The organism is Ornatilinea apprima (assembly GCF_001306115.1).
Classification (GTDB): domain Bacteria; phylum Chloroflexota; class Anaerolineae; order Anaerolineales; family Anaerolineaceae; genus Ornatilinea; species Ornatilinea apprima.
This window is the reverse complement of the sequence record NZ_LGCL01000003.1, coordinates 1-57,671: the sequence shown is the minus strand read 5'-3', so window position 1 is coordinate 57,671 and position 57,671 is coordinate 1. Positions and strand designations below refer to the sequence as shown.

52 protein-coding genes, 1 other RNA gene and 1 pseudogene (1 of these 54 running past the window's edge) are annotated in these 57,671 nt (G+C 55.7%); 35 read left to right on the top strand and 19 right to left on the bottom strand.

Annotation, left to right across the window (positions count from 1 at the left end):
- From ADN00_RS01300 to ADN00_RS01260, 10 genes are all read left to right on the top strand, one after another.
- Window positions 1-2,195: the 3' portion of a DUF3854 domain-containing protein gene (locus ADN00_RS01300; RefSeq protein ID WP_075061151.1), read on the top strand. Its footprint begins 463 nt before the window's first position; 2,195 of the gene's 2,658 nt are visible here — the last part of the coding sequence; its start codon lies beyond the left edge, outside the window; the stop codon is at window positions 2,193-2,195.
- Complete coding sequence (locus ADN00_RS01295; RefSeq protein ID WP_075061150.1) at window positions 2,188-2,427, top strand: hypothetical protein; 240 nt, start codon at window positions 2,188-2,190, stop codon at window positions 2,425-2,427. Before ADN00_RS01300 ends, ADN00_RS01295 begins: the two co-directional genes overlap by 8 nt.
- Window positions 2,428-2,680: 253 nt before the next feature.
- Entirely contained in the window at window positions 2,681-3,475 is a 795-nt protein-coding gene (locus ADN00_RS01290; protein WP_075061149.1) for a winged helix-turn-helix transcriptional regulator, read from the top strand.
- Window positions 3,472-4,626, top strand: coding sequence for a recombinase family protein (locus ADN00_RS01285; RefSeq protein ID WP_075061148.1), 1,155 nt, complete (start codon window positions 3,472-3,474; stop codon window positions 4,624-4,626). Before ADN00_RS01290 ends, ADN00_RS01285 begins: the two co-directional genes overlap by 4 nt.
- Window positions 4,605-5,156 carry a hypothetical protein gene (locus ADN00_RS19640; protein WP_152966212.1) on the top strand — a complete coding sequence of 184 codons (552 nt, stop codon included), beginning with the start codon at window positions 4,605-4,607 and terminating at the stop codon, window positions 5,154-5,156. Before ADN00_RS01285 ends, ADN00_RS19640 begins: the two co-directional genes overlap by 22 nt.
- Window positions 5,045-6,028: a diphosphomevalonate decarboxylase gene (gene mvaD / locus ADN00_RS01280; RefSeq protein WP_075061147.1), complete on the top strand. Its 984-nt coding sequence runs from the start codon at window positions 5,045-5,047 to the stop codon at window positions 6,026-6,028. The genes ADN00_RS19640 and mvaD overlap by 112 nt, the downstream gene beginning before the upstream one ends.
- A gap of 121 nt (window positions 6,029-6,149) precedes the next feature.
- Window positions 6,150-7,220, top strand: a complete 1,071-nt coding sequence (locus tag ADN00_RS01275; RefSeq protein ID WP_075061146.1) for a M50 family metallopeptidase — start codon at window positions 6,150-6,152, stop codon at window positions 7,218-7,220.
- 24 nt (window positions 7,221-7,244) lie between these two features.
- Entirely contained in the window at window positions 7,245-8,333 is a 1,089-nt protein-coding gene (locus ADN00_RS01270) for a HEAT repeat domain-containing protein (protein ID WP_075061145.1), read from the top strand.
- A 15-nt stretch (window positions 8,334-8,348) separates the two neighbouring features.
- On the top strand, window positions 8,349-9,527 hold the full coding sequence (locus ADN00_RS01265) for a peptidase MA family metallohydrolase (RefSeq protein ID WP_075061144.1): 1,179 nt from the start codon (window positions 8,349-8,351) through the stop codon (window positions 9,525-9,527).
- A 43-nt stretch (window positions 9,528-9,570) separates the two neighbouring features.
- The gene (locus tag ADN00_RS01260; protein WP_075061143.1) at window positions 9,571-9,867 is read left to right on the top strand and encodes an acylphosphatase; all 297 of its coding nucleotides are present in this window, start codon (window positions 9,571-9,573) and stop codon (window positions 9,865-9,867) included.
- A gap of 214 nt (window positions 9,868-10,081) precedes the next feature.
- On the opposite strand, the gene uvrB is transcribed toward ADN00_RS01260, so the two are convergent.
- The 5 genes from uvrB to ADN00_RS01235 all read right to left on the bottom strand — a co-directional run bounded on the left by uvrB (window position 10,082) and on the right by ADN00_RS01235 (window position 17,892).
- On the bottom strand, window positions 10,082-12,136 hold the full coding sequence (gene uvrB, locus ADN00_RS01255) for an excinuclease ABC subunit UvrB (RefSeq protein WP_075061142.1): 2,055 nt from the start codon (window positions 12,134-12,136) through the stop codon (window positions 10,082-10,084).
- Window positions 12,137-12,274: 138 nt separating this feature from the next.
- Window positions 12,275-13,018 (bottom strand): YwaF family protein, encoded by a 744-nt coding sequence (locus ADN00_RS01250; RefSeq protein ID WP_075061141.1) that lies wholly within the window; start codon window positions 13,016-13,018, stop codon window positions 12,275-12,277.
- A gap of 112 nt (window positions 13,019-13,130) precedes the next feature.
- Window positions 13,131-16,523 (bottom strand): transcription-repair coupling factor, encoded by a 3,393-nt coding sequence (gene mfd, locus ADN00_RS01245; RefSeq protein WP_075061140.1) that lies wholly within the window; start codon window positions 16,521-16,523, stop codon window positions 13,131-13,133.
- The gene (pth, locus tag ADN00_RS01240) at window positions 16,516-17,148 is read right to left on the bottom strand and encodes an aminoacyl-tRNA hydrolase (protein ID WP_075061139.1); all 633 of its coding nucleotides are present in this window, start codon (window positions 17,146-17,148) and stop codon (window positions 16,516-16,518) included. The genes mfd and pth overlap by 8 nt, the downstream gene beginning before the upstream one ends.
- A 15-nt stretch (window positions 17,149-17,163) precedes the next feature.
- A complete protein-coding gene (locus tag ADN00_RS01235; RefSeq protein ID WP_152966211.1) occupies window positions 17,164-17,892 on the bottom strand; it encodes a hypothetical protein in 729 nt (242 codons plus the stop codon).
- A gap of 128 nt (window positions 17,893-18,020) precedes the next feature.
- Between ADN00_RS01235 and ADN00_RS01230 the strand changes: the two genes are divergently transcribed.
- A complete protein-coding gene (locus ADN00_RS01230) occupies window positions 18,021-18,485 on the top strand; it encodes a hypothetical protein (RefSeq protein ID WP_075061137.1) in 465 nt (154 codons plus the stop codon).
- 57 nt (window positions 18,486-18,542) lie between these two features.
- Window positions 18,543-18,926, top strand: a complete 384-nt coding sequence (locus ADN00_RS01225) for a YtxH domain-containing protein (RefSeq protein ID WP_075061136.1) — start codon at window positions 18,543-18,545, stop codon at window positions 18,924-18,926.
- Between the two features lie 57 nt (window positions 18,927-18,983).
- Here ADN00_RS01225 and ADN00_RS01220 read toward each other — a convergent pair whose 3' ends face one another.
- Window positions 18,984-20,582 carry an NAD(P)H-hydrate dehydratase gene (locus ADN00_RS01220; protein ID WP_075061135.1) on the bottom strand — a complete coding sequence of 533 codons (1,599 nt, stop codon included), beginning with the start codon at window positions 20,580-20,582 and terminating at the stop codon, window positions 18,984-18,986.
- A 116-nt stretch (window positions 20,583-20,698) separates the two neighbouring features.
- Here ADN00_RS01220 and ADN00_RS01215 point away from each other — a divergent pair, with 116 nt between their 5' ends.
- Window positions 20,699-22,255: a spermidine synthase gene (locus ADN00_RS01215; protein ID WP_075061134.1), complete on the top strand. Its 1,557-nt coding sequence runs from the start codon at window positions 20,699-20,701 to the stop codon at window positions 22,253-22,255.
- Window positions 22,252-22,923: a TIGR01906 family membrane protein gene (locus ADN00_RS01210; protein WP_075061133.1), complete on the top strand. Its 672-nt coding sequence runs from the start codon at window positions 22,252-22,254 to the stop codon at window positions 22,921-22,923. Before ADN00_RS01215 ends, ADN00_RS01210 begins: the two co-directional genes overlap by 4 nt.
- 77 nt (window positions 22,924-23,000) lie before the next feature.
- Here the strand turns inward: ADN00_RS01210 and gpmA are convergent, their stop codons facing one another.
- The gene (gpmA, locus tag ADN00_RS01205) at window positions 23,001-23,750 is read right to left on the bottom strand and encodes a 2,3-diphosphoglycerate-dependent phosphoglycerate mutase (protein WP_075061132.1); all 750 of its coding nucleotides are present in this window, start codon (window positions 23,748-23,750) and stop codon (window positions 23,001-23,003) included.
- Window positions 23,751-23,835: 85 nt separating this feature from the next.
- Window positions 23,836-24,944 (bottom strand): annotated as a pseudogene (locus ADN00_RS20500) (ABC transporter ATP-binding protein).
- A 553-nt stretch (window positions 24,945-25,497) separates the two neighbouring features.
- On the opposite strand from ADN00_RS20500, the gene ADN00_RS01190 reads away from it, so the two are divergent.
- The 5 genes from ADN00_RS01190 to ADN00_RS01170 all read left to right on the top strand — a co-directional run bounded on the left by ADN00_RS01190 (window position 25,498) and on the right by ADN00_RS01170 (window position 31,114).
- Complete coding sequence (locus ADN00_RS01190; protein ID WP_160317448.1) at window positions 25,498-26,811, top strand: branched-chain amino acid ABC transporter substrate-binding protein; 1,314 nt, start codon at window positions 25,498-25,500, stop codon at window positions 26,809-26,811.
- 114 nt (window positions 26,812-26,925) lie between these two features.
- Window positions 26,926-28,035, top strand: a complete 1,110-nt coding sequence (locus ADN00_RS01185) for a branched-chain amino acid ABC transporter permease (protein WP_201781127.1) — start codon at window positions 26,926-26,928, stop codon at window positions 28,033-28,035.
- The gene (locus ADN00_RS01180; protein ID WP_075061131.1) at window positions 28,032-29,621 is read left to right on the top strand and encodes a branched-chain amino acid ABC transporter permease; all 1,590 of its coding nucleotides are present in this window, start codon (window positions 28,032-28,034) and stop codon (window positions 29,619-29,621) included. The genes ADN00_RS01185 and ADN00_RS01180 overlap by 4 nt, the downstream gene beginning before the upstream one ends.
- Window positions 29,605-30,417, top strand: coding sequence for an ABC transporter ATP-binding protein (locus tag ADN00_RS01175; RefSeq protein WP_075061130.1), 813 nt, complete (start codon window positions 29,605-29,607; stop codon window positions 30,415-30,417). Before ADN00_RS01180 ends, ADN00_RS01175 begins: the two co-directional genes overlap by 17 nt.
- Entirely contained in the window at window positions 30,410-31,114 is a 705-nt protein-coding gene (locus tag ADN00_RS01170) for an ABC transporter ATP-binding protein (RefSeq protein ID WP_075061155.1), read from the top strand. Before ADN00_RS01175 ends, ADN00_RS01170 begins: the two co-directional genes overlap by 8 nt.
- 76 nt (window positions 31,115-31,190) lie before the next feature.
- Here ADN00_RS01170 and ssrS read toward each other — a convergent pair.
- Window positions 31,191-31,366: non-coding RNA, 6S RNA (gene ssrS / locus ADN00_RS01165), on the bottom strand.
- Window positions 31,367-31,464: 98 nt separating this feature from the next.
- Here ssrS and thpR point away from each other — a divergent pair.
- Both thpR and rsfS read left to right on the top strand, forming a co-directional pair.
- A complete protein-coding gene (thpR, locus tag ADN00_RS01160; protein ID WP_075061129.1) occupies window positions 31,465-32,067 on the top strand; it encodes an RNA 2',3'-cyclic phosphodiesterase in 603 nt (200 codons plus the stop codon).
- Between the two features lie 74 nt (window positions 32,068-32,141).
- The gene (rsfS, locus tag ADN00_RS01155; protein WP_075061128.1) at window positions 32,142-32,459 is read left to right on the top strand and encodes a ribosome silencing factor; all 318 of its coding nucleotides are present in this window, start codon (window positions 32,142-32,144) and stop codon (window positions 32,457-32,459) included.
- Between the two features lie 70 nt (window positions 32,460-32,529).
- On the opposite strand, the gene bcp is transcribed toward rsfS, so the two are convergent.
- Genes bcp through ADN00_RS01130 form a run of 5 tightly spaced genes read right to left on the bottom strand, consistent with a single transcriptional unit; the run spans window position 32,530 to window position 37,905 of the window.
- Window positions 32,530-32,991, bottom strand: coding sequence for a thioredoxin-dependent thiol peroxidase (bcp, locus tag ADN00_RS01150; protein ID WP_075061127.1), 462 nt, complete (start codon window positions 32,989-32,991; stop codon window positions 32,530-32,532).
- A gap of 13 nt (window positions 32,992-33,004) precedes the next feature.
- The gene (locus ADN00_RS01145; protein WP_075061126.1) at window positions 33,005-34,975 is read right to left on the bottom strand and encodes a molybdopterin biosynthesis protein; all 1,971 of its coding nucleotides are present in this window, start codon (window positions 34,973-34,975) and stop codon (window positions 33,005-33,007) included.
- Between the two features lie 20 nt (window positions 34,976-34,995).
- On the bottom strand, window positions 34,996-36,231 hold the full coding sequence (locus ADN00_RS01140; protein ID WP_075061125.1) for a molybdopterin molybdotransferase MoeA: 1,236 nt from the start codon (window positions 36,229-36,231) through the stop codon (window positions 34,996-34,998).
- Between the two features lie 3 nt (window positions 36,232-36,234).
- Window positions 36,235-37,140: a UbiA family prenyltransferase gene (locus ADN00_RS01135; protein ID WP_075061124.1), complete on the bottom strand. Its 906-nt coding sequence runs from the start codon at window positions 37,138-37,140 to the stop codon at window positions 36,235-36,237.
- A gap of 18 nt (window positions 37,141-37,158) precedes the next feature.
- Window positions 37,159-37,905, bottom strand: a complete 747-nt coding sequence (locus ADN00_RS01130) for an SDR family oxidoreductase (protein ID WP_075061123.1) — start codon at window positions 37,903-37,905, stop codon at window positions 37,159-37,161.
- Between the two features lie 266 nt (window positions 37,906-38,171).
- Between ADN00_RS01130 and ADN00_RS01125 the strand changes: the two genes are divergently transcribed.
- The 9 genes from ADN00_RS01125 to ADN00_RS01085 all read left to right on the top strand — a co-directional run bounded on the left by ADN00_RS01125 (window position 38,172) and on the right by ADN00_RS01085 (window position 46,891).
- Window positions 38,172-39,218 carry an aldo/keto reductase gene (locus ADN00_RS01125; RefSeq protein ID WP_075061122.1) on the top strand — a complete coding sequence of 349 codons (1,047 nt, stop codon included), beginning with the start codon at window positions 38,172-38,174 and terminating at the stop codon, window positions 39,216-39,218.
- Window positions 39,219-39,594: 376 nt separating this feature from the next.
- On the top strand, window positions 39,595-40,389 hold the full coding sequence (locus ADN00_RS01120; RefSeq protein ID WP_075061121.1) for an ABC transporter substrate-binding protein: 795 nt from the start codon (window positions 39,595-39,597) through the stop codon (window positions 40,387-40,389).
- A 135-nt stretch (window positions 40,390-40,524) separates the two neighbouring features.
- On the top strand, window positions 40,525-41,163 hold the full coding sequence (locus ADN00_RS01115) for an amino acid ABC transporter permease (RefSeq protein WP_075061120.1): 639 nt from the start codon (window positions 40,525-40,527) through the stop codon (window positions 41,161-41,163).
- Between the two features lie 23 nt (window positions 41,164-41,186).
- On the top strand, window positions 41,187-41,966 hold the full coding sequence (locus ADN00_RS01110) for an amino acid ABC transporter ATP-binding protein (protein ID WP_075061119.1): 780 nt from the start codon (window positions 41,187-41,189) through the stop codon (window positions 41,964-41,966).
- Window positions 41,963-42,634: an amino acid ABC transporter permease gene (locus ADN00_RS01105; RefSeq protein ID WP_075061118.1), complete on the top strand. Its 672-nt coding sequence runs from the start codon at window positions 41,963-41,965 to the stop codon at window positions 42,632-42,634. Before ADN00_RS01110 ends, ADN00_RS01105 begins: the two co-directional genes overlap by 4 nt.
- 67 nt (window positions 42,635-42,701) lie before the next feature.
- The gene (locus tag ADN00_RS01100; protein WP_075061117.1) at window positions 42,702-43,688 is read left to right on the top strand and encodes a threonine ammonia-lyase; all 987 of its coding nucleotides are present in this window, start codon (window positions 42,702-42,704) and stop codon (window positions 43,686-43,688) included.
- A gap of 40 nt (window positions 43,689-43,728) precedes the next feature.
- Window positions 43,729-44,709 carry a cyclodeaminase gene (locus tag ADN00_RS01095; RefSeq protein WP_075061116.1) on the top strand — a complete coding sequence of 327 codons (981 nt, stop codon included), beginning with the start codon at window positions 43,729-43,731 and terminating at the stop codon, window positions 44,707-44,709.
- A 12-nt stretch (window positions 44,710-44,721) separates the two neighbouring features.
- The gene (locus ADN00_RS01090; RefSeq protein WP_075061115.1) at window positions 44,722-45,843 is read left to right on the top strand and encodes an aminotransferase class I/II-fold pyridoxal phosphate-dependent enzyme; all 1,122 of its coding nucleotides are present in this window, start codon (window positions 44,722-44,724) and stop codon (window positions 45,841-45,843) included.
- Window positions 45,844-46,045: 202 nt separating this feature from the next.
- Window positions 46,046-46,891 (top strand): MBL fold metallo-hydrolase, encoded by an 846-nt coding sequence (locus tag ADN00_RS01085; RefSeq protein ID WP_075061114.1) that lies wholly within the window; start codon window positions 46,046-46,048, stop codon window positions 46,889-46,891.
- 66 nt (window positions 46,892-46,957) lie between these two features.
- Here ADN00_RS01085 and ADN00_RS01080 read toward each other — a convergent pair whose 3' ends face one another.
- From ADN00_RS01080 to ADN00_RS01070, 3 genes are all read right to left on the bottom strand, one after another.
- On the bottom strand, window positions 46,958-47,614 hold the full coding sequence (locus ADN00_RS01080; protein WP_075061113.1) for a glycerol-3-phosphate acyltransferase: 657 nt from the start codon (window positions 47,612-47,614) through the stop codon (window positions 46,958-46,960).
- Window positions 47,615-47,677: 63 nt separating this feature from the next.
- Window positions 47,678-48,079 (bottom strand): M67 family metallopeptidase, encoded by a 402-nt coding sequence (locus ADN00_RS01075; RefSeq protein ID WP_075061112.1) that lies wholly within the window; start codon window positions 48,077-48,079, stop codon window positions 47,678-47,680.
- The gene (locus ADN00_RS01070; RefSeq protein WP_075061111.1) at window positions 48,076-48,885 is read right to left on the bottom strand and encodes a DUF5656 family protein; all 810 of its coding nucleotides are present in this window, start codon (window positions 48,883-48,885) and stop codon (window positions 48,076-48,078) included. Before ADN00_RS01070 ends, ADN00_RS01075 begins: the two co-directional genes overlap by 4 nt.
- A 167-nt stretch (window positions 48,886-49,052) precedes the next feature.
- On the opposite strand from ADN00_RS01070, the gene ADN00_RS01065 reads away from it, so the two are divergent.
- The 4 genes from ADN00_RS01065 (at window position 49,053) to ADN00_RS01050 (ending at window position 53,955) form a co-directional block, all read left to right on the top strand.
- Window positions 49,053-50,054, top strand: a complete 1,002-nt coding sequence (locus ADN00_RS01065; protein ID WP_075061110.1) for a hypothetical protein — start codon at window positions 49,053-49,055, stop codon at window positions 50,052-50,054.
- A 47-nt stretch (window positions 50,055-50,101) separates the two neighbouring features.
- Entirely contained in the window at window positions 50,102-52,027 is a 1,926-nt protein-coding gene (gene gyrB / locus ADN00_RS01060) for a DNA topoisomerase (ATP-hydrolyzing) subunit B (protein ID WP_075061109.1), read from the top strand.
- A gap of 147 nt (window positions 52,028-52,174) precedes the next feature.
- Entirely contained in the window at window positions 52,175-53,338 is a 1,164-nt protein-coding gene (locus ADN00_RS01055) for a M28 family metallopeptidase (RefSeq protein ID WP_075061108.1), read from the top strand.
- A gap of 53 nt (window positions 53,339-53,391) precedes the next feature.
- A complete protein-coding gene (locus tag ADN00_RS01050; protein ID WP_075061107.1) occupies window positions 53,392-53,955 on the top strand; it encodes an LOG family protein in 564 nt (187 codons plus the stop codon).
- On the opposite strand, the gene ADN00_RS01045 is transcribed toward ADN00_RS01050, so the two are convergent.
- Window positions 53,952-54,536, bottom strand: a complete 585-nt coding sequence (locus ADN00_RS01045) for a hypothetical protein (protein WP_152966209.1) — start codon at window positions 54,534-54,536, stop codon at window positions 53,952-53,954. The two genes, ADN00_RS01050 and ADN00_RS01045, sit on opposite strands and share 4 nt — an antisense overlap.
- A 152-nt stretch (window positions 54,537-54,688) precedes the next feature.
- Here ADN00_RS01045 and ADN00_RS01040 point away from each other — a divergent pair, with 152 nt between their 5' ends.
- Window positions 54,689-55,774: an Ldh family oxidoreductase gene (locus tag ADN00_RS01040; protein ID WP_075061105.1), complete on the top strand. Its 1,086-nt coding sequence runs from the start codon at window positions 54,689-54,691 to the stop codon at window positions 55,772-55,774.
- Window positions 55,775-55,835: 61 nt separating this feature from the next.
- Here ADN00_RS01040 and ADN00_RS01035 read toward each other — a convergent pair whose 3' ends face one another.
- Window positions 55,836-57,485 carry an alpha-glucosidase gene (locus ADN00_RS01035; protein WP_075061104.1) on the bottom strand — a complete coding sequence of 550 codons (1,650 nt, stop codon included), beginning with the start codon at window positions 57,483-57,485 and terminating at the stop codon, window positions 55,836-55,838.
- Between the last annotated feature and the right edge of the window lie 186 nt (window positions 57,486-57,671).

Sequence of the window (57,671 nt, the reverse complement as noted above, 5' to 3'; positions counted from 1 at the left end):
AAGGCCGCAACGAATTTGGTGCAACCACCATTCTGGCTGATTTTGATTTCATCGCCTGGGAAAACCGCTCGGTGCGCATCGTGTTCGACTCGGATGTGATGTACAAGCCCTCTGTCCGCCAGGCTATGGAACGCCTGACCGAGATCCTCCAACGCAAGGGAGCCACCGTTTCGGCCATCTACCTTCCCAACCATTCCAGCGGCGCCAAATGGGGAGTGGATGACTGGTTGGCCAGCGGTCATGATCTGAAAGACCTTGAAGCCCTGGCAGAACTCCCCCGCCCCATTCCCCAAGCCGCCCTGCCGACCATCGAGCTACTGGATGAACCTTCGCCCAATATCACCCGCCCGCTGTGCCTGGTGGGCAAGCACGCCTACGCAGCCACCTGGTTGCCGGTGCGCACCACCCGGCGTGAGGGGTTGGATAAAGAGGGCAACCTGGTTGCCCATAACCCGCCTTTGGTCGAAGAAAAACTGTGCCTGTTCATCGTCCGTAATGACGGTCAGGTCTTCGGAGAAATCAGCGATGGACAATCCACGCGTCCGCTAAATGATTTAGGGTTAAATACCGTTTTTCATGAAATCGTCCCGCTGGAGAAACGCTGGTCTACGCGCGGCGTGCGCGCTTACGTTCAGGGGCAGCGTCCCAATCCCATCGAGACCTTCTCCAAGATCGTAGATGTCATCAATCGCTTTCTCGATTTCGACCGTTCGCTTGGTGATCAGCAGTCGATGGCTGAACTAATTGCTTGTTATGTCATGGCTACCTATTTACTGGATGCCTTCAATGTGATTGGTTTCCTCTGGCCCAACGGGGGAGCTGGATCGGGAAAAACCAATCTCCTGATCGTGGTGACCGAAATGGCCTATCTGGGCCAGCTCATCCTGGCCGGCGGCAGCTTTGCCAGCCTGCGCGATCTGGCGGATTATGGCGCGACTCTGGCCTTCGACGACGCGGAGAACCTGGCCGACCCCAAAAAGACCGATCCAGACAAAAGAGCCTTGCTTCTGGCCGGTAATCGGCGCGGATCCACTGTCCCATTGAAAGAACCAGATGGACCAGGAAAATGGAAACTGCGCCATGTGAACGCCTACAGCCCGCGCTTATTTTCCGGGATCAACATCCCAGATTCGGTTTTGGCTACGCGCACAATCGTCATCCCTCTTATCCGCACTGCCGATAGAGACAAAGCCAATTATGACCCGCTGGATTATGCGCTCTGGCCGCATGACCGGAGAATACTGGTTGATGAGTTATGGTCTGTTGGATTGGCAAACATGTCCGTTTTACACAACTTTGAAATCCTTGTGGCCCAGAAAGCACGTTTGCGTGGTCGCAATCTGCAGCCCTGGAAAGCGATTCTCTCCATCGCCGCCTGGTTGGATAGCCTTGATCATCAACACCGCTTGCTGCGCTCTTCCATGGTTCGCAGCCAAGGCCAGGAACAGGTGGTGATTAGCGGCCTTTGGCAACGTTTAGAGGAGATCTCCTGGCACTACCAACAAGAAGAGACCGCCGAGCAGCAGTCCGGAGACATCGTTTTGTTGGTGCTGCAAGGGCTATGCAAACTCGCGAGTGACAAAAGTGACATTAAGGACAACAGTGACATCCATTCAGCCGCATGGACGTTTACGACATCTCAAATCACCGAAGCCGCCCAACAAGTTGCAGAGCAAATCGAAGCCGATATCGACCCAGAAAAGATCACATCTCGAAAAGTGGGGAGGTTGTTGGGGAAACTCAGGCTGCGCAAGGCGCGCGAAGGCGGCAAGGGAACGCGAATGTGGCAAGTCACCCTCTCCGACCTGAAACGGTGGGCAGCGGTTTACAACATCCAACTGCCAACTGGAATAATCCAGGATAACAATGTCACTCATGTCACTGATGGTCAAATGTCACAGGAAGCAGAAGCGCCCTGGTCAACCTGTGAAATCGCCATCCGGCTGCCTGCAGACAGCAAGCTGCCCACGATCGGTGGCTGCTGGCGGCGATTGTCAGACGGCAGGATCGAGGCTGGCTACAGCCCGGAGCTGCTGGCCATGGTGCTATCGATCTTCCTGGATAAGGATGTGGATGCCGAGAAAATTGGCAGCTCTTCCATATCGCAGTTGGAAGAACGATTGGCGATGGTCACTGGTGGGGAAGTCATCCACATCCACCTGCCAGAGAAATCCGAGAGAAGCGGAGATGAATGACGAATTTGTCCATGACCCGTACACAGCCCTGGCATTGGCCGTAATTTACCACGCTGTGTTGGACCTTGAGAGCAGCAATCCGGCTCGGGTGGCGGAAGCCCATGCCTGGCTGCAATTTGAGGGGATGAATTGGTGTCAGATGCTGGGCATCTCAGAGGAAGAGTTGGAATCTTGGGCAGCCAGTGGCTTTCCGCTGCCGCCCAACGCCCATCGCAATTGGCGTTATGGATGATTCGCCCGGCTGACTCGCTCCAGCCGAAATATGCTCAAATTCGATTGCTCGCATATTTGTTCTATGGTATATAATTTAACAAACATAGAGACGGTTCGTGCAGGTGTAGCGAGCACCTACACGAACCTGACCCCAACCACCGGCTAGAGCGGCAGTAGGGGCTGATCCTATTATAGTCGATCAGCCAGGATTCGCCCTCGGTGGGTGTCATTTCACCGGGGGTATTTTTCCCCCTCACCTAAGGAGGTAAAATTTGGCTGGTCTTTCTTTTATCCATCATCTTCGAGAAACCCTATCGGAGATCGAAAACAATTTGACGGATGGGATTGCCGCAATTAGTCCCTGGATAACCCCGCTTCCCAGCGCCGCTTTGGTGGCCAATGCGGTGGTACAGGATTTACATTGGAACCAGGCTTTGGGCTGGATTACAGCGGCGATCATCGAAAGCCTGGGGCTGACCACGGTCAGCACGAGTCTCCAGCTTTGGGATTACAACACCGCCAAACGGAAAACTGATCCAGGCGCGCCATTTATGTTGGCCGCTTTGCTGGTCGGTGTTTATCTTTTCTCCACCATCGGGTTAACCGTTCTGCTGGATATTTTCCCGGAAATGGGCCGTTATGCACCGGCGCTCTTTCCGCTTTTGGCACTAGTGGGGGCTGTCAACCTGGCACTGCGTTCTGGACATCGCAGGCGTTTGGCTGGCATCGCCCAAGATCGCGCAGACCGGAAAGCAGAACGACAATCTCTTCGTCCATCTGCAGGAAATTTGACCGATCTGCTTACGTCCAATACTACGTCTAATTCTGTCTATCCAGACAATTCGTTAGCCAAAGCCCGTCAAGCTCGGACAGCCATTCAGGGCAACCGTTTGGACAATCTTCTGACACTCTATCGTGACAATCCGACCATCGGTGTGACAGATGCAGCCCGGACACTGAACATGTCCCGGCAAACGATCTATACCTACTTGGACCGTCTCGAAAGCGACGGACGGATTCGGCGTAATGGGCATGGTATTGAGGTTATTGGGGAGGATGCAAAGTGAAGACAAAACGTGCAATCATTTATGTGCGGGTGAGCAACGATGAGCAAACCAAGGGTTACAGTCTAAAAACCCAAATTGAAGGATGCGAAAATTATGCAAATGAATTGGGGTATTCAGTCGTTGCAACATTTCAGGAAGATTACACTGGCACAGTTCTCGATCGTCCTACTTTAAATGAGGTGCGTCAATTCATCCTTGATGATAAAGAAATCGATGCCATGATCGTCTATGACCTCGATCGCATGGCAAGAAGATCCGTTCACCAGATGATATTGGAAGAAGAGTTACTCCGGCTCGGTGTGATCGTGGAATATGTGATCGGGCGCTATGAGGATTCCGATGAAGGCCGATTACAAAAACAAATCCGAGCTTCAATCGCAGAATACGAGAAGGCAAAAATTCTTGAGCGGAGTAAGCGGGGCAAAAGAGGAAAAGCGAAAAGCGGTTTTGTTCTGGTTGGCAGCCGGCCTCCTTATGGCTATAAATCCATTTCAGAACCGCATAAAACCTGGTTAGTCATTGATGAAGATGAAGCAAAAGTCGTGAAAATGGTATACGACTGGTTTTTAATAGGAGATGGTGACGAAAATCCATTATCAATTCGAGCGATTGCGTTCAAATTAACTGAGCTGGGTATTCCTACTCGCGGTGATAAAGTGAAGCATGTAGCCAAAAAATTTGGCCATGGAGTTTGGCAGGCGGCGATGGTCTCTCATATCCTAAAGAATGAAACCTACACCGGAACCTGGCACTTTGGAAAAACGAAAATGGTTAATGATGGTAAAGAGTCGACCCGGAAGCTTAAATCAAAACGAGGATTAGGTAAACAAATTTCTCGATCGAAAGACGAGTGGATTTCTGTACCCGTCCCAGCAATTATCGATCTGATCACTTTTAAGTTAGCGCAAAACCGGTTTGAAGTGAACAAAGCTCATTCTTGCGGTCCTAAACCGGAACATCAATACCTAATGGGTAAACGGTTGAAATGCAACCGTTATAATTATGGCTACCGGGGTCAATATCGCCGAAATGGAAATTGGTACTACCTGTGCAATGGAAGGCGTCAAGTCGTTTCTCGGTGTGATATGCCGTCTTTTTCGGGTCGACTAGTTGATGAAACGGTTTGGGATTGGGTAAAAACAAATTACTGAATGAAGATAACCTTTCTAATGGCTTGAACTATTACCAGGAAGAACAAGACAAAAACTCATCCCGGTGTTCGGAGATGCTAACCACGATTGATGAGCAGCTCGCAACCGCAAAAAAACAATTGGATCGACTGATCGACCTTTTTATCAATGGAGACATCCCTAAGGATCATTATGCTTCGCGGAAAACGAAGTTTGAGGAGTCAATTACAAAGCTGGAGGAAGAAAAGAAAGAGATTTCCAAGCAGTTGATCCCATCTCAATTAGCTCCCGAGCTGATTAAACAACTAAAAGAGTATTTCGAAACAATTCGCGACCGACTTGAAGATGCATCGTTTGAGACCAAGCGGAAGCTGATCGATCTATTAGATGTTAATGGTAAACTTGATATTGAAAATGGTGAAAGGGTTATTTACATAAAATGTCTAATCTCACCGCAACAGCGGTTGCAAATGCCAACATCGCATTCATCAAATACTGGGGAAATCGCGACGCCGCTCTGCGCCTGCCGTCCAACGGCTCCATTTCCATGAACCTGGGCGGCCTGCAGACCCGCACCACCGTCTATTTTGATTCGAGCCTCACTGCCGATACGCTCACGCTCAACGGACAGCGCGCCACTGGCCCGGCGTTGGAACGCGTCTCTGCCTTTCTGGATCATTTCCGCCACCGGGCGGGCGTGCAAACCCACGCCCGGGTTGAGAGTGAAAACAACTTCCCAATGGGCGCCGGCATTGCTTCCTCCGCCTCCGCCTTTGCCGCCCTGGCCCTGGCCGCGGCCTCCGCGCTGGACCTCAATCTGTCCGAATCGCAGCTCTCGCGCCTGGCGCGCCTCGGCTCCGGTTCCGCCTGCCGCTCCGTCCCCGGCGGTTTTGTGGAATGGCACATGGGCGATTCCGAAGCCGGCTCTTTTGCCGAAACCATTGCCCCGCCCTCGCATTGGCCGCTGGTGGACGTCATCGCGGTCGTGCAGGAACACCACAAAGAAGTCGGCTCCTTCCAGGGGCAGCAGCTTGCCCACACCAGCCCCTTCCAGCAGGCACGCGTGGAAAGCGCCGAAGAGCGCCTGCAGATCTGCCGCGCCGCCATCCAGCAGCGGGACTTTGACGCCCTGGCGCGCGTCGTCGAGCTTGACAGCAACATGCTCCATGCCGTGATGTGCACCTCAACTCCCCCGCTTCTCTACTGGCAGCCCATTAGCCTGCAACTGATGAAAGAGGTCATTCATCTGCGCGAGCAGGGCCTTCCCGTCTGTTACACCCTCGACGCCGGTCCCAACGTCCACATCCTGTGCGAACCCTCCGCGGTTTCCTCTCTGCGCGAGCGGCTTGTGCAGATTCCCGGCATCCTCACCATCCTCACCGCCCACCCCGGCGGCCCCGCCCGGCTGGTCAAATCTACATGAGCCACAATCCTTTACAACCTTGACCAGCTCCATCCCCAACCGGCAGAAAACAGATATAATTTAGGAAACAAAAACCATTCTCCGGCCTGTGCCGGGTGCTTTAGCGTTAAGTGAGGACAATATGATTATGATTGTAGAATTCATCCTGGCGTTCGGGATTCTGGTCTTCTTGCACGAATTTGGCCACTATATGATGGCGCGCCTGTCTGGCGTGGAAGTGGAAGAATTCGGTTTCGGGTTCCCTCCCCGACTGACTAAACTCTTCACCTGGAAAGGCACCGAGTTCACCCTTAACTGGATTCCCTTCGGTGCCTTCGTGCGTCCCAAGGGAGAAAATGACCCTTCCGTGGAAGGCGGCATGGCGGCTGCCAATCCCTGGAAGCGCCTGGGCATTCTCCTCGGCGGCCCGCTGATGAACCTGCTTACCGGTATTGTGCTCTTCTCGATTGTCTTCGGCCAGACCGGTGTGCCCGATTTCTCGCAAGTGCAGGTCGTCGACGTCAGCCCCAACTCACCCGCCGAACAGGCCGGCATGCTCCCCGGTGATTTGATCATCAGCATCAACGGCCAACCGGTAACCAGCATCGAAAACCTGGCGGCTGTCATCGGCGCCAACGCGGGCAAAGAGATCACGATAGAATACCTGCGCGAAGGCCAGGCGGCCACCATTACCGCCGTGCCGCGCGTCAATCCCCCCGCCGGTGAAGGTTCGTTTGGCATCTCGATGAGCAACCCGGTGATCAAAGCCGGCATCACCAAAACCGTGCCGTTTGCCTTCCGCATGACCTTCGAGCAGGGTAAGCAGCTCCTCCAACTGCCCGGACGCCTGATCCGCGGCGAAGTCAGCGGAGAAGAAGCCCGCTTTGTCGGCCCGGTGGGCGCGTACGGATTGTACGAGCAAGCCCGCGAAATGGACGAAGAGATGACCGCCACCCCGCAAGCTGAGACTGTCCCGGCCGTCAACACCCTGGCGCTGATGGGTATCTTAGCCGTTGCCCTCGGGCTCACCAACCTGCTGCCTATCCCCGCCCTGGATGGTGGACGCATCCTCTTCATCCTGCCCGAGCTGGTCACCGGCCGCCGCGTGCGCCCGGAGCTGGAAAATCTGGTCAACATGGTGGGGTTCTTTGCCCTCATTGCCCTGATGATCTACGTCACCGCCCAGGACATTATCAACCCCATCATTCCGTAATGGATTAATAAGGAAGCAGTTCAAATGCAAGACTATGATCAAGAAGAAAACAACCGGCAAATCCCTTTCAGCGAGGTCATCGAAGCCTTGCTGAATAATCAGCAGCCTTTTCCTGCCATCATGCTGCCCAGTTTCTCCGACCTGTCAGAAGAAAACCTGGCCGCGCTGCAGACCATCTGGCTGCAAATTCAACCGCAGCGCCGCGCCGCGCTGCTGGAAGATCTGGATGAAATTCAAGACCGCGACACCCTCTCCGATTTTTCCAGCCTCTCGCAGTTCGCCCTCGAAGATCCGCTCCCAAAGGTGCGCACTCAAGCCATAGACATGCTCTGGGACTGGCCGCAAAAGCAGCTTGCCCGCCAATTCATGCGCATGCTCGAAAATGACCCCGATGAAAATGTGCGCGCTGCCGCTGCCACCGCCCTGGGAAATTACATCTATCTGGGAGAATTGGATGAGTTCCCCAGCGATCTTTCCGTACAGATTGTCGAAACACTGGTGCGCGTTATTAAAGGAAAAGATGACAAGACAGTGCGCATGCGCGCCCTTGAGTCGGTCAGTTACTCCTCCAACGAAGCCATTCCCGCGCTGATTCAAGCCGCTTTTCAAGATTCGGACCGCGAATGGCTGATCAGCGCCCTGTTCGCTATGGGCCGCTCCGGCGATGAAGCCTGGAACCCCAACGTGTTGAGCTGCCTTGACCATTCCGTCCCCGAAGTTCAAGCCGAAGCGGTACGCGCCGCTGGTGAGCTGGAAATTCAGGAAGCTCGCCAGCCGCTGATCGACATGCTCGAAGAGTATGAAACCCTCGACGACAACGTGCGCATCGCGGCCGTGGTTTCTCTCTCCAGAATTGGCGGCGAAGGGGTGCGACAATCCCTCGAAGCCATGCTTGAAGAAATCAATGATGACGAAGAAGCCGACATCATTTCGGCAGCGTTGGAAAACCTCGACTTTGTCGACCTGGGCCTGCTGCCCGGCATGTTCGATTTCAGTCCAATCAGACCCCATGAAGATGATGAAGACGATTCCGACTACCTGGAAGATTGGGAATTGGACGATGAGAACGAGGAAGACTGGGACCTGGACAACGGCGCAGAAGAAGATGAATGATCATAGGGGCCTGGCATGAGAAAAATCCTGCTCTGCTGTTGGATTGCGCTGTTTCTTTTCACTACCGCATCGCCCGCGAGCGCACAAGGCACAGTTACATTTGGCGAAATACAAACCAACTATAATTTTGGCGACCAGGCCGTCTTTCAGGCCGACCTCAACACATCCGAATCCGTTCAGGAGATTGTGCTCTTTCTCGAACAGCCCGGCGAAGACACCCTCGTCCGGCCAGCTGTCATCACCCAAAACAGCCAGGCTGAAACCGTTTTAGACCTGAAAGAATACCCCTTGCGCCCCTTCGCGCAAATCACCTGTTACTTCCGTCTCAAAACACTCGACGGCCAATCCTTTGAATCAAACCGTGCGACCTTCCATTACACCGATAACCGCTTCAATTGGGACCTGCTGGAAGATGAAGACTTTCAGGTGTATTGGTACGGGCGCGGCATAACCTTCGGCCAATCGGTTCTCAACGTCGCCCGCGCCGGTCTTGAATCCGCCCAGCGCTATATCAACGCGCCCATGCCGCAGCCGCTGCAAATCTACGTCTACGATAACGCCGCCGACCTGCAAAGCGCGCTTTCGCTGGGTCTTCAAAACGCCTGGGTCGCCGGCCACGCCTCCCCCGATCTCAATACCGTGCTGGTTTCCATTCCTTCCGGCCCTCAACAGCAGTTGGAACTGGAGCGCCAGATTCCCCACGAAATTGCCCACATTCTCCAATACAGCCTGGTGGGAGATAAATACGCCCAGATGCCTGTCTGGCTGCTGGAAGGCACGGCCTCTCTGGCCGAGCTGTACCCCAACCCCGATTACCCGCGCGCCATCGTGGATGCGGTCGAATCGGGCAGCCTGCTGGCCTTCGACTCGCTTTGTATCACCTTCCCCCGCGACGCCTCCGGCGCGTTTCTCGCCTACGCGCAGTCCGAATCCTTTATCCGCTTCCTCTACCGCACCTACGGCACCAGCGGCCTCAGCGGTCTCTTCGAAGCCTACTCCGACGGGCTTGGCTGTGAAGAAGGCGCCCACGCTGCCCTCAATACCGGCCTCGACGAGTTGGAGTACCGCTGGCAGCAATCCGCGCTTGGCATCAACTCCGAATGGCTGGTGGTGCGCAATCTGTCGCCTTACCTGCTGCTGCTGGCCGTCCTGCTGGTCCCCCCGCTGGCTGTGGGGTTGACCAAACGCAAATAACTCACCCGCCAGTTTCATGGTGAGTGCTTCATGGAGGTTACTCATGACGAAATCGCAATTAGAAAAACGCCTGCACGCCACTGTTGAAGGCCAGGTGCAGGGTGTTGGCTTCCGTTACTTCGTCCTCGAAGCCGCCCAAGCCCTCAACCTGGTCGGATGGGTGCGCAACACCTACCGCGGTGAAGTCGAGCTGGTCGCCGAAGGCGCGCAAGAGCAGCTCGACCGGCTGCTGCGACTCGTCCAGCGCGGACCGTCCATGTCGTACGTCGCTAACGTGCGCGTCTCGTGGGAAGAGCCTACCGGTGATTACGACCGCTTTCAGGTGGTTGCCAGTCTCTAATGGCGATCCTTCCACACCCGCCACAACCGCCCGCCATCTTTGAGATAATTGCAAGCTGGAAGGCAGATCATCGCCATCGTGAAACGGTTCGATGGACAAAGATAACCCTTGAAAGTTGTCTCAATCTATTGACTTATTCCGCCGAGCGCTCCACAGCTACCCTCTTCCAAATGAGTTCACCCATCCTCCGCATCGGAGTGATGGGTCGCAATACCTAACTAAACTTTACTTCACCCGCCAGAAGCTTGGCCTTTTGCCACGGCGGCAGCTTCGATTCTTCCGCGAGCAAAGCGCGCATCTCGTAAATCTGGTCGCGGAGGGCTGCCGCGCGCTCAAATTCCAGATCTGCCGCAGCCTGCTTCATCGAAGAGGTCAGCTCTTCAATAATCCGTTCCAATTCCTTCACCGGCAGACTGGCGGCTTTCTTCGATCCGTATTCCGCCTGCGGTTCAGCCACCATCGACTCGACCGGCGCGCTCAGGCGGCTGGTGATGTCATAAATTTGTTTGACGATGCTCACCGGCTGAATACCGTGGGCTTCATTGTAGGCGATCTGCTTGGCACGGCGGCGTTCGGTCTCTTCCATCGCGCGCTTCATCGAATCGGTGATCTTGTCGGCGTACATGATGACCTTGCCGTTCACATTGCGCGCCGCCCGCCCCACCGTCTGGATCAGGGCCGTATCCGAGCGTAAAAACCCTTCTTTATCCGCGTCTAAAATCGCGACCAGCGATACCTCCGGCAGGTCCAGACCCTCGCGCAGCAAATTGATGCCCACAATCACATCAAACACGCCCCGGCGCAAATCCCGCAGAATGCCCACCCGCTCCATCGTGTCCACTTCGGAGTGAAGGTAGTGAACCTTTATACCCAACTCCATCATATAATCGGAAAGATCTTCGGCCATGCGCTTGGTCAGCGTGGTCACCAGCACGCGCTCTCCGCGTTCTGCGCGCGCGTAGATTTCCTTCACCAGGTCGTCCACCTGGCCCTTCGAGGGTCGCACGTCAATCTCCGGGTCCACCAGACCAGTGGGACGAATGACCTGGTCCACCACCTGCTCGGCGTGCCCCATCTCGTATGGCCCGGGCGTGGCTGAGGTGTAGATGGTGTAGCCCATGCGCGCCTCAAATTCATCAAAGGTCAATGGGCGGTTGTCGATGGCCGATGGCAGGCGAAAACCGTAATCCACCAGTGTCTGTTTGCGCGAGCGGTCGCCGTGGTGCATGCCGCGAATCTGCGGCACGGTCATGTGGCTCTCGTCCAGCACCAGAAGATAATCGCTGGGCAGGTAATCCATCAACGTCCAGGGCGCGGTGCCGGGCGCGCGCTGGTCGAGATGCCGTGAATAATTCTCAATCCCGCTGCAGTAGCCTACTTCCTTCATCATTTCCAGGTCATAGCGCGTGCGCTGCTCAATGCGCTGCGCTTCCAGGTACTGCTCATTCTGTTTGAAGAGCCGGACCCGCTCTTCCAGCTCGCGCTCAATATCTTCCAGCGCGGCTTTCATGCGCGTGTCTTCAGCAATGTAATGCTTGGCCGGGTAAATATCCACCGCATCCGGGCGCTCAAAGATTTCCCCCGTCACCGGGCTGAAGGCCAGAATCGCCTCCACCTCATCACCAAAGAACGAGATGCGGTAGGCGCGTTTCTCTTCGTAAGCCGGGAAGACTTCCAGCACGTCTCCGCGCACGCGGAACACGCCCGGTTTCAAGTCGAAATCGTTGCGCTGGTACTGGCTTTCGATCAACTGCCGCAGCAGCGCATTGCGCCGGTAGATTTTGCCCACCTCCAGGTTGACCACCACCTTGCCGTACGCGCTCGGGTCGCCCAGGCCGTAAATACACGAAACCGAGGCAACAATGATGACATCTTTGCGCGACATCAACGCCGCCGTTGCCGCCAGTCGCAGACGGTCAATCTCCTCGTTGATATCGGTCTCTTTCTCAATATATAGGTCATGCCGCGGCACATAGGCTTCTGGCTGGTAGTAATCGTAATAAGAGACAAAATACTCCACCGAATTTTCAGGGAAGAATTCCTTAAACTCCGCGTAGAGCTGCGCCGCCAGGGTTTTGTTGTGTGCCATCACCAGCGCCGGCATCTGCATTTGCTGGATGATATTGGCAATCGTGAAGGTTTTGCCCGTGCCCGTCGCCCCCAGCAGCACCTGGTGGCGTTTATCGTCGCGAATCCCCTGCACCAGTTTCTCAATCGCCTCCGGTTGATCGCCAGTCGGTTGATAAGGAGCGTGTAATTTAAATTCCATCGTTAACCTACATTTCTCACAAGGGTAAGCTTGTGGGTGTTCCTTGATCCATTCATACCAATCGGATTCTACCTAAAATCGAACATTTTTTTCAATCTATTTTAACGCAACAGAGTAAAAGGATTCCACACCGGCGTTTCACAGGACCGCGCCGGGGACTTTTTTCTGCCGCGCGCCGCGGATGGCCCACGGCAGGTACAGCAGCAAGCACAGCCCAATCCCAATGCCTTCCATCCACAGCAGGTACCAGGGATGCGGTCCCAGGTAATCCAACAGACTGGGTGTGGGCAGCTTGCCCTGCGTGTACAGATAATTGCTGCCAATCTGCGCGTTCACCCAGGCGCAAAACACCCAATACAGGTTCGTCACCAGAATCACCCAGGGCAGCGAGCGCAGCCTCGGCCGGAAGCCCTCCACCGCCGTCATGTACACCACCGCCACAATCAGCAATCCGTGCAGGGTGAAGAACTCGATAAAGCGGAAGTGGGGAAATCCATACTGCATCAGGTCCGGGGTAAGCAGCGCCATCACCGCCCCCAGCACCCCCATTGAATAGGCCCATTGGTAATAGCGGTCGCTGCGCCAGACCAGCAGCAGCGGCATGCTCCAGGAGGTAACACTGCACAACCACAGCGGCAACATCCCCTGAATGCTCCACTCGCCAATCGCCCACATCCACACCTGCCAGGAGCCTTCGCACAGATAAATCAGCGCCAGCAGACCCCAGCGCGTGGCTGCTTTGGCGCGCCCATTCCAGTACCCGCGAAACAGGATGATCAACAGGCAAACCAGGCCCACCAGTCCCAACGCGGCCAGGTGCTGCCGACCGAAGAGCACAAAAGCCCCACCCGCATAATCGCGCGCGAAAAAATCGCTAATCATAAAGAAATTGTACTCAACTTAACCGTTGGAATAAGCCGGCGCGCAGGGGAAAGTTGCTGCGCTGCCGCACCGCTTATCATATTCTAATCATGGATTTTGGAAATCGAAGCGATTAGCGGTGATTTTCCGCGATGGTGTCCAGCGTCTCCATCAACCGCGCTTGCCAGTCCCCGTCCAGGTCCACTGGCAGCCAATAGGCATTTTTGCCCGCCCGCGCCCCGCCGGGGATCACCGGCAGGTCCCGGCTGGTTACCCCTTTGGGCAGCGGCGGGTAGCGCATCACAATCTGCCCGCTCTCCACCATCACCGAAGCCAGCCCAATCCGCTCGCCCAGCAGCTTGACGCGCATCTGAAACACCAGGTTGGCCACACTCTCCGGCAGAGGCCCAAAGCGGTCGGCAAACTCTTCTTCCAGCGCCGCCAGCTCGACCTCATTTTGCATATCCGCCAGGCGCCGGTATATTTTCAGGCGCATGTTCTGGTCGGGCACATACTCCACCGGAATGCCCACCGAGAAGGGCAGTTCCACATTCACGGGGATGGGCGCACCGCGCAGCATCGCTGCCTCCACGCCGGGCATCTCCATCCCGCCCACCTTCTTCAGCTCCTGCACCGCCTGGGCCAGCAGGCGCGTATACAGGTGAAAACCCACTGCGGCGATATAGCCATGCTGGCGGCTGCCCAACAGCTCGCCCGCCCCGCGCATCTCCAGGTCGCGCATGGCGATCGAATAGCCCGCCCCCAACTGCGAGTTCTCGGCGATGATCTCCAGCCGCTCCAGACCCTCTTCGGTGGGCATCTTCTTGCGATGCCGGAAGAAATACGCATACGCCCGCTGCGCCCCGCGGCCCACGCGCCCGCGAAGCTGATAAAGCTGCGCCAGCCCAAAGGTATCGGCGCGGTCGAGAATCAAGGTGTTGGCGTTGGGAATATCCAGTCCCGACTCAATAATCGAAGTGCATAACAAAACATCCACCTCACCCTGGCTGAACTGGTCCATCACCTTCGCCAGTTGCTCTTCGGGCATTTGCCCGTGCGCCACCCCCACCCGCGCCTCCGGCACCAGGTGATGCAAATGCGTCTCCATCGCCCAGATGGTGTGCACGCGGTTATGCACAAAAAAGACCTGCCCGCCGCGTTCCAGCTCGCGCAGCACCGCCTGGCGCACCAGGCGCGGTGAATACGGCCCAATATGCGTTACCACCGGCAGGCGCTCTTCGGGTGGGGTGTTGATGGTTGAAATATCGCGGATGCCGGTCAACGCCATGTACAGCGTGCGCGGGATCGGCGTAGCCGTCAGGGTCAGCACATCCACTTCTGAGCGCAGCTTTTTGAGATGCTCTTTATGCGTTACCCCAAAACGCTGCTCTTCATCAATGATCACCAGCCCCAAGTCTTTGAACTTCACATCTGGCTGCACCAGGCGATGAGTGCCGATGACAATATCCAGCTTGCCCTCGCCCAACCGGCGGATGATCTGATCCTGCTCTTTGGGCTTGCGGAAGCGTGAGAGCATCTCCAACTCGACTGGAAAAGGAGCCAGGCGGCGGCGAAAGGTCTCATAGTGCTGCTGCGCCAGCACGGTGGTTGGCACCAGCAAAGCCACCTGTTTGCCGTCCATCACGGCTTTGAACGCCGCTCGCAGGGCTACTTCGGTTTTTCCATAGCCAACATCACCGCACAGCAGGCGGTCCATCGGGCGGCGCATTTCCATGTCGCGCTTCACCGCTCGAATCGCCTCCAACTGGTCATCGGTCTCCACATACGGGAAGCTGGCTTCCAACTCTTGCTGCCAGGGCGTGTCTTCGCGGAAAGCGTATCCCACCGCCAGCTGCCGGCGAGCGTACAGATCCAGCATCTCCTGGGCCACCTCGGCCACCGCCTCGCGCACTTTTTGGCGCGTGTTCGACCATTCCGGCGTGCCCAGGCGCGTTGGCCGGGGGGCATCACCCTCGGCGCCGACGTAACGGCTCAGCCGGTCTGCCTGGTGCACCGGCACATACAGCATATCCCCAGCGTCATACTCAATTGCCAGGTATTCGCGCTCCGACCCCTCAAAAGAGTGCCGCACCAGTCCGCTGAAGCGCCCGATGCCAAAGTCAATATGTACCACCCAATCGCCGGCTTTGAGGTCCGCGTAGAGCGCTTCCGGCGCTTCCGCAGCGGCGGCCCGTTTCTGACGCGGTTTGGGCCGCTCCCAGCCAAAGATTTCGCTGTCCGTCAGCAGATAAACGCGCTTGCCGTCGGCTTTCTCCAGCGTCCAACCGGCGGTCAACGTGCCTTCCTGAAAAACAGGCTGAACGGGTAATTGAGCGTGCCGCTCCACATCCGACCATAGTTCCTTTAAGCGCGGGGTCTGCCGGCTGACAATGGTGATCATCTGCCTTGCGTGGCAAATTTCGGCCAGCGCGTCCATCAACACCTTTAACCGTCCTCCGTAGCGCTCTCCCGGTGTGAATGCGTCTCCCAATCGCCGCTCGCCAACAGCCGCGGCCGCCGAGCGGCCCATATCCAGCCAGCGGTGGCGGTCTAATGTATCGCGAATTTCCGACCAGGAAACGTATGGAATGGGAAAGTCTGCCGGCAGGGTACCCTCGGCAATCGACTCTTCCCGCAGGCGCACCGCCTGTTCCTCCACCTCGGTGGCTGCTGCCGAGAATTGATCCAGGTCATCCACCAGGATCAACGCATCCGGGGGCAAATAATCCAGCAGAGTTGCCGCCGCCGGGTGCGCCACTGGAATATAAAATTCATTTAATTCTTCATCGGCAGCTTCCACACCGGTTACCCGCCCAGGCAGCAGCTCGCGCGCCGGGCAAATCAGCAGTTGATTGAGGGTCTGGCGGGTGCGCTGGGTGGCCGGATCAAACTGGCGGATGGTCTCCACTTCGTCGCCAAAAAAGTCAAAACGCGCCGGGTATTCTTCTGATGGCGGCCAGATATCCAGCAGACCGCCGCGCCGGGCGAACTGCCCCGGCTTGACCACAATTTCCGTCGGCTGGTAGCCCAGTTCTACCCAATGACGCAGCAGCACGTCGGGCTGTTGCACCTGCCCAATTTTGACCACTTTGGACGCCAGAATGAAATCTCTGCGCGGCATGGTGCGCGTCATCACCGCCCGCAGCGGGGCCACTATCACCGGCGCAGAGTTGGGCTTTTCCACACCGCGCATCTGCCGCGCCGCCAGGCGCGTGAGCGTCTGAATGCGGTCCCGGCGCACCAGGTCGCCCCAGGCGGCTTGCTCGTAAAACAGCGGCGTTGGCTCAGGGAAGTTGGATACACTGGTGCCGCTGGCCCAAAAGCTCAGCTCGTCCAGCGCGGTGATGGCCTGATCAGCACGGCTGGTGATATACAGGATCGGGCAAGCCAGGTCGTGATGCAGCGCCGAAAGCACCACCAGGCGCGCCGCGCGCGGCAGTCCCAGCGCAGGCTGGTGCCGGACGCCCTCAGCAAATTGCTGAATCAACGCCTGATAGGCAGGCAGGGATTGGATCGATTCAATCAACCTTGTCCACTCCGGGCAGTCCCCCATTGAATAAATTCATGGCCGGGTTCAGGCCTTTTTCCACAAACATCACCGCCGCGTCCGCCGCGCGGTCTAATACCATTTTCAGAACCTCCTGGTCGCCCGCGCAAAAATCTTGCAGCACATAGGCGGCCGCGTCCATCTGTCCGGGCGGGCGGCCAATTCCCAGGCGCAAGCGCGGGAATTGCTGCGTTCCCAGCAGTTGGATAATCGAACCTACCCCCTTCTGGCCGCCCGGCCCGCCCCCGGGGCGGATGCGCAGCGTGCCAAAGGGGATATCCAGGTCGTCATGCGCGACCAGTAAGTTTTCCAGCGGCACCTTGTAGAACTTGAGCAGCGGCGCCACGGCCTGCCCCGACAGATTCATAAAGGTTTGCGGTTTGGCTAACAATATCTTGCGCCCGCCCTGATTGGTGCTCGCGACCAGTGCTTTGTTCTGCATGCGGCTCATACGCACGCCCCATTGTTCACACAGGCGGTCAATCAGCATGAATCCAATATTGTGGCGGTTTTCTTTATACTCGCGGCCAGGGTTGCCCAGCCCAACCAATAAAAAGGGCGCATCAGGGTTCTGGATGAGAGTCTCACTCAATGCAGGCGGCATACGAACAGTTCCTCATTAATAACGTCTTGAAAGGGAGCGAAAGAACAGATACACTCCCACCACAATGAACAAAACCAGCACAATCACCACTCCCCATGTCATTGAATACATCAGGGCGGGCGGCGAGACCTCGGCCGGGTTGGCTGGCAGCGGGGTAAGCGAAGGCGCGATCACGACCTCCGCCTGAGGTGTCTCCAGGGTCACCGCGGACCCCTCGACTGGCGCGGTGGGGGTGGCGGTCTCAATGGGCGTGTAATTGCGCACCCGCAGGCCACTGACCACACTCTCCACGCTGCGCCCGTCTTGTAAAGCGACCTTTACCCGTAAGGAATACGCACCATCCTCAATGCCCGTTGTATCCCACACCGTGATGGTCCCATCTTCAATCGGGTAATCCAGGGCGGCAATCAAGAACCAGTTGGCATCCTCACCGTTTTCGTATGAAAACGCTATCTCCGCCGACTGAAAGCCGGTTACATTCGTGCTGCCGATAACGGCCACCTGCCCCTGTACGGCCTGACCGGGCTGGGGTTGGGTGATCTTGGGCCGGGCCAGCGTGTCAGGGCTGCCCCACCCCAAGAACAGCAAAGAAAAAATGGATAGACTGAAAAGCAATTCTTTTAACATGGCAACATTTAAGTCTACTGGCCAATCCCATTTTTCGCAAGATCGTGTTTTGAAGAAAGCTGATGTTGCCCAGCCTAAAGCCCAAAAACTGCCTTTACCCGTACAACCATTTGCCACAGGCGTTTCCTTTTCATAAAATAGAATAAATGCGATATAAATCCAAATAAATCGTCGCTTCTCTGTTGTATAATTAAGATTGAAATTAGAAACCCGCTTGAAAAAGACCAAAGAAAAGACAAACCGTTATGGAAGAAACCAAAGAAATTGTCCCAGCCCAGCAGACCGCTCCCCCGCAGCCTGAAAACCCGGAGGCAGAACTGCCTGCCGAATCCAACCGCGGAAAAGTCATCCTGGTGGTTCTGGGCATTGTTTTGTTGGTTGGGTTGACCGTCGCCGGAATCGTTACCTTGTTCGATGTGGGCGCCGAAAAAACCAGCCACATCCGCGACGTCTTCATCATCTTCATGGCCCTTGAATCGTTGATCATTGGCGCGGCGCTCGTTATTCTGATCGTTCAACTTTCCATCCTGATCAACCTGCTGCAAAATGAGATTAAACCCATCATCGATTCCACCAGCGAGACGGTCAACACCATTCGGGGAACGGCATCCTTTATCAGCGATAATCTATCCGAGCCGGTGATTAAACTCAATGAGTATGTGGCCTACATCAGCAAATTCGTAGAGATCCTCCGGCCCAAAAAGAAATAGAAGAACCAGTATCCAACGATCTATAATTTGTAAGGACAATGAAAGGAGTTAATAACCATGTCTGATCGCGATGAATTTGGCGCCTTTTTGATTGGATTTATCGTTGGCGGCCTGACCGGTGCGGTCACCGCCTTGTTGCTCGCCCCGCAGTCGGGTGAAGAAACCAGGGAGTTGATCAAAGAAAAGGCCATCGAGATTTCTGATAAGGCCTCTCAGAATCTGGACGAAGCCTACTCACAGGCCGAAGCAGCCACCGCCGAAGCCCGCAAAAAATTAGAAGAACTGGCCAAAACCGCCAAAGAATACGCCCAAGATGTCCAATCGCAGGGCCAGGTTTTGTTAGAAGAGCAAAAAGCCAAATTGGGTAAAGTGCTCAAGACCAAAGAAGGCACGGAATCCAGCCCGGCTGAGCCCGAAGCGCCGGCCGAATCGGCCGCCTGATAGCAACCCATGATCAAAAAAAAGCCCAGTTCAATGCTGACTGGGCTTTTTTTTCCTTTACAGTTCGCTCAACACATCGGCGATGGCTTCAACCACATCGCCAGCCAAAACCGACGCGCTGTGCCCCACCTTTTCCGCCGCCAGCAGCCCGGCCTGCGCGTGGATCCACGCCCCCGCAGCCGCGGCCTCAAACGCGCCCACGCCCTGCGCCCGCAACCCGGTGATCATGCCCGCCAGCACATCTCCCGTACCCGCGCGCGCCAGCGCCGGGCTGGCTACCGGGATCACGCCCAGGCGCCCGCCAGGCTCAGCGATCACGGTCAGCGCGCCTTTCAACACCACCACCTGCCCCCACCGCTCCGCCATTTCGCGCGCGATTTCCATGCGTTCCTTCTGAACTTCCGCCACCGGCAGCCCGCTCAGAATGGACATTTCGCCGGGGTGTGGGGTAAGGATGCTGTTGGCAGGCAGCTTCTTCCACCAGTCCTCCATTTTTGCCAGCAGCTTCAGCCCATCGGCATCGACCACCAGCGGAGGCAAACGCCCGCCCATTTCTTCTTTTTCCTTCACGCCTTGCGCGCCAACAAACCCAATTGCCACGCGGCGGCTGTGCGAGGCCGGGTGAAGCAGCGTCTTCAAGAACTGCCCGGTAGCTTCCTCCTGGCCAAAACCAGAACCCAGCAGCAAAGCCGTTGCCCGATTAAGGTTTTGAAGCACCACCCCGGCCGCGTCTTCAGAAATAACGCCCATTTCTTCCGGTAGAATCAACCAGGTTGCCTCCGGCAGCTGCCCGGCCAGACTGCGCTGTAAAGCCGCGATTGTGCCGCAGGTAACCAGGCCGCTTCCAATCCGATAAGCCGCCCGCGCGGCCAGCAGCGCCGCCCCCGGATAATTGACCGAACCGGCCACAATCACCGCCGTCCCAAAGGTACCTTTGTGCGCGTCCAGCCGCCGCTCGGGCAACCAACCGCGCGCCAGGTCCGCGTCGATGACCATCTGGCGCTGATTTGCGTCCTCAGGCACGCCAATCGCCACGGTAACAATTTCTCCACACAACTCAAAAGCCGGAAAAGTCATCAAACCGGTTTTCACCGCTTCCATGCACACGGTCAACTCGGCTTGCAGCGTCTCGGGGGCGGCTTCACCGCTGGCGCAGTCTACCCCGGAAGGGCAGTCAACTGCCACCACATGCGGCAGCATGCCGCTTTTTTTCACGTCCCGCAGTAATTCCGCCGCTTCTTTCCGCAGCGGCAAGCGGATGCCCGTTCCCAGGACGCCATCCATCAGCACCGTCGCGGAATGCAGCCAGGCGTTAAGCTGCTCGCGCCGTGGGTCTTCAGCGCCGATGACCACCTCGCCGCCCGCCTCGAGTAGACCTTTCACCAGTCTGTCGCCGTCCTCGCGCGGGCTTGCCAGGTAAGCCCTGGCCTCCCACCCCGCTTCCGCCAGGCGCGTCAGCGCCACCAGAGCATCTCCACCATTGTTGCCCGAACCCACCAGTCCCACAGCGGCCGTATCACCAATCTCGCCGTAGCGCGATAAGATCACCTCCGCCAGACCGCTGCCGGCATTTTCTATCATCGTTTCATAACGCATGCCCTTGGCATTGGCATCAGCTTCCAACGCGCGGATTTCATCCACAGTTAACAGTTTCATCTCTGCCTCTTTATGATCGTTGTAAACGTATTATAGTCTTTATTCCCGGAGTTCATTCGCCACCGTTACGGTATAATGAGGAGACAAATTCACCAGAACCAAACGAGAATCAGGACATGCGAAAAACTCTTACCATTGCGGTATTCTTCTCTGGCATGGCATCGCTGGGCATTGAGATGGCCGCCTCGCGTCTGTTGGGCAACGTGTTCGGCACCAGCAACCTGGTGTGGGCCAGCATTATCGGTCTCATTCTGATCTACCTGGCTGTCGGCTATTTCATCGGCGGCCGCTGGGCAGACCGTTCTCCGCACATGGAAACCTTTTTCAAAATTCTCACCTGGGCCGCGATTTCGACCGCCGTGGTTCCCGTCCTTTCCCGGCCCGTGTTGCGCCTGGCCGCCAACGCCTTTGATCAACTCCAACTGGGTATCCTGCTGGGATCTTTCACCTCGGTGCTTATCCTGCTGGTGATTCCCATGATTCTTCTGGGTACCGCTTCTCCCTTCGCCATCCGCCTGGCCGTGCATGATTCAGCGAACATCGGCCAGACCTCTGGACGGATTTACGCCATTTCCACCCTGGGTTCCTTTATCGGCACCTTCCTGCCCGTGCTGCTGCTCATTCCCACCCTGGGCACTTACCGCACATTCCTGTTTTTCAGCGGCATCTTGCTCGTGGTGGGGCTGACCGGCCTCTATCTCCACGCTGGCGCGCGGAAGATTCTACCCTTCCTATGGGCGCCCTTGCTGATCATCTTCTTGTGGGTGTGGGGATTACCCGGCGGCGCCAAAAACACGCCCGGCATGGTCTACGAAACTGAATCGGCCTATAACTACATTCAAGTGCTGGAGTATGATGGCTACCATTATTTGCGCCTCAATGAAGGCCAGGGTGTGCACTCTGTTTACCATCCCACTGAACTGAATTATTATGGACCCTGGGAACAGGTGCTGGTGGCGCCTTTTTTTAACCCCGCCCCGGTAAACACCGCGGATATCCGCAGTCTGGCGATTGTCGGCCTGGCAGCCGGCACCACCGCCCGTCAGGCATCCATTGTTTACCCCAATATTCACATCGACGGCATTGAAATCGACCCTAAAATTGTTGAAGTCGGCCGTAAATATTTTGACATGAATCAGCCCAACCTGAACGTGATCGTTCAGGACGGGCGCTGGGCGCTGGCCCACAGCGACCAGCAGTACCAGATCATCAGCATCGACGCCTACCGCCCTCCCTACATTCCCGCGCACCTCACCTCTCAGGAGTTCTTTACCACCGTGCGCGAGCATCTCACCGCTGACGGGGTAATGGTAATCAATGTCGGCCGCGGCCCCGATGACCGCCGTCTGATCGACGCCCTCTCCACCACCATCCTGACGGTTTTTCCCACCATTCACATCGTCGATATTCCCGGCAGCTTTAATTCGATTCTGTTTGCCACCGTTCAGCCGACTGCACCCGAAAACCTGGCAGCCAATTACCTCAACCTCATCCAGCAAGACTCGTCGGCCAATCCCCTTTTGCTGCGTTCCATCGAGGTGGCAGCAGCCCAGCTTCAGCCCCAGCCGCAAGTCAGCCTCGTTTTTACGGATGATAAAGCCCCCATCGAATGGATGACCAACAATATGGTGATTCAATTCTTACTATCGGGCAATAAGGAAATGCTGCAATGAAACATTATCCCGCGTTCTTGAGTTGGACCATCGCGCTGACCATCCCTTTCTTTCTCATCATGCTCGGCGTGCGCCTGCTGATGACCCCGCTCTTTTTGCAGTTTGAATACAATCTGCGCCCCGGCTTCCCTGCGGACCCTTACGGATTCACCACCGCTGACCGCCTGCGCTGGGGCGGCCTGTCCGTTGAATACCTGATCAATGACGCCGACCTCTCCTTTCTTGCAGACCAAGAATTGGAGCCCGGCATTCCCCTCTATAACGAGCGCGAATTGAGCCACATGTTGGATGTGAAAGTGCTTGTCCAGCAAGCTAGCAAAATCTGGTATCTGCAAATGGGCACCTTCATTATCCTGGGCATTTGGGCCTGGAAAGCCCGCTGGCTGGCCGATTACCTGCGCGGATTTTCTCGCGGAGGCTGGCTGACCATTGGCCTGATCATTACTGCCCTGGTGTTTGTCCTCACCAGTTTCAATGCCCTCTTCACCGCCTTTCACCAACTCTTCTTCACCGGCGATACCTGGCTCTTTCTCTACACCGACAGCCTGATCCGCCTCTTTCCCCTCATGTTCTGGCAAGACGCGTTCATTCTGGTGGGCGTGATCTGCCTGGGGGGCGGGTTGCTCTTTGGCCGCCTGGGGCAGCGCTGGGCAGTTCGCGCGCGGTAGCCGATCTTCCTTTTTCACCGTTCCTTCAGAATCAAAAAAACGCGCCGGTTCCCCGGCGCGTTTTTGTACTTTCTTCCTTATTTCTTGGCTTTGCCCTGATTCGCCACCGCCTGCATCGCGGCTTCCACCGCGGCCTGGTCGCCCAGGTAATAATGGCGGATGGGTTTCAGGTCATCATCCAGCTCATACACCAGCGGAATGCCGGTGGGGATATTCAACGAGACAATCTCCTCATCCGGAATATTGTCCAGGTACTTCACCAGCGCGCGCAAACTGTTGCCGTGCGCGGCAATCAACACTTTCTTGCCCGATTTGATCACCGGCGCGATGGTCTCGTGCCACAGCGGCAGGAAGCGCGCCACGGTGTCTTTCAGGCATTCGGTCAGCGGAAGTTCTTCTTCCGTCAGGTCCGCATAGCGCGGATCGTGGCCGGGGTAGCGTTCGTCGCTCTTCTCCAGCTTGGGCGGTTGAATATCATAGCTGCGCCGCCAGATCAAAACCTGCTCATCGCCAAATTTCGCCGCCGTTTCGGCCTTGTTTAAGCCTTGCAAGGCGCCGTAGTGACGTTCATTCAAACGCCAGTTACGTACCACCGGAATCCACATCAAGTCCATTCCATCCAAGGTCAGCCAGAGGGTGCGAATCGCGCGTTTCAAAACCGACGTGTAAGCGATGTCAAACGTGAACCCTTCTTTCTTCAGCAATTCGCCGGCTCGCTTGGCTTCTTCAATGCCCTTTTCCGAAAGGTCAACATCCGTCCAACCGGTGAAGCGGTTTTGCTTGTTCCAGTCACTTTCTCCATGCCGCAGTAAGACCAGTTTAATCATCCGAACCTCCTCGAGTATTGACAGAATTGTAGCGCAAGAGGCTCTCTTGCGCTACATTGATTATACTGAAAAATCAGGAAATCGTTTAGCGGACTGCGACCGGATTTTCGCGGTCAACCGACGGGTCGAAAATGTGCATGTTTTCCATGTTGAAGACCACCTGCACTTTTTCGTCGATTTCGTAGCGCGAGCGCGGGTCTACACGGGCGACAAAATTGTTATTGCCTGCCACCAGGTAAACATAAATCTCATTACCCATCAACTCGGTTACATCCACTTTGGCTTCCACCGGGGCGGCAACCACACCAGCCGGAGTGTACATAGGGTTGTGAATATCTTCGGGGCGAATGCCGAACACCACTTCTTTGTCCACATAGGGCATATACAGCTCTTTGCGGTCATCCGGAATTTTCACCGCGAAGGTTTCGCCATCCACCATCAGCGCGTCGCCGTCTTTGCGGATTTTGGCGGGGAAGAAGTTCATCGCCGGAGAGCCAATGAAGCCAGCCACAAACAGATTCGCGGGCTTATCATACAACTGCTGCGGGGTATCCAACTGCTGAAGAATACCTTTGTTCATCACCGCGATGCGAGTCGCCATTGTCATGGCTTCCGTCTGGTCGTGGGTAACATAGATAAAGGTGGTTTGCAGGCGTTGATGCAGCTTGCTGATCTCGGCGCGGGTCTGAACGCGAAGTTTGGCATCCAGGTTCGACAGCGGCTCATCAAACAAGAACACTTTCGGGTTACGCACAATCGCGCGGCCTACAGCCACACGCTGGCGCTGACCACCGGAAAGCTCGCGCGGTTTTCGCTTCAGCAGTTGTTCAATGCCCAGAATCTTGGCCGCTTCCATGACGCGGTTATTGATTTCTTCTTTCGGCATCTTGCGCAGCTTCAAACCAAACGCCATATTGTCATACACCGTCATGTGCGGGTACAACGCGTACGACTGGAACACCATTGCGATATCGCGATCTTTGGGCGCCACGTCATTTACCACCCGGTCACCAATCACCACTTCGCCGCTGGTCACTTCTTCCAAGCCAGGCAGCGCAGCGCCGTGGTTTTACCGCAGCCCGAAGGCCCAACCAACACCAGGAACTCTTTATCTTCGATCTCCAGGTTCAAATTGTGCAGCGCGGTAAAATCACCGAACTTCTTTACAACATCTTTGTAGAATACACTTGCCATACAAACCTCCTATCTGAACGAGTATAGTGACTAAATTATATATGAGGAAATCATTAAAAGCAAATAAAAAAAGCATATCCAACTATGACATCCTTCTCGCTTTTTTTTCACGGCTTTTCTGCTTCGGGAAAAACTTGTTAACTCAAAAAAATAAAAATGTTAACACATTGTTAATACTATCTATTGACAAACGTTCCGTTGGATTATAATATATTCAGAACGGTTTTACTTTTCCCCAACTGATACCAAAATAACCACAAAGAAGACATCGCAAACGTTTGGCCCGGAGCTGGCCAGACTCAGGTAGACCCACATTATCCATTACCCGTATTCAGTAGGAACTGTCTGCTCTTTTCCCAAAGATGACCGACAATTGACCGACTGATGGATCAGCAGATTGCGAAAGTCAATGTTGAATCACATCAGGCGCGGCAGCTTATAAAAGAGCATTGGGGATATATAGACATAACTTACTTTCATGTGTGTTTTATCCACGAACCCGTGGTTGAACAAAATGCCCAAATTTCAAATCTTTCACTTAGGAGAAAAGAAGATGAAATTCAGTAAGTTCTTTTATGTCGTAGTGCTGCTCGCGATGGTGTTGGCTGCCTGTACGCCCGCCCAACCCGCGACCGAAGCACCGGCTGCAGAAGCCCCTGCGGCCACCGAAGCCCCGGCAGCAACCGAAGCCCCGGCAGCAACCGAAGCTCCCGCTGCAGAAGCTCCCGCCGCCGCTGGCGAACCCGAAGTCTGCACCACCGATGCCTACGGCTGCGCGGTTATCCCCTCGGGAACCACCATCAAGATCGGTATGGGCGGCCCCATGATCGGCGACTACTCCATGTTCGGCATCGACATCAGCCAGGGCACGATGGTTGCCTTGAGCGAGCACGAAGGCCTGAACGGCTCTGCGTACGAGCTGGTTGCCCTGGATACCGGCGGCGCTCCCGAAGCTGGCGCTGCGGTTGCCAACAAACTGGTTACCGACCCGACCGTGGTTGCCATTGCCGGCCACATTTTCTCGGGCGAAACCGATGCGGCCATGCCCATCTACGAAAAAGCTGGCCTGCCCATGCTTTCCCCCTCGGCCACCAACCCTCCGCTGACCCAGCAGGGTAACAAATCCTTCAACCGTATCGCTTTCACCGACGCGACCCAGGCAAAATACGCCGCGGATATGCTCTTCACAGATATGGGCTTCACCAAGATCGCCACAATCCATGACGGTTCCACCTACGGCAAAGGCCTGGCCGATGAAGTTGCCAAAGTCTTCACTGAATTAGGCGGCGAAGTTGTGGCTTCTGAAGCCATCAACCCCGGCGAAGCCGATTACTCCTCCACCCTCTCTGCTATCGCCTCCAAAGGTCCCGAAGCGGTTTACTTTGGCGGTTACGCGGCTGAAGCCATTGTGATGGTCAATCAATGGAACCAGGCTGGCTTGACGGGCGTTCAGTTCTTCGGTTGTGACGGCACCTACGGTGTTGAATTCACCGACAAGACCGGCCCCAATGGCGAAGGCGCCATCGCCGTCTCCCTCGTTCCCCCCGACTCACCCGAGAAAACCGCTTTCGATACCAAATACAAAGAAATGTTCGGTCTCGAAGCTGGCGAGCTCTCGCCCTTCACCTGGTCAGCCTATGATGTTGGCAGCGCCCTGGTTTACGCCATCGAGAGTGTAGCTGTAGTCAGCGATGACGGCAACACCTACATCCCGCGCGGCGCTCTGATGGATGCCGTCCGCGGCTTGAAAGACTTCACCGGTCTGACTGGCCTGATCTCTTGCGACGAAGTTGGCGAATGTAACGCTTCTGGCCCCACCTTCTACTCTGTGCAAGATGGAAAATGGGCGCCCTACTCCGCCGAATAATCGTCTGAACCCATAAATAGCTTTTCCGGTGGGAAAGGGGAGTTTACCCTTTCCCACCAATTCGTGAGATTTCACCAGAAATCCCGCTCAGAATCCTGAACACAGGAAGACTTTATGAATGCATTAGAAAAAAAACCATTGACGCTCAATATCTCCCCGAATCTGGGTCGAATCATACGCACGATCATTGGTGTCGCAGTTCTCGCCTGGATGGCCGTCCGGTTTTACAACGTCTTGACCGTTGATCCCTTTGGCGCCGATGTTTGGACCCGCATCGCCATTTCAGGTCTGATTCTAGGCGGTATGTATGCCCTGATCGCCATTGGGTATACCCTTGTTTATGGTATCCTTTTCATGATCAACTTTGCCCACGGCGAAGTGATGATGATCGGATCCTTTGGCGGTTATTTCGCCTTTGAAATTCTCAAAAACATTCCCATGCCCACCGAAGCCGATCCCAAGCTAACCTTCATCAATGCCCAACCGGTGTTATCCATCATTATTGCGTTTTTAATCGGCATGTCGCTGGCTTCGATGTCGGGCTACTTCCTGGAAAAAATCGCCTACCGACCATTACGAGGAGCGCCCCGCCTGGTGCCGTTGATCAGCGCGATTGGCGCGTCCATTTTCTTGCAGAACGCTGCCCAACTGTTATTTGGCCCCCAGCGCCGCGATTACTCTAACCCCGATTTGCTTTGGCGCGGTTCCGGATGGACCGTTGAAATTGCCGGCAGCCCGGTCATCATCACCTACACCGGTGTTTTTTCCTTTGTGCTTTCCATTCTGCTCATGGTTGGCCTTTACATGCTGGTACAGCGCACCAAACTGGGCCGTGCCATGCGCGCCGTTGCTCAGGATAAAAAGACAGCCGCCCTGATGGGCATCAACGTCAATCAGATCATCAGCCAGACCTTCATTATTAGCGGCGCGCTGGCGGGCGCTGCCGGTGTAATGTGGGGTATTCATAACGGCCTGATCAACCACTATGTCGGGTTCATCCCTGGCATCAAAGCCTTCACCGCCGCTGTGCTGGGCGGTATTGGCAACATCCCTGGCGCGATGGTCGGCGGGCTAACCCTGGGCATCCTCGAAACGCTGGGGCCTGCCGCATTAGGAATTGACTTCCAACTCAAAGACGTCATCGCTTTTTCCATTCTTGTATTGGTGCTCATCTTCCGGCCTTCGGGCATTTTGGGTGAAGCCCTCTCGGAGGAGAAACTATGAAAACCAAAACAACGTCTCCCCTTCAGAACGGTCTGCAAGCCGGCGTGATCTTCGCTATCCTGAATATCTTCTTCATGCTGACCGGCTTCAATGAAACGGCCGGCAACCTGGTCGGCCGCCTGTTAAACAATCAGGTTCCCAATCAAATGCCAGCCACCATCAACCTGGTTGTCTTCATGGCGCTGATGGGCCTGTGGTGCGGCAGCATGGCTGCCAAAAAACCGGAAGAAGGCGAGCGAGACCAGTTTACCAACGCCATCCTCGCTGGCTTGATCGCGGGTATTGTCGCCGGGCTGCTGACCGCGGTCTTCACCTACATCACCGGCAACATCAACGCCGCCACGGATATGCGAAATTACTTGCCAGAAATGGCCCCGAATTACGTCAATTACTATCTGTTTAACCAGCCAATTCTGACCGGTTCTCTGTACAACTTTGCCTTGATGGTCGGTGGTTCGCTGCTGGGCAGCCTGCTCGCGCGTGGCGTTGGCCGCAGTGCCTGGCGCGCCAAACTCAATGAGAATGTCAAGGCCTCGGCTCAGAATGTAACCAAATCATCAGGCTTTGAGCGCCTACTCAACAGCAAGTACAGCCGATACGCTATGATCGCCCTTCTGGCGGCGGTACTCATCCTGCTGCCCCGCGAGTGGGGTCCCTATTGGAACTACCTGATGGGTACTGTGGGTATTTACATTCTGTTGGGCGTTGGCCTGAACATCATCGTTGGTCTCTCTGGCCAGTTGGTACTGGGCTATGTCGCTTTCTTTGGCATCGGCGCCTACACCTTTGGCCTGCTCACCTCACCGCAGCCGCACGCCATTATGATGAACTTCTGGCTGGCGCTCATTGCCGGAATTGCTCTGGCCGCGGTAACCGGTATCTTGCTCGGCCTGCCGATCATGAACCTGCGCGGTGACTACCTGGCCATTGTTACCCTGGGCTTTGGCGAAATCATCCGCATTCTGCTCAAAGCCGACTTGTTGGAATGGTTTACTGCCGGTCCCAAAGGCCTGCGCAGCCTGGCGCAGCCTACCCTGTTTGGAAAACCGTTTTCATCCGATGTTGATTATATGTATCTCATCATCATCGCGGTGATCATCTCCATTTTTGTTGCCAACCGCATCGAAAAATCGCGGGTTGGGCGCGCATGGCTCTCCATTCGCGAAGACGCCACCGTCGCCCAGGCAACCGGTGTCAACAACTTCCGCTACAAACTGCTGGCGCTGGCCATCGGCGCGGCTTTTGCGGGTCTGGCTGGCGCGCTCTTTGCCTCGCGCAACCAGTTCACCGGTCCCGAAGACCATATTCTCATGGTCTCCATCAACGTTCTTTGTCTGGTAATTGTCGGCGGCATGGGCAGCATTCCGGGCATCATTCTGGGCTCTTTCGTACTGAAAGGCCTGCCTGAAATTCTGCGCGAATTTGAGGCCTACCGCATGCTGGCCTTTGGCGCCCTCCTGGTCGTGATGATGATCCTCCGCCCTGAAGGGTTGTTACCTTCTTCCCGGCCCCAGCTAGAGTTGTTCAAACCAGATAGCCAAGCAAAAACTTCAGAAGAGGTGGTGGAAGATGCAGCCCATTCTTGAAACCCATCAACTAACCAAAATCTTTGGGGGTCTCACCGCCGTTGATAGTGTTGACCTGACTGTTCCCAAGGAAACCATCGCCAGCATCATCGGCCCCAACGGCGCAGGGAAAACGACCTTTTTCAACTGCACCTCGGGCTACTATAAACCCGAAAAAGGCGAGGTCATTTTTGATGGCAAGGTGATTAACCGGCTCTCAACCGATCAAATCACCCATCTCGGCATTTCACGCACCTACCAGAACATCCGTCTCTTCGCGAATATGACCGCCATCGAAAACGTCATGATCGGCCATCACTGCCGCCTGAAATCCTCCTGGCTCGACGCGGTGCTGCACACCCCGCGCTTCGCGCGAGAAGAGCGTGAATCCATTCAGGAAGGCCGCCGACTGCTGAAATATGTGGGGTTAGAGGGGCTGGGAGACAACCTGGCTCGCAACCTTCCTTACGGCGCACAACGCCGCCTGGAAATTGCCCGGGCGCTGGCCAGCGAACCCAAGCTGCTGCTGCTCGACGAGCCTACCGCCGGCATGAACCCGCAGGAAACAGCCGAAATGACCACCTTTATCCGCAGCCTGCGCGATTCCCTGGGCATCACCATTTTGTTGATTGAACACGACATGAACGTGGTTATGGGCATTTCCGACCAGATTTCTGTGCTGGATTTTGGCACCAAGATCGCCGAAGGAACGCCCAAAGAAATTCAATCCAATCCGCGTGTCATCGAAGCCTACCTGGGGCCTGGCGGAGCAGCGCTATCCGAAAAATTCTCACGGAAAAAACACCATGATGCTTGAAGTCAACGACCTTAACGTATACTACGGCGCGATTCACGCCCTCAAGGGCATCAGTTTTCACCTTGAAGAGGGTGAAATTGTGGCGCTGATCGGCTCGAATGGCGCGGGGAAAAGCTCAACACTTAACACCATTTCAGGGCTGCTGCGCTCCCGAACCGGCGAGATTAAATTCCAGGGCGAGAATATCTCTGAGACCCCGCCCGACGAGATCGTTCGGCGCGGCATTATTCAGGTGCCCGAAGGCCGGCGCATTTTTGCCCCGCTGACAGTGACCGAAAACCTGGAAATGGGCGCGTACATCCACAACGACCGCGTGCAGATTGAGCAAGACATGGAAGAAATGTTCAACCGCTTCCCCCGCTTGCGAGAGCGCCGCAAACAGACCGGTGGAACGCTCTCTGGCGGCGAACAGCAAATGCTGGCCATCGCGCGCGGGTTGATGGCTCGCCCCAAATTGCTGCTGCTGGACGAACCCTCGATGGGTTTGGCGCCCCTGCTGGTGGAACAGATTTTTGAAATTATCCAAGACATCAACAAACGCGGCACCAGCATTCTGCTGGTGGAGCAAAACGCTCAAATGGCTCTTTCCATTGCAGACCGCGGTTATGTGCTGGAGACAGGCAAGATCATCCTGGAAGATTCCGCAGACGCACTGCTGGAGAACCCGCTGGTGATCAACGCATATCTCGGCGGCTAACCGCCAGGAATTCCCGGGTAGTGAATTAAACGAGAAAAGTGACCGGGGTCATTATCACGGTCACTTTTTTCTAAAAAAGGTCCCCACCATGCGGTGTGCTGCGGAGTTTTGAACCTGCTTTCGCAGGTGGGTCCCGACCCAACAGATCTGCCTTGGCCGAAGCCTATCGCATCACGGTTGTGAGATAAAGACCCTTTTAGTAAGTGTTGGCCCAAAACCGGTTATGCGGCATCACCAGCACAGCAGGGTATTACACTTATACCATAAACTCAAAAAACTGCAAAGAGGATTCAAATCCTCCAACCTGTCAATATTGTCAACCATTCTTTGCCCAGATAAGAAAGTGTTGTATGGAAGCCATCCGTTCTTTCATCGCCATTCACCTGCCCGAAGAAATCCGCGTACAGCTAGAGCGCATCATCACTCAGCTGAAAGCGGGCTGTCCCAGTGCCTCGGTGCGCTGGGTACAATCACAAAATATTCACTTAACCCTGAAGTTTCTCGGTGATATCTCCCCGAAAAATCTGAAAATATTAACCGACCTTCTCGAATCTGAAACCGCGAAACACACCATATTTGAATTCAATGTGAGTCAATTGGGCGCGTTCCCCAATCCACAGCGACCCAGCGTCATATGGGTGGGTGTCGAGTCCAATGACGCTTTGCTCCACCTCCAACACCGCATTGATGTGGAAACCCAGCGTCTCGGTTACGCCAGCGAAGCCCGCAAGTTTTCGCCGCATCTCACCCTGGGCCGCATCTCCCGTTCCGCATCAACAGCCGACATTCGCCAAATCGCGGAAACGTTGGCGGCGGTCAAGATTGGCAGCCTTGGGAAAGTCCGTGCCGAAAAAGTGCATTTGTTCCGCAGCGATCTCAAACCCGGCGGAGCTGTCTACACCCCCCTTTATGTCGCCCCCCTTTCCTCTGGCGAATATTTGCAGACGCGCTAACCTGTGCTAGAATGATGCAAACTGAACTTTGGATGAAGAGGTGAATTCTGGAAACGTTAGAAATTGCACACGCGATGATCACTGCCCTGGAAGAGAAAAAGGCAGAAGACATTCTTTTATTGGATATTCGTGGAATAGCAGATTTTGCGGATTTTTTCATCATTTGTTCCGGCACCAGCGATCGTATGCTGGGCGCATTGGCCGACGCGGCCATTGAATGCGCCAGAGTGGATCATGGCATAAAAACGCGCGTGCGCGGGCTACCCAGCAGCGGCTGGCTGATCGCTGACCTGGGAGATATTGTCATCCACTTCTTCTCGCCCGACCAGCGGGAATACTATGACCTGGAAGAGTTGTGGAAAGACGGCAAAGTCTTGGTGCGCCTCAAATAATCCATGCAAACCGGCACAACCAAAACGCCCCATCCGCGGTGGATGGGGCGTAATTGATTCTCAATCCGGCTTACATCTTCAACGCTTCGAGCACTTCTTTGGAATGATCTGCCGGTTTCACTTTCTCAAACACCTTCACAATCATTCCCTCGGCGTTAATCAAGAAAGTGGTTCGCTCCACCCCAAAATACTCACGCCCGTACATTTTCTTTAATTTCCACACGTCATACAGCTCGCATACCTTGTGGTCAACATCGGCCAGCAGGCTGAAGGGCAACGCGTACTTCTGCTTGAATTTCGCGTGCGAGTCGGTGTCATCCGGGCTGACGCCCAAAATAGTAACGCCCGCTTCCTCGTACGCGCTGTAATCATCTCGGAAGTTACAGGCTTCGGTGGTGCAGCCAGAGGTATCATCTTTGGGATAGAAGTACAGCAGCACGGGTTTTCCCCGATAATCGGATAAGCGGTGCAGTTTACCCGCTTCATCAGCCAGCTCAAAATCTGGCGCAGATATTTGGTTAGCAATAGGCATTTTAATCCTCCTGTTATTTTGAACAATCCAAAACAAGGTTACCCATTTTTTTCACACTATAGCCGCGCAGGCCGGCCACAGCCGTCCGAAAACCGGCGTCAGCGGCCAGGTCAAAAATGGGCGAGAGTAAATCGTTTTCAAGATACTGGCAGGGAATCACCAGATCATAGCGTTCCGGGTAGAGCGGCACAAAATCCAGCTCCAGGGCGTCTGCCGCGGCTGCTACCGCCATTCCACAATCTGCACGCCCCGAAGCCACCGCAACCGCCACGGCCAGGTGGGTGAACTCTTCAAGCTCATAACCTTTGATCACCGCCGGGTCAATGGATAACTTCTGCAGGTGATAATCCAACAGCACGCGCGTGCCGGCCCCGCGCTGGCGGTTGACAAAACTCACATCGTCCCGGCTCAAGTCGCACAGCGATTGGATGCCCTTCGGATTTCCCCGCTTCACTACCAGGCCCTGCTCGCGCTCCACCCAGGTCATCAAACGAACCGGCGTGTCTGGCAGATATTGGCGAAGATAAGAGATGTTATACTCTCCGCTCTCCGGGTCCAGTAAATGCGAACCGGCCAGATGCGCCTCTTGCCGCCGCAATGCCACCAGACCGCCCAGGCTGCCTACATTCGCCGAGACCAGCCGGCGGCCGTAGCGTGTCAGGTATTGGGCCAGCAAATCCAGCGTTAAATCGTGCGAACCAATCGCGAAAATTGTTTTCTCCACCTCTGCCGGGTGGCGGTACAGCTTCACCCGCACCGGCGATCCCGCCTCCAGACCCTGAATGCCTCGCGGCACCAGCGCGATACCGTCTGCGCGCACCAGCGAAGTGATTACCCCCGCCCCGCGTGAAAGCGGCGCGGCCAACGTACGCTCGCCCACCTTCCCGACCACCACGCGCATAAAATCGTCATCTCCCGCCGGAGAAGTGATCTTGCGCGTTAGCGAAGCGTCAATCTCCAGCGGTTGGTTGGGCTGCCTGCCCAGCCAGCGCGCCAGCAAAGGTTCTACAAAAATTTCGCCGGTCAGCGCTGCCGAAACCGGGAAACCCGGAATGCCGATCACCGGCACGCTCCGGCTGTCATCACTGCGCCGAATCAATCCCAAAATCACCGGGTGACCCGGCCGCACCGCCACGCCGTGCACCAGCAGCTCGCCCAGCCCTTCCACAATGCGCGAGGTAAAGTCCTCTGAGCCAGCCGAAGACCCGGCATTCACCAACACCAGATCGAACTGATCGGCGGCCTCTTGCACACGTTGTTTCAATAGGTCAAAGCGGTCAGGGGTGATCGGGTAGCGCGTGGCTTCACCGCCCCACTGGGTTACCTGGGCAGCGATGACCACCGAGTTATATTCGATAATGTCACCGCGTTTGATTGGCTCACCAATCTCCACCAGTTCCGTCCCGGTGGGCAGAACCGCCACGCGCGGCTTGCGGCTGACCATCACCGCTGAATACCCCGCTCCGGCGATTGCGCCCAGGTCTACTGGCCGCAAAACATGCCCTTCGGGAAGCACCAACTGTGTAGCCACAATATCTTCACCCATCAAGCGCACATGCGCCCAGGGCGTGGCGGCCTGACGCAAACGAATAAAAAGGGGGTCGCGCACATTCTCGGCGGCGCGGTCTTCTGCGTCCAGCGATTCAACCTGCTCAATCGGCACCACAGCATTAGCCCACTCGGGCAGCGGGTCGCCAGTGTCTACATAAGCGGTCTGGCTCCCAGTCTCCAGCATCACCGGCGTGGCTGGTGAAGCGCCCGCGGTCGCCTCGGCACGCACGGCAAACCCATCCATCGCCGAAGCGTGATAATGCGGCGAGCAAATTTTCGCCCATACCGGCTGCGACAACACACGGCCGATGGATTTCTCATCCATCAATACTTCTTCTTCGCCCAGCCGCCCGCCCAAACCGGCGCGCTCCAGAGCTTTGTTAAAATGCGCCTGCGCCGTCTCAAGTGGAATATCATGCAAATAAACCGGCATAACCCTCCTTAATACCACCATCAAAGAAAATACACTTCCACAACCTGGCCGGCTTCCAGTCCATTCGCGTCCAACGGCACGCGAATCAAACCGTCCGCTTTGGCCAGGGCAAAGATCAGATTACTTTTATAGAAAATCGGCTCCGCGATCCATCCCCGCTCGTCCTGCCGCAGGCTAACGGGGAACCATTCTTCCTTCCCAGCCTGCGAGGGTGTGTTGGTGCTCAATCGCGCCTGAAGGTACGCCACTGGCACGGTGGTCTTGCGCCCTGTCAGGTGATAGATCATCGGCTTGATGAACAGGCTGCCCACCACCAGCGCGCTCACCGGATTGCCCGGTAAGCCAATCGCCGGCTTGCCATCGCACACCGCCAGAATGGTGGGTTTGCCCGGCCGGATGCGAATGCCGTGCACCAACACGCCCGGTTCTCCCATTTCAGCAAGAATGCGCGCGGTCAGGTCGCGCACGCTGGCCGACGACCCGGCAGTAATCACCAGCGCGTCGCACGCATCCATCGCGGATCGCGCGCGCGCGCGCATGTCTTCTTCCCGGTCGCTGCTAATGCCAAAACGCACCGGCTCGCCGCCAAACCGCTGCACCAGCGCGCTGAGCGAATAGCTATTCACATCCCGCACCTGCCCTGGCAGCGGAACCTGCAGCGGATCAACCACCTCGTCACCGCTGGAAAGGATTCCAATCCGCGGTGGTTTAACCACCTCCACCTCCGCGATCCCCTGCGACATCAGCCCACCAACCACCGCCGGAGATAACTCTTTACCGGCTTCCAGAAGCAGCTCACCAGGTTTCACATCTTCGCCCGGCTCAATTACATTCTCTCCCACGCTCACCGCGCGCTGCACTTCCACTTCACCGGCGCGCGCTTCCTGGGTGTATTCCATCATTACCACTGCGTTGGCGCCTTCTGGCAGCATACCGCCGGTGTGAATCACCGCCGCCTGGCCTTTCCCTACCTTAAAATTTGGTTCAGCACCCATTTGCGATTCGCCCACCACATTCATGTAAATCGGCAGCGAGTCCGATGCCCCAAACGTGCTGGATGCCTGAACAGCGAAGCCATCCACCGTGCTGCGCCGGAAAGAGGGCAGCGCCTCCAGTGCGTACACATCGCTAGCTAAAACACGTCCGGCTGCTTCCAGCACCGGCAGCGTTTCCCTTCGCGGTTGGGCAGCGGGCAAGTGAGACATAAATCGTTTTAATGCTTCATCAGGAGCGGTTAATTTCAGAAATTCTGGCATACGTCATCCAATCCAAAGCGAATAAGTAAATAAGTACGTCGATAGCACCAGCAGCGAAGCCGACATAAAGGTGAGCAGCTTCCAGGCGGGTTTGGCGCCGTTCGTAATCCGGATCATCAACCACACTAACCCAAGAGCCAATGGCAGGGTCAGCAGCACCGGCCAGGTAATGCCCCACGGCAGATTGAACAAGGCCGCCGCGCCCAGCAGCACATACGCACCCAGCACCAGAATATTGTGCAGGGTCATGCCACGCTGCCAGCCCAGCGCCACCATCATGGTCTTACGCTTGTACTTCATATCACTGGCATACAACTCCAGCGATCGCGCCAGTTGAAACGCCAGCAACAGCGCGGTCAGCGGGAAGGTAACCATGCCCACCAGGCGGTGCAATTCTCCGCTTTGCAGGGTGAATGAAAGCGCCGGAGTCAAATTCGCCAGCACAACGGCGGTTGCCAGCTCTCCATACCCGCGGTAAACCAGCCGCAGTGGAGGCACACTGTATATGTAACTAATTCCAAAAATCAACAGCAGCAGCGTGCTGCCTGGTACATTCAATAAACGCTGAACACCCATGAAAACAACCAGAACCGCCGCGACCACCAACGATGCCAGGCTGCCCTGCCACAACAGCTTCTTTGCCAGCAGAAACGCTTTAGGCGAAAAGGCTTCCAATCCAAGCCTGTTCTGCATATCTTCCTGGGTGTCATAATATCCCTTAATCCATCCGCTGAAAAGGAATACCAGAAGAATAATAAACATCCCCCCAAAAAACTGCGCGGGATTCACAACATCGCCTAAAAAGTGGGCCAGGCTCGCCCCTAAGAAATAGAATAAAACGCTCATCGCCAGCATGGGCAGACGGGCGTAAGAAATAACCACGGTTCTCACCTGCTTCGCATCATCCATTCGCGTTATCGCTCACTTTCACGTCAGCCGGTAACCGCCGTCCACGGCGATCACCTCACCTGTAATATAGGGATTTTGAGCAAGAAACACAACCGCCTGTACAACCGCCCCGCATCGCTCATTCTCTTGCAGCGGCAGTCGCACGTTGAGACGCTGCCAAACTTCTTCCGATAGGTCCTCAGACGGTAATATCAACCCTGGAGCCACCCCATTAACGCGCACCGCTGGCGCGTATTGTTTTGCCTGCAGGCGGGTTAGCGCCTCCAGAGCTGCTTTACTGACCGTATAAGCCGCGTAACCGGTCCACGGCCGGCCTGCGCCCGCGTCGCTGATATTGATGATCGCGCCGCCATGCGGGCGCATCAAGGCAAAGGCAAGCCGGGCGCACAGCCAGGCGGCTCTCAAATTGAGATCAAAGGTGGCGTCCCATGCTGCGGGGGTATCTTCCTCCAGCGTGGCGTGGCGCATCTCAGCCGCCGAGTTGACCAGCACGCGCAGATCATACCCACTCTCCGCGACAGTGGCGAACATCGCTTCAATCTCTGCCGGGCGGGTTAAATCCGCTGCCAGCAGCAGGCACTCTCCACCGCTCGCTGCGATCTCAGCGGCCAGGCTGTTTGCTTCCGCCTCCGACTGATGGTAGTGCAGGCCAATCGCGTACCCTTCTGCGGCCAACCCCAACGCGATGGCGCGCCCCAAGCGCCGCGCCGCACCAGTAACCAGCGCCAGCGGTTTGGCTGAACGGGATTTCAAATCATTCGACATTGGGGTATCACCTTTGTATGAAGTCCACTCTTTCATCCCGCAAATGGAATTTGCCAGTCACCGCAGATTTTTAGACACCAGCCAAGCCTGCTGAGGGAGGCGCATTCTTACCTCGATTTTAACATATCGCAGGGTGAGAATGGTAATAAAGGACATAGAGTTCCCACTGCAGTAAGAACACTGGTCTCGCTGACCGTCATTCAATTGAAGTCATCGGATAAGCATGTTATCATCGGGTCATCTTTTCTCATCCATCGGAGAACCTCATGGACCACCTTATCGCTCACCCGGAATTTTTCAAAGCACCCCTCGATATTTTTGAGTTTAACGGTATGCCCTATCTGCGAATGGGCGGCTCCGGTTTGTGGACTTCCAAAATCGGCCTGGGAACCTGGAAATTTGGCCGCCCTGAAACCGGCGACCAGTCCCGCGTAGACCAGGCAACCGCCCTGCGCATTTTTGACCGCGCCCTCGAATTGGGCGTTACCTTTTGGGACACCGCCCCGCGCTATAACAATGCCTCTGGCAACGCGGAACGAATCATAGGCGAATGGCTCAAAGCCAACCCCGACCAGCGCCGCAATATCGTCATCGCCACCAAAGTTTACGGTGGAATGGATGGCATCACCCCCAATCACTGCCGGCTGACGCGCGGCAACATCAAAGAGTCCGTTTACGCTTCTTTGGAGCGCATGAATATCGAGACGATTGACTTGTTTTATTTCCACCACTACGATCCATTCACGCCCCCCGAAGAATCTTTCAGCGCCATAGAAGACCTGGTGCGCGAAGACTTGATTCGCTATCTGGCGGTGTCCAACTTCACCGTAGACCAACTGCGCGCCTACCAGACCATCGAATGCGCCAACGGCATTCGCTCGCGCATCATCGCCATCCAGAATCAATTTGACATTCTGCGCAAAGAACCGCCCGAATACGCCGGTGTGCTGGATTTCATCCAAAAATCTAATTTATCCTTTATCGCTTACAGTCCCCTTGCCGAAGGATTCCTCACCAGCCGCTATCTCGACCCGGCCCGCGCTGGCGTGGGCGACCGCGTTTTTGATCAGGGCTCCTTGCCCGAACTGGCCAGCCCGCAGAATTTAATCAAGCTGCGCCAGCTCAACGCCCTGGCAACTGAATGGGCATTGGATCTGAGCCAGTTGGTGTTAGCCTATACGCTCACTTTGCCGGGTATCGGCTCTCTCATACCGGCATCTTCCAGCGTTCAACAACTGGAATCCAATGCCAGGGTGGCCAAGATCACCCTTACCGACGAACAGAAAAGCACGGTGAAAGCAATTGTCGGCTGAAAACTGCCAATTCTCTTGACAACCCTTTGGCTGTGTGTTAAAACTGCACCCATTATGAATTCTTTATTCCTTCAGCGACGAGCCCGACAAGCATACCAACCTTTCTACGGAAGGTGCGGGTAATCTGCTCTGCTGGTAAGACAAACTTAGTCATCCTATTCAACCAGAGTTTTCCAAAGCCTTCCAAAGACCGGAAGGCTTTTTTGTTACTTTTTCTTAAATTTTTACTTGACGCCTGCTGTATAATCTTTTATATGCCGGGTGTCACTCCAGGAGGTGCCCCACTATCAATTACATCGTATCCTGCAACCCCCCTTTTGCTGTTATTCATATCATAATTGATCAACCAAACCAATTCCTTGAGGAGGAAAGAAATATGAAATCGAAGTTCTATGTGGTGTTTGCCCTGGTGATGGTAGCTGTTCTGCTGGCGGCTTGCGGCGGCGGCGCTGCGGCCAACAAGCTGGAAGCGATCAAAAAGAACGGAAAAGTTGTCATCGGCACTTCTGCGGATTATCCGCCCTTTGAATTTGTGGATGCCAACGGCAATTTTGACGGCTTTGACGTCGCCCTGATGAACAAGCTCGGCGAAGAAATGGGCGTAACCGTAGAAATTCAAGACATGCCCTTTGACAGCCTGATTGCCGCTGTGCAGGAAGGCAAAATTGACCTGGCCATCGCCGCCTTCAACTATAACGAAGAACGCGATAAAACTGTCGATTTCTCTGATCCGTATTACTACGCCGAAGATGGTTTCGTGGCTGCCGAAGGCTTTGCCGGCGAATTCACCAAACCCGAAGACGCCGCCAATTACAAACTGGGCGTTCAAACCGGCTCCACCGCCGATGGTTGGGTAACGGAAAATCTGCTTGATACCGGCCTGATTGCCGAAGCAAATCTCTTCCGCTACGAGCGCATCGACCAGGCCGGCCTGGATGTCAAATCGGGCCGCATTGACCTGCTGATGACCGACTACGTTCCCGCCCTGGCCCTGGCGCAAAATCTGGGCGGCCTGAAGGTGATTTATCACGCCGAACTGTCCACCGGTCCGGTCAACATCATCCTTCCCGAAGGCGAAAAAGAACTGCAGGCGGAGCTGAACACTATTATCAAGAAGCTGCAAGACAGCGGCTTCATTGATGAGATCGCTGCTAAATACATCGGCCAATAGTCTTAATAACGGAGGATGCGGTGTAAAACACCGCATCCTCCGTTCGAATCCTCGTAACACCCCATCATCATTCATCGGTTTGATACATTCGTCAAAATCTGCCAAATTCGGATAACAAAGGAAAATAAATTACCAATGGTTCTTGAAATCATGGGGTACATCTTACAGGGAACGTTCATCACCATTGCGGTTTCGGTGGTCGCGCTCCCGATGGGACTGTTATTGGGGATGCTGTTGGCATTGGCGCGGGTGTATGGCGGAAAAATCTTATCTTCTTTCGCCGCAGTTTACTCCACGGTCATGCGGGCGGTTCCCCCCATTGTTCTCCTCTTTATTCTCTATTTCATCATTGCCGGCTCCATTAACATTTCTCCCTTTTGGGCCGGCTCCATCGCTTTAGGCATTATCAGCAGTTCGTATCAATTGGAAATTATGCGCGGAGCGATCCAATCGGTTGGCTCTGGCCAGATGATGGCCGCCCGTGCGCTGGGCATGTCTCGCGTGACGGCTATTCGCCACATCATCATCCCGCAGGCGCTGCGGCTGGCCATTCCACCTTGGTCCAACGAGGTCGCTCTGGTTCTGAAAGACTCTTCACTGGTATACGCGATTGGCGTTCCCGAAATTCTGCGCCGGGCGCAATTTGTAAGCGCGCGCACCTACCAGCCCTTTCTAGCCTTTTCTGTCGCGGCGCTCATCTATTTTCTGCTGACCTTCCTCTCCAACCGGTTGTTAGATAAGGTCGAAGAAAAAACCCGCATTCCCGGCTTTTAACCCTGCACTTTAGAGGAAATCTCGTGGAAAAAACCATTCTCCGAATTGAAAACCTTTCCAAATCTTATGGCCACACCACCATTCTGAAAGATATCACCCTCGACATTAATGAAGGTGACACCGTGGTGATTATTGGCCCCAGCGGCACCGGAAAAAGCACCATGCTGCGCTGTATTAACCTGCTCACCAAGCCCAACAGCGGGCGCATCTTTCTGGATGGAAAAGAGATCAACGCACACGGCGTTGACGAGAATGAGGTCCGCAAGCATATCGGCATGGTCTTTCAAGACTTTCTCCTCTTCAATCACCTCACCGCTCTCGATAATGTCATGATTGGCCCTCTCAAAGTGTTGAAAATGGATCCTGCTCAGGCGCGCCTAAAAGCCATGTTTGAATTGGAGCGGGTTGGTCTGAAAGACAAAGCCAATCTGTATCCCGGTCAGCTCTCTGGCGGGCAAAAGCAGCGCGTCGGCATCGCCCGCGCCCTGGCGATGGATCCACGCATCATGCTTTTTGACGAGCCCACCTCTGCCCTCGACCCTGAATTGATCGGTGAAGTGCTGGAAGTAATGCGCAAGCTGGCCAGTGAAGGCATGACCATGCTGGTGGTTACCCATGAAATGGGCTTTGCACGCGAGGTGGCCGATAAAATCGTTTTTATGGAAAGCGGTGTCGTGGTTGAAGAAGGCCCTCCCGATGACCTTTTCCAGCACCCCAAACACAACCGCACGCGCGAGTTTCTCTGGAAGATCACCGAACTGTACGGCAAGCACGACCAAGATAAACCCGGGGAGCCAGAATGAACGAATTCCTGGAATTTTTTCAATCCGCGCTGCCAAGTTTTTACCGCGGCGCGCTGATCACCCTCCAACTGACCGCCGTCGGCCTGGGATTGGGGTTCTTATTGGGCCTCCCGGCCGCGGTGCTGCGCGTCTACGGTGGAAAATATCTGCGCTGGCTGGCCATTGCTTACATCGAGCTGTTTCGCGGAACGCCCGTGCTGGTGCAGCTTTTCCTGGTCTACTTTGGCCTGCCCGATTTGGGCATGACCCTCTCGCGCATGACGGCCGCTTACATCGTTTTAGGCCTGAACAGCGGCGCGTATCAGGCCGAGTACTTTCGCGGTGCCATCCAAGCGGTTGGCGGCGGGCAGATGATGGCCGCGCGCGCGATTGGGATGAGCCGGTTGGAAGCCATTCGCCACATCATCCTTCCCCAAGCCCTGCGCCTGGTCATTCCTGCCTGGTCGAATGAGCCTCCTTCCCTGCTGAAAGCCTCCGCGATTGCCTTCCTGATCGCTGTGCCAGACCTGATGACCCAGGCAAAAACGATCGCCGCCCACACCTACAACCCCATTGGCGCCTACTTCAGCGTGGCTGTCATCTACCTGGTGATCGTGTTTGCCATGAACAGCCTGTCCTCCTACATGGAGAGAAAAGCGCGTGTTCCTGGCCTGGAACTCGAATTTTAATCCAACCCGCACACCCACCCGTTTTTGCCAGCTCATCTACTAACCCTGGCTTTCTATTGAGGTATCTATGCTGCAAGATCTGGAACTGACCCTGAAACATATCTATGAAGCCCGCCAGTTAATTTCTCCCCATATTCGAAAAACACCTCTTCTGGAAATGCCGGAACTCAGCGCCCTGGCCGAAGCGCCGGTGCTGGCCAAAGCCGAGAACTTGCAAATCACCGGCTCGTTCAAAATCCGCGGAGCGGCCAATAAATTGCTCCACCTCACCCCGCAGCAAAAGGCGAAAGGTGTGCTCACCTGCTCATCGGGCAATCATGGCCGGGCGCTTTCGCTGATGGCTCAAAAACTGGGCGTGCATGCCGTGGTATGCATCACCGAGGCCGTTCCCCCCAATAAGCGCCAGGCCATTTTAGACCTGGGCGGCGAGCTGATTGTGGGCGGTAAAACCGCGGATGATGCCCTGATTTTTGCTGACCAGTTAGAGGTGGAACGCGGTCTGACTATGACTCACTCCTTTGACGACCCCAATGCCATTACCGGCCAGGGAACTATTGGGCTGGAAATCATGGAGGACGCCCCCCAGGTAGACACATTTGTTGTCCCGCTCTCTGGTGGGTCGCTCCTCTCAGGCATCGCCCTGGCCGTGAAGAGTGCCAACCCCAAAGCACGCGTGATCGGTGTGAGCATGCAGCGCGCGCCGGTTATGATCGAATCGCTCAAAGCCGGGCATGTAGTTGAAATTCCAGAAGAACCTACTCTGGCCGACGGCCTGGCGGGCGGCATTGGGCTTAACAACACCTGGACCTTCCGCTATGTGCAGCGCCTGGCCGATGAGACCATCACAGTCAGCGAAGAAGAAATCGCCAGCGCCATGTTCCACGCCCTTCACCACCATCACCTGGTGCTGGAAGGTGCCGGCGCGGTTGGCTTGGCAGCCCTGCTGGCAGGAAAGGTGAAATCCAGCGGCCAGGGAATCGCCGTGGTTTTGAGCGGCGGCAATGTCAACCTGCCCGTCCTGATCAAGATTGCCAGCCAGAAACTGGCTGTGTAACCGTTCTGGCAACCAGGCATGGACTCAATCGAGGTGGATCGTGCTGATCTTAAATGAAAAGGAAATCCGGCAGTTGGTGCCGATGGACATCCCCGCTCTCCAGGCCGTAGCCGAGGGCTTTCGGAAATTATCTTGCGGCGAAGCCACCCTGCCGCCCATCATGCGCATTGACGTGCCCGAGCACAACGGCGAAGTCGACGTGAAGAGCGCCTACCTGCATGGGCTGAACGCCTTTGCCATTAAAGTGGCTGCCGGGTTTTTTGATAATGCCAGCCTCGGCCTGCCCACCGGCAGCGGCATGATGCTGGTCGTCAGCGCGGTAACCGGCTTCCCGCAGGCCGTGCTGCTAGATAATGGCTACCTCACCGACGTGCGCACCGGGTTGGCCGGCGCGCTGGCCGCCCAATACCTTGCCCCTGCCAACCCGCAAAGAGTTGGCGTCATCGGGTCTGGAATGCAGTCTCGCTACCAGATTCGCGCCCTGAAGTTGGTGCGCGAATTTTCTCAGCTCATCGTCTACGGCATCGACCCGCTTGCGGTGCAAGCTTACGCGCAAGACATGCAGGCCGAACTGGGCCTCAGTGTGCAAATTGCCGCCAGCCCTGAAGAAGTCGTCCGTCAGAGCGACTTCGTTGTTACCACCACTCCCTCCCACCAGCCCATCGTCAAAGCCGAATGGCTGCACGCGGGGTTGCACATCACCTGCATGGGCGCCGACTCGGAGCACAAGCAGGAAATTGAAGCCCTGGCGTTTGGCAAAGCCAGCCGCATCGCCTGCGACAGCCGCGCCCAATGCCTGCGCCTGGGCGAGCTGCATCACGCCCTTCAGACTGGCGTTATTGATCAGCAGACCCCCATCACCGAACTGGGCGAAATAGTCGCCGGACGGCTGCCTGGCCGCCAATCACCCGAAGAAATCACCATCTGCGACCTCACCGGCGTGGGCGTGCAGGATACGCAGATAGCCCTGTTAGCCTATCACCGCGCCCTTTCCCAAGGCGTTGGAATGAAAATTGATTAGAGAGAGAAGGTTATGAGCAAACAGTTTATTCCATTTGATCTGGAACGTTTCATGTCGATCTGGGAAAACCAGGTGGACTACAACTTATCGGAAAGCGGTGTTCATCCCCTCACCATGCGCGAGCTGGTGCAAGACCCCAAAGTGCTGGACGAGATTTTGAACACAACTCTCGGATACCCGCAAACCAATGGCTCCATTGAACTGCGCGAAAAAATTTCCGCCATTTACCCCGGCACCACCATTGACAATGTGCTTGTCACCACCGGAGCCGCCCAGGCCAATTTCACCTCCCTGTGGACCCTGCTGGCCCCCGGCGACGAAGTCGCCATTATGCTGCCCAATTACATGCAGATTTGGGGCATCGCCCAAAATTTAGGCATGAAAGTCAACACCTTCTCCTTAAAGGAAGAAAGTGGTTGGGCGCTCGATATAGACGAGCTGAACCGCGCCGTTACCCCCAACACCAAATTGATCGCCGTCTGCAACCCCGACAACCCCACCGGCCACATCTTCACCCCCGCAGAAATGGATGCCGTTGTTGCCGCCGCGCGCCGCGCTGGCGCCTGGCTGCTGGCCGATGAAGTGTATGCCGGTTCCGAGCGCGAAGGCGATTCTGTAACCCCTTCTTTCTGGGGCCGCTACGAAAAAGTGCTCGCAATCGGCAGCATGTCCAAAGCCTACGGGCTGCCAGGTCTGCGCGTGGGCTGGGTCGTTTCGCCTGCCCCAACCGCTCAGGAGCTGTGGGCCCGCCAGGACTACATCACCATTGGCACCGGGATGATTGATAACAAGCTGGCTGCCTACGCGCTCTCGCCCGATGTCCGCCCGCGCCTTCTGCAGCGCACCCGCGACTACGTGCGCCAGGGCTACCAAAACTTTGAGGACTGGGCCAGCCAGCATCCCGGCGTGTTCTCCTGGGTCCCCCCGCAGGCCGCCGCCATCGTCTTTCTGCGCTACCATGCCCCGCTCAATTCCTCACAACTGATCGAAAACCTGATCCAGGTCAAACGCACCTATTTCGTTCCAGGAGACCATTTCGGACTGGACGGGCATATCCGTGTGAGTTTTGGGCTTTCCCGCCAGCAATTGGAAGAAGGCCTCAACCGCCTGAACACCCTGTTACAAAATGCCTGAAATATTCAATTTTCTTGCAATTTTGCCGTTATTAAACTAAACTTACCGGCGATTTTTAAGCAGGGCAAGTGGCTCTTCAACGAATATCACAACAGGAATTGGGGTGCCATTTGCATTGATTTTTTGACATTTATCGCTGGTTATGCTATTCTACTATCTGCAATCTTAAGCAATCTTTCGTGCTCGTTTCAGGAAGGGAATCATGCAACGCGAACGCGTTTCTGAAAATGTATACTGGTTTCAAAGTGATGTCTACGCGCAGGTCACAGCTGGCGTGGTGGTAGGCCCGCAGTGGGCGCTGGTCATCGACACCCTCGCGCTGCCTGAGGAAACCCTTGCGATGCGCTCTTTTATTGAAGAGCATCTCAATGTGCCTGTCCGCTATATCGTCAACACCCATTATCACGCCGACCACACCTGGGGAAACTGCTTCTTTCCGGGCGCAACGATCATCGCGCACACGCTCTGCCGCAAATTCATGCTGGAAAAAGGCCAGGAAGCTCTCGACCAGGCCAAAAAGCAGTCCAACGCCCTGCGCCAGGTGAAGCTGGTACTGCCCCATATCACCTTCTCTTCGGGCAACATGAATCTGCGCGTTGGCAAGAAGAACCTCATTCTCATGCCGTTTCCCGGCCACAGCCCAGACGCGCTGTCCATCCTGATCGAAGAAGACCGTGTCTTTTTTGCTGGCGATGTCTTTATGAACCTTCCCTATATCGTGGATGGAGACCTGGAGCAAATGCGCGGCTCGATCAAGACCATTTCTGAAATGGGGCTGGAAAACATCATCCAGGGTCATGGAGATATCATCTTGCGCGGCGAAATCGATGACGCTATCACAGAAAACCTGCGGTATCTGGACTGCATCGAAAAAGCCGTACATAATGCCCTAAAACGCAGCGACCCCGGCGAATATTTGGCGCAAATTGATGTGGAATCCTGCGGAAAAAGCCGCGTTTTACTGGGTGGTCTGGCGCAAGACCTGCACCAGCGCAACCTGGTCGCCCTGTACAGAAAAATGGCCGCGCAAAAATCGGCCGCCGCATAATAGCAGTAAAGCTTGCAAGCAAACAAAAACCTTCTTCTGATCGCGAAGAAGGTTTTATTATTTCTCTTATTGCTGCTTTTTCATGCGCGCCGCTCGCAACCCTACCGGGCGCTCCGTGCCATTAGCAATTCGCTTCAAGTTGGGGCGCAGCGCCCACAAGATTAATGCCAGCGAAGCGGCTCCATAAGCAACATGCGCCCACGGGCCAACGCCCATTAGCGCCCGCACCAAAAAGACCACTGTTGCGCCCAGTCCAATACTGATGGTTGCCACCGAAGCGTATCCCACCAATACAAACGCGGCAATCGCGATGGGCGTCATAATTACCAGGCTCAACGGCCACAAGCCAATCGCGCCGCCCAGAGCGCAGGTTCCCCCGGCCCCACCGCGCAGGCGCAGGCGGCCATCTTCGTTGCGCTCAAGGAGATAAATGGAATAGTTATGACCAATCACCGCCAACACAGCGGCGGCCGCTTCCAGCCAGAAGTTGCCCGGCGACAGCCAGCGCGCGAGCCAAACCGCACCCGCGCCCTTGAGAACATCCAGGAGCGTGGTAAGCAAACCGGCGGCAAAACCCGCCGCGCGCATCGCGTTGGTCCCGCCCGTCCGGCCACTTTCAATTTTCCGCACATCTTTGCCGCTGAACAGCCACACAATCAGCAGTCCATTCGGGATGGAACCAATCAGATAAGCTGCGATTAATCCGACCAATATCAAAGCCATTCCGCTGTAATCTCCTTTACCGGACAGTAGAAACACCCATTGTACTCGAAAGTTACCGTAAAGTTAATCGATTGTTAACTCCAGCGGCTGCCAGATGGTCCCTTGCAAACGATATGCCTTAAATACCCACCGGCGGTTTTCAAAACTGCCGATCAGGCTGGCGGCTTCAGGGTAATAAAACAAGCGCGTGTCCATTTCAGAGGGATGGTCCGGCCCAAGCGGATGAGAGTGGTAAATCGCCAGCAAATCGCTTCCGATATTCTCTATCGCCGTCATCGCGTTCACCTGCGCCACAGCATCCATCTCAAAGCGGGTTGGGCTGTGAAGGCTGTTTTCCACCGCAAAAACCCACTCCACCCGGCCAGCTTTGCCTGCCAGCAAGCCGCAGCCTTCTTCTGGTAAAACCCTTTCCAGGTGATTCATCATCTCTTTCAGCAGGCGCACAGAGATGACAAGCCCGCTCACACCATCACCGCCATACCCCAAAAAATAGCCAGCATGACCACCGGTTCAATCCACAGCGTTTGCCAGGGGCGTTTCTCTTCAATTAACACTGCCGTACTGGTCAGCGCGTAAGATGGACCGACCAGTAAAAGGCCAAAAGAAAGCGGTGATAAAGGCCAGTAATGAAAACCCACCGCGAACTGTCCCACAATCACGGCAATAGCCACGCCCCACACCAGGCACCAGCGCCCGTTCAACCGCAGGTAGAGCGTGCGCAACGCCACCAGCGCCATGCTGAGCACAATCGTGGGCAGCATAGTATATAACCGCAGGCCGGCCGCCCGCAGGCTGATCGCCAGGAACAAATACAGGGCAAACGACACCGCCGTCAATCCAATCGCCGCGGGCGCGTGCAGGTCATCTGCCAGATCGACCACAATGTATTCCGCGACAAACACCAATATAAGCAAAATGCCGCCAAACGCGAACACCACCCACCATTCCAAGCCCGGCTGCAGATTTCGCAGCGGCACGCCCAGCACCCAGGCGGTGAGTGCTGGCAGAATCCAGTGCTGCATGGTATTGGTCTCGCGCAGCTCAGGGTGATCTCGGATCAGCCAATCGGCGCCCACAGCCGCCAGCATGGAGACCAGCAAAGAAAGCAGCAGTCCAAAATCAAAATTGAGGCTGTACACCGCTCCAAATAGAGTGACGCCAAAGCTGCGCGGGGGAATATTAACATAAGGAGAAATGGCATACGCCAGTAAAATGGTTGAGGCCAGAATGCTCAACCGGTTGGCATCTGGCAGGTGCTGCCTTTCATTCATGCTTTCATTTTAACCTTCCTGCGCCCCACTGCCAAGTCAGATGGATATGTTGCCAGTGAAATGAGCCGCCCACCAGTAGCTGTCTAAACCACATACAACGCAGTTCACGGCTACCCCGCGGACATCCCCGGCAGGTCTCGGCGATTAATGGTAAAATAGAAAGTCGTATGGAACAAAAAACTGAAACTGCAACCGCACAACCGCCCCGGCTGGTGTCTTCTCTTGGGGCCGGTTTTAATACCGTCGCCAACAGCCTCTACCTCATCCTTTTCCCGGTGATTCTGGACCTGTTCTTATGGGTAGGGCCGCGCTTGAGTTTAAAGCAGGCCATGGAAACTTTGCTTTCCAACACCTTTGTTACCCTGCAAGAGATGGGCTCACCTGAGATGCTGGAAATTCTAACCACCACAGAGAAAACCTGGCAAACCATCCTGCAATACTTCAACCTGTTCTCTTCGCTGCGCAGCTTTCCTATTGGTGTTGGCAGCCTGCTGGCCGGTCAGCCCGCCGGGGACTCCCCCTTGGGCGCCCGTGCTGTCATCGAACTGCCTTCACTCAGCGCGGCGGTTGGCTGGTGGGCGGCATTGGCCGTTGTTGGGGTAATTCTGGGCAGCGTCTACTTTAGCGAAGTGGCGCGCTTCTGCACGGGTGAGCAAACCCCGTTTTCTTTCAAGAACTTGCAGTGGCAGACCTTTCATTCGCTGGCATTTTCAATTGGCCTGGTTGTTTTAATCGTACTGGTCTCATTTCCGGTCAGCATTATGGTTTCCATCATTGGCATGATTAACGCCACCTTTGCGCAAATTGCCATTTTCGCCATCATCTTTTTTGTCCTTTGGCTGCTGCTGCCTTTGTTTTTTGTTCCGCATGGAATTTTCTTGCGCAAGTTGAATATTCTCAAGTCCATTTTGAACAGCGTGCGCCTGGTGCGCTTTGTTTTGCCGTCAACCAGCCTGTTTATTCTGGTGATCGTTTTGCTCAGTCAGGGGATGAACCTCATCTGGCTCATTCCCCCGGTCGATTCATGGATGACACTGGTTGGAATCCTGGGTCATGCCTTTGTAACCACCGGTTTGCTGGCTGCCAGTTACATTTATTACCGCGACGGTTCGCAATGGATGGAAGAAAGCATTCAACGCTTGATGCAGCAGCGCAGCCAAAAAGCCTAACCGCTCCATTTCAATTGGTACTTCACTGAACATCTCTGGAGGATTACGTGGGAAAACCCGAAAACACAACCTCTTCCTATACCGCGAGTAACATTCAGGTTTTGGAAGGACTGGAAGCCGTCCGGCGGCGCCCCGGCATGTATGTGGGCGGCACTGACATTAAAGCCCTTCACCACTTGGTGTATGAAGTTGTAGACAACTCAATCGACGAAGCCCTGGCCGGGGTTTGCGACCATATCACCGTAACCCTTCACGAAGATTCCAGCGTAACCGTGGAGGACAACGGCCGCGGTATCCCCATCGACATTCACCCCACCAAAGGCATTTCTGCCCTCACCGTGGTAATGACCACCCTGCACGCTGGCGGTAAATTTGACAGCAGCAGCTACAAAGTCTCTGGTGGTTTGCATGGCGTGGGTGTTTCGGCCGTCAACGCCCTCTCTGAATGGTGCGAAGTCGAAGTCCGCCGCAACGGTGGTTTGTACCGCCAGCGCTTTGAGCGCGGTCGCCCGGTCACCGACGTGGAAAACATTGGCAGCGTGCCCGAGGATGTAACCGGCACGCGCACGACCTTCAAATTTGACAAAGAAATCTTTACCGAAGACATCGATTATCGCTTTGAAACACTGGCGCAGCGCTTCCGCGAGATGGCCTTTGTTACCCGCAAGACTGAAATCAAGTTGATCGATTTGCGTTCCAGCCGCGAGATGGCCTTCTACTTTGAAGGCGGCATCTCTTCCTTTGTGCGCTTCCTCAACCGTAACCGCGAAGTGCTTCACCCGGTCGTCTACGCCGAGAAAATGGTGGAGGATATCGGCGTGGAAGTTGCCATTCAATACACTGACGCCTACAATGAATCGATTTACTCCTTCGCCAACACCATTAACACCATTGACGGCGGCACGCACCTTACCGGCCTGCGCGCCGCAGTAACCCGCGTGATCAATGATTACGCCCGCCGCAACAACCTGCTCAAAGAATCCGATCCCAACTTCTCGGGTGACGATACCCGCGAAGGGCTGACCTCCATTGTCAGCATCAAACACCCCGATCCGCAGTTTGAATCGCAGACCAAAGTCAAGCTGATGAATCCCGAGGTGCAGACCCTCGTGCAGCAGGTGGTGGGCGAAGTGTTTGCCACCTTCCTCGAAGAAAACCCCACCGAGGCCAAAGCCATTATCTCTAAATGCCTCACCTCTTTCCGCGCGCGAGACGCGGCCCGCAAAGCCCGCGACCTGGTCATCCGCAAATCAGCCCTGGAAAGCCTCACCCTGCCCGGCAAACTGGCCGATTGCTCTGAGCGCGACCCCAACAAAACCGAACTCTACATCGTCGAGGGTGATTCGGCAGGCGGCTCGGCCAAACAGGGCCGCGACCGGCACTTCCAGGCCATTTTGCCGCTGCGCGGTAAAATTCTCAACACTGAGCGCGCCCGTCTCGACAAAATTCTCTCTTCCAAAGAGGTGAAATCCCTCATCTCGGCCCTCGGCTGCGGCATCGGCGAATCGTTTGACCTGACCGGTCTGCGCTATGGGCGCGTTATCATCATGACCGATGCCGATGTCGACGGCGCGCACATCCGCACCCTGCTGCTGACCTTCTTCTTCCGCTATATGCAGCCGCTGATTGAAGAGGGCCATCTCTACATCGCACAGCCACCTTTGTATCAGATCGCGTACCGCAACCAATCGGAATACATTTATAGTGATGCAGAAAAAGAGAAATATCTCAAATCACTCAACGCACCAGCCGAGAAGATCAAAATCCAGCGTTACAAAGGTCTGGGTGAAATGAATCCGCAGCAGTTGTGGGAGACCACGATGGACCCGGCCAACCGCACCCTGCTGGTGGTCAATATTGAAGACGCTGCCGCCGCAGACCGCACCTTTGATATGCTCATGGGCGCCGCCGTGCCGCCGCGCACGCGCTTTATCACCACCCACGCCCATCAGGTGCGCAATCTGGATATTTAATCAAGCGATATAACCACTATCAGACAAAACTGGCTTTTGTATAGGCCAGTTTTGTCTTTTCGATCCCTTAAAGGTTTATAATCACATCAAATCATTACGCGGCTGACCGATGAACATCGCCGCCATGCGCAGTAAAGATAAATTATAATGCTATTTCCTGTTGAATCCAATCGCCCACCCCACCCCTACCAATCCAAGAAGAAACTCTTTTTCGTTCCGATTGCCCTGGTTCTGTTGCTCATTGGGCTGGCTGTGATCAGCTGCAGCCGCCAGCCCCAACCACAAAATGCTTACCCCACCGCAGGGCGCCTGGTCATCACACAACAATTTCGTCCTACAGCCACCCGCATCCCCATTGACCATAAAGCTGAAAAGGAACACATCGCCACCTTGCACGCGGCCCACGCCGCCACACCTCAACCGCCAGGCTTACCCGGCGTTGAGCAGCTTTCCGCGCAGGTGAACCTGGAAAGAATGCTGGCAGACCTCACCTGGCTGGCCGCAGACGCCCGCCAGGGCCGGCTGGCCGGAACACCCAGCGAAGACGAAGTGGGACAATGGCTGGTGGAGCGCATGGTCGCGCTGGGACTGCAGCCGTTTACCGATGCCGGCTTCGACCAATACCTCCAGCCATTCGACAGCGCCATTCCCGGCCAGCAAGCGGAGAACGTCATCGCGGTTTTGCCCGCTGGCCAGCAGCCGCCGGCCGGTTACCTGATCATCGGGGCGCATTACGATCACATCGGCGTATCCCCACAGGGCCAGGTCTTCAATGGAGCGGATGATGACGCCTCCGGGGTAATCGTCGTGCTGGAAACGGCCAGAATTTTATCCGAGTCGGGTATCTCTCCCCGCGCCTCCATTGTCTTCGTCCTATTCTCCAGTGAAGAGAGCGGATTGCTGGGCTCCGAAGCGTTTGCCCGCCAGCTCAGCGAAGCGGGTCTGGTCGAAAAATCAGCGTTTATCAACCTCGAAATGCTTGGCGCTGTCAAAGGCACAGACACGTTCATCGATTTATGGGATCAGGACAATACCATCTCTGATCCGCTGGCAGAAGTGGTTCTTGCTGCCGGGCAGCAGATGTCCATTCCCATCCAACACCTGGGAGTAGACCCTGGATCCGATGCCTGGCAAATGCTGGCCTATGGCATACCCTCCATTACGCTCTCTACAGCCTGGGAAGATGGAGCCAACCATCCCTATTACCACAGCCCCGCTGATGATGTTGAGAACATCGAGCCGCAAGGACTGCTAGACGCCGCAAAAATTATACTTGCCAGCGCCTGGCGGATCGCTTATGATACCCCGTAAGAATCCAATTTTGCCGGTGTGATTCTTGATTCCGATCTCTTCAAGGAGTTCTTATGCGTTCAGTTACCGTTTACTGTGGTTCCAGCACGGGCAGCAGCCCGGTCTATCTTGAAGCGGCCCACGACTTGGGGCGCGCGTTGGCCCAATCGGGGATTGCGCTAGTCTACGGAGGCGGCGGTATCGGCATGATGGGCGCGCTGGCTGCGGCATGTCTGGAATCCGGCGGACAGGTAACCGGCGTGATCACCCGCGCGCTGATGGAAACAGAATCGGCCAAGAAAGACCTGGCCGATATGCGCGTGGTCGAAACCATGCATGAGCGCAAGCGACTGATGGCCGAACTGGGCGAGGCTTTTATTGCCCTGCCGGGCGGTTTTGGTACCTTTGAAGAACTCTTTGAAGCGGCCACCTGGCTGCAGTTGGAAATCCACCGCAAACCGGTTGGTCTGATTAACGCGGGCGGATATTACACCCACCTGCTCACTTTTCTGCGGCATTCCGTCGCGGAGGGATTCATCAAAGCTCCCCACCTGGACATGATCCAGGTCGCGGAGAACGCCCGCGACCTGCTGGAAAAACTCAATGGTTACCGGCACATTTCGGTGAGCAAGATCTAATCCATTTCTTCGTAGCGAACATTGATATTCATCAGTTCGCCCAAAGCGACGCCCTGCACCACCACCGATTTACCCTCCGGCCCGCCCTCAAAGACCATGCTGAAGGTTCCCCCTTCAACCGAGGCCAAATCGGCGCGTTCTGTTAATCCCTGCGCGCCCAATTGATCACGGTAGTATTGCATAGCCGCGTCCAAAGTCATTTTGACCTGAAAATTTAACGGGCTCTCGGTAGACATCACATTCTCAGCGCCTTCCGGCACCGGGAAGGGAGATGTATTTTCCCCGATGCTCACTTCACCCAGCTCCTCTTGCGCCTCAGCCGCCGCAGTCGCTGCAGCCGGCTGGGCGGTTTCCAACAATTCAGGGGCGTTGGCCGCCGCCGTCAGCGCCAGGGGCTGCATGGTTTCCACCAGCTCAGGCGCGCCAGCCGCCGCTGTCAGCGCCAGGGGTTGGGCTGTTTCTGCCGCTTCTTTAGCCGATTCTACCGCTTCCTGCACCCCGCCAAAAGGCAGCGATGCGCAAGCCAGCATGGCCGCCGCCAGCATCACCAGTCCGAACATTATCGCGATTTTCCTGTTCATATCTGTCTCCTTCCATTGAGTGCGCTTCTCGCTTGATCCTTACCCATACTCTAGCACAAAGCCCCTGCGCTTTCAAAGCAGCCGTCCCTGGGTGCGGATCGAGATTATAATGACTATCAGCAGCAAAAATCCAATTTTGGAGGGAAAATCATATGCCCGATCCGCTTCGCTTCTCGGTCGAAGACCTGAATGACTATATTGTGCGCTTTTTCACGCGCCTGGGCGTTTCCCCCACCGACGCACAAACAGCCGCGCGGGTGATCCTGGCCGCCGACCTGCGTGGCGTCGATTCACATGGCATCATCCGCCTGCACTCCTATTACGGCAGCCGCTTGCTCAATGGAACGATTAACCCACAAACTGCGATCAAAGTGCTGCGCGAAACGCCCGTAACCTTGGCATTAGACGGCGGAAACGGTCTGGGGCAGGTGGTGGGCGAATACGCCATGCGCCGCTGCATCGAAAAAGCGCGCGCCAACGCCATCGGCATGGTCACCGTGCGTTGCAGCAATCACTACGGCATTGCCGGCTATTACGCGATGATGGCTCTGGAACACAACCTCATCGGAGTCAGCTTCACCAATTCGCAGCCGCTGGTCGCCCCCACATACGGGCGCACCCGCCTGTTGGGCACCAATCCGATCGCTGTGGCCGTTCCCGCCGGTAAGCACCTGCCGTATGTGCTGGATATGGCCACCAGCATTGTGCCAATTGGACGCATCGCCGTCTATGAAAAAATGGGCCAGCCGGTGCCCCTGGGCTGGGGATTGGACGAGAACGGCGTCCCGACCAGCGACCCACACGCCATTCAAAACGGCGGCGCGCTGTTTCCCCTAGGCGGCCCGGCGGAAACTCGCGGCTACAAAGGCTACGGGCTTTCGTTGCTGGTGGATCTGTTCTGCGGTGTGCTGGCCGGCGCCGCGATTGGTCCCGAAGTGGGCGACCCATCCAACCAGATTCCCGGCGCCAATGTCGGCCATTTCTTCGCCGCCATCGACATATCGGCCTTCCGCGACCCGCAGGAATTTCAACACGAAATGGACCGCTACATTGAATTGTTGAAAAAAGCCCCCAAAGCGGTGGGAGAAGAGCGGATTTACATTCACGGTGAGAAAGAGTTTGAAATGGCGGAGGTTAACCAGCGCGAGGGCATTCCCCTGCTGCCAGCGGTGGTCGACTCGCTGCGCGAAGCCGGCGCGCTGGTTGGCGAGCCATTTGACCTGCAGCCACTTCCATAAAAAAATCCGGTTGGCAAACCATAAAATCGCCAGCCGGTTTTTCTTTCATCGAATCCGCTCTTTATTCATTCACCGCGTAAATGCTGGCTTCATAGGGAGCCAGGTCCAGGCGCGTACCGCTCAATTCCGCGCGGGCGTCCTCGCGGCTGGAAAGCGCCAGCTTCCACGGCTGCCCGGTGATCATGCGCCCGCTCAACATTAACGGCAGCCGCCGCCTGGAAAAATTAAGCGCCACCAGCACGGTTTGCGTCTGCGTCTGGCGCAGATAGGCAAGGATATAGCGTGGTTCATGCACCAGCGGCAGGAACATGCCCTGGCGCAGGGCAGGCAGGTCTTTGCGCAGTTGAATCAAATTCCTGTAGAAATGGTACAGCGAGCGCGGGTCATTTTGCTGGCTTTCCACATTGCGGGTAGCGTGATTGGGGTTCACTTTCAACCAGGGCGTGGCCTGGCTGAAGCCGGCATGCTTCGCCGCGTTCCACTGCATGGGAGAGCGGCAGCCATCCCGGCCAATAAAGAAAGGCCAGTAATGCTTGCCGATGGGGTCTTGAATCTCACTCCGCCCCACCTTGATATCCCGCATGCCAATCTCCTCGCCATAATACAGGTAAGGCGTGCCGCGCAGCGTGAGCAGCATGGCCGCGGCCACTTTCAACCGCCGGTCGTCCTCACCGCGCGCATAGCGGCTGGCCGAACGCCGCACGTCATGATTATTTAACACATAGGTCGGCCAGGCGTCATCACCCAGGCTGTTCTCCCAATGCTGGATCGCCCGCAGGAACTGGCCGGCGTCCCACTTACAGTGGGTAAAGCTGAAATTAAATGCGGCGTGCAGGCGTTCGCTGCCACAGTAGCTGGCCGCCGTCTTCGCCTGATCTTCACCCAAAAACGTTTCACCCACTGCGTAACGCTGCGGATAGGAATCCAGCACTGAGCGGATCTCTTTCAACAGCGGCATCATCTCAGGCTGGCTGACGTCGTGGATATGCTGCTGGCGGTCAAATGGGCGCAGACCCAGTTTTGCGGGGTTATCGCGAAAACCGGCATCTTTGAAATAATCGTTAAACACATCCAACCGGAAGCCGTCTACCCCGCGCTCCGCCCAAAAGCGAAACACATTGACCAGTTCTTCGCGCACCGCGGGGTTGCGCCAGTTCACATCCGGCTGCTCTTTATAGAACATGTGGAAATAATACTGCCCGCGCCGGGCTTCATATTCCCAGCCCGACCCGCCAAACACCGATTGCCAGTTATTCGGCGGCCCACCGTTGGGAGAAGGGTCTTTCCATAAATACCAATCATTCTTGGGGTTATCCCGCGAGCTGCGCGATTCGACAAACCAGGGGTGTTGATCGCTGGTGTGATTCAACACCAGATCCAAAATTACCCTGATCCCGCGCTGGTGGCAATCCTCGACCAATTGTTGAAATTCTTCCAGGGTGCCAAATTTGGGGTCAATATCCAGATAATTGCTCACATCATACCCAAAGTCAACATCCGGGGAAGGGAAAATGGGAGAAAGCCAGATCGCGTCAATCCCCAGTCCTTGCAAATAATCCAGTTTGGAACGGATTCCCTGCAAATCGCCAATGCCATCCGCGTTGCTGTCCACGAAAGAACGCGGGTAAATCTGGTAGATCACCCCATCCCGCCACCACAAGAAATCATTGTCCATATCCACCTCACCAGCAGAATTGTCCACCGCAGTCATTATAGAGCAACCTCTTGTGGAAAACAAATTCTCGCGCGCCACTCATGCGACACCTCTTCGTTACTGTATCGAATATCCATAGATCTGGAAAAGAGAGAGCTCAGCGGCCATAGATTGCCTTATGGAGTGCAATGGCCCAAGGCCTGTTTTGATGAGGGCCTTTGAAGACTGGCATTGAGCATTGGA

Excerpts from the sequence above, each read along its gene's own strand:
- rsfS (WP_075061128.1), top strand. The coding sequence starts at position 32,142 with ATGATCACTGCCCTGGAAGAGAAAAAGGCAGAAGACATTCTTTTATTG.
- ADN00_RS01130 (WP_075061123.1), bottom strand. The coding sequence starts at position 37,905 with ATGTCGAATGATTTGAAATCCCGTTCAGCCAAACCGCTGGCGCTGGTT.
- ADN00_RS01135 (WP_075061124.1), bottom strand. The coding sequence starts at position 37,140 with ATGGATGATGCGAAGCAGGTGAGAACCGTGGTTATTTCTTACGCCCGT.
- ADN00_RS01260 (WP_075061143.1), top strand. The coding sequence starts at position 9,571 with ATGACGAAATCGCAATTAGAAAAACGCCTGCACGCCACTGTTGAAGGC.
- ADN00_RS01170 (WP_075061155.1), top strand. The coding sequence starts at position 30,410 with ATGCTTGAAGTCAACGACCTTAACGTATACTACGGCGCGATTCACGCC.
- ADN00_RS01295 (WP_075061150.1), top strand. The coding sequence starts at position 2,188 with ATGAATGACGAATTTGTCCATGACCCGTACACAGCCCTGGCATTGGCC.
- ADN00_RS01115 (WP_075061120.1), top strand. The coding sequence starts at position 40,525 with ATGGTTCTTGAAATCATGGGGTACATCTTACAGGGAACGTTCATCACC.
- gpmA (WP_075061132.1), bottom strand. The coding sequence starts at position 23,750 with ATGATTAAACTGGTCTTACTGCGGCATGGAGAAAGTGACTGGAACAAG.
- ADN00_RS01275 (WP_075061146.1), top strand. The coding sequence starts at position 6,150 with ATGATTATGATTGTAGAATTCATCCTGGCGTTCGGGATTCTGGTCTTC.
- uvrB (WP_075061142.1), bottom strand. The coding sequence starts at position 12,136 with ATGGAATTTAAATTACACGCTCCTTATCAACCGACTGGCGATCAACCG.
- bcp (WP_075061127.1), bottom strand. The coding sequence starts at position 32,991 with ATGCCTATTGCTAACCAAATATCTGCGCCAGATTTTGAGCTGGCTGAT.
- ADN00_RS01045 (WP_152966209.1), bottom strand. The coding sequence starts at position 54,536 with ATGAACAGGAAAATCGCGATAATGTTCGGACTGGTGATGCTGGCGGCG.
- mvaD (WP_075061147.1), top strand. The coding sequence starts at position 5,045 with ATGTCTAATCTCACCGCAACAGCGGTTGCAAATGCCAACATCGCATTC.
- ADN00_RS01185 (WP_201781127.1), top strand. The coding sequence starts at position 26,926 with ATGAATGCATTAGAAAAAAAACCATTGACGCTCAATATCTCCCCGAAT.
- ADN00_RS01180 (WP_075061131.1), top strand. The coding sequence starts at position 28,032 with ATGAAAACCAAAACAACGTCTCCCCTTCAGAACGGTCTGCAAGCCGGC.
- ADN00_RS01050 (WP_075061107.1), top strand. The coding sequence starts at position 53,392 with ATGCGTTCAGTTACCGTTTACTGTGGTTCCAGCACGGGCAGCAGCCCG.
- ADN00_RS01125 (WP_075061122.1), top strand. The coding sequence starts at position 38,172 with ATGGACCACCTTATCGCTCACCCGGAATTTTTCAAAGCACCCCTCGAT.
- ADN00_RS01140 (WP_075061125.1), bottom strand. The coding sequence starts at position 36,231 with ATGCCAGAATTTCTGAAATTAACCGCTCCTGATGAAGCATTAAAACGA.
- ADN00_RS01085 (WP_075061114.1), top strand. The coding sequence starts at position 46,046 with ATGCAACGCGAACGCGTTTCTGAAAATGTATACTGGTTTCAAAGTGAT.
- ADN00_RS01100 (WP_075061117.1), top strand. The coding sequence starts at position 42,702 with ATGCTGCAAGATCTGGAACTGACCCTGAAACATATCTATGAAGCCCGC.
- ADN00_RS01040 (WP_075061105.1), top strand. The coding sequence starts at position 54,689 with ATGCCCGATCCGCTTCGCTTCTCGGTCGAAGACCTGAATGACTATATT.
- ADN00_RS01190 (WP_160317448.1), top strand. The coding sequence starts at position 25,498 with ATGAAATTCAGTAAGTTCTTTTATGTCGTAGTGCTGCTCGCGATGGTG.
- ADN00_RS01035 (WP_075061104.1), bottom strand. The coding sequence starts at position 57,485 with ATGACTGCGGTGGACAATTCTGCTGGTGAGGTGGATATGGACAATGAT.
- pth (WP_075061139.1), bottom strand. The coding sequence starts at position 17,148 with ATGCCGCCTGCATTGAGTGAGACTCTCATCCAGAACCCTGATGCGCCC.
- ADN00_RS01265 (WP_075061144.1), top strand. The coding sequence starts at position 8,349 with ATGAGAAAAATCCTGCTCTGCTGTTGGATTGCGCTGTTTCTTTTCACT.
- ADN00_RS01080 (WP_075061113.1), bottom strand. The coding sequence starts at position 47,614 with ATGGCTTTGATATTGGTCGGATTAATCGCAGCTTATCTGATTGGTTCC.
- ADN00_RS01120 (WP_075061121.1), top strand. The coding sequence starts at position 39,595 with ATGAAATCGAAGTTCTATGTGGTGTTTGCCCTGGTGATGGTAGCTGTT.
- ADN00_RS01230 (WP_075061137.1), top strand. The coding sequence starts at position 18,021 with ATGGAAGAAACCAAAGAAATTGTCCCAGCCCAGCAGACCGCTCCCCCG.
- ADN00_RS01070 (WP_075061111.1), bottom strand. The coding sequence starts at position 48,885 with ATGAATGAAAGGCAGCACCTGCCAGATGCCAACCGGTTGAGCATTCTG.
- ADN00_RS01065 (WP_075061110.1), top strand. The coding sequence starts at position 49,053 with ATGGAACAAAAAACTGAAACTGCAACCGCACAACCGCCCCGGCTGGTG.
- ADN00_RS01215 (WP_075061134.1), top strand. The coding sequence starts at position 20,699 with ATGCGAAAAACTCTTACCATTGCGGTATTCTTCTCTGGCATGGCATCG.
- ADN00_RS01270 (WP_075061145.1), top strand. The coding sequence starts at position 7,245 with ATGCAAGACTATGATCAAGAAGAAAACAACCGGCAAATCCCTTTCAGC.
- thpR (WP_075061129.1), top strand. The coding sequence starts at position 31,465 with ATGGAAGCCATCCGTTCTTTCATCGCCATTCACCTGCCCGAAGAAATC.
- ADN00_RS01055 (WP_075061108.1), top strand. The coding sequence starts at position 52,175 with ATGCTATTTCCTGTTGAATCCAATCGCCCACCCCACCCCTACCAATCC.
- ADN00_RS01175 (WP_075061130.1), top strand. The coding sequence starts at position 29,605 with ATGCAGCCCATTCTTGAAACCCATCAACTAACCAAAATCTTTGGGGGT.
- ADN00_RS01090 (WP_075061115.1), top strand. The coding sequence starts at position 44,722 with ATGAGCAAACAGTTTATTCCATTTGATCTGGAACGTTTCATGTCGATC.
- ADN00_RS01145 (WP_075061126.1), bottom strand. The coding sequence starts at position 34,975 with ATGCCGGTTTATTTGCATGATATTCCACTTGAGACGGCGCAGGCGCAT.
- ADN00_RS01225 (WP_075061136.1), top strand. The coding sequence starts at position 18,543 with ATGTCTGATCGCGATGAATTTGGCGCCTTTTTGATTGGATTTATCGTT.
- ADN00_RS01250 (WP_075061141.1), bottom strand. The coding sequence starts at position 13,018 with ATGATTAGCGATTTTTTCGCGCGCGATTATGCGGGTGGGGCTTTTGTG.
- ADN00_RS01210 (WP_075061133.1), top strand. The coding sequence starts at position 22,252 with ATGAAACATTATCCCGCGTTCTTGAGTTGGACCATCGCGCTGACCATC.
- ADN00_RS01105 (WP_075061118.1), top strand. The coding sequence starts at position 41,963 with ATGAACGAATTCCTGGAATTTTTTCAATCCGCGCTGCCAAGTTTTTAC.
- ADN00_RS01220 (WP_075061135.1), bottom strand. The coding sequence starts at position 20,582 with ATGAAACTGTTAACTGTGGATGAAATCCGCGCGTTGGAAGCTGATGCC.